The following is a 57,671-nucleotide window of genomic DNA, read 5'->3' on the forward strand; positions in this document are numbered from 1 at the left end:
TAAATTCTTCTTTAAGTCTTATTTTAAATAGCTGCATTAAATCTGAGTAAGGGCAGTCTGCTATATAGAATGAAACTCTATTATCAATAGCACAATGCTGAAGTGCCGTTCCAGCACCCATGGACTCACCATGAACACCAATATATGCATCCTTCCCAAATCTCTGCAAAACAAAATCTACGCATGTATTTAAATCGTACTTTTCAAAATACCCAAAAGTAGTAAAATTACCACCGCTTCTGCCATGATTTCTATGATCATATATAAGAACATTAAATCCTCTTTTATAAAACATATTCATATATTTTACGGAGCCATACTTAGACCAAGTTATACCATGACAAAATATAATAACTTTTTTTGAATTTTCAACTGGAAACAGGATGCCGTCTAACTGGTAACCGTAGGGAGAGAAGATTGTAACAGGCTCTTTTGGTAATGAATTATACCATTCCTCATTAATTTTGCCATTGTCTCTATCAACAGTGTAGGTTTCATCATGATCCCATACCTTAGGTTTTGAAGCTAAATTAGCAAAAAATACACTAGCAATAGCAAGAATTAATATAATAATTAGTATGATAGCAATTAAAATGTACACTATATTAACACCACCTTTTTCATTAAAATATAAGTTAAATAAGAGTATTTTAGAAAACCTTTTCCAGTATTACTATTATAACTCTTTTTATTATTATTTCATAGATAAATTATATAACTAGTCAGTACAAAATATTACATATAATTCCATGAGTAGAAGTAATCCACGCGTTTTTAATATTTTGAAAAGTTAGTTGAATTAATATAAAAGGCTTGTAATAGCTGATAGAATAACATAAAATTATATTGATAAGTTATTTATAAGAATGAGGTGAAAGGATATGCCTATTATTGTTAATGAAGAAAACAAAGAATTTCATTTATTTAATAAACAAATTAGTTATATTTTCAGGGTTATGGATAATAACCAATTAGAGCATTTATATTTTGGAAAAGTATTGCATCATAGAAAAGGTTTTCTGAACTTGGTAGAAAGAGAACCTAGACCGTTAACTTCTAATTTATATGAAGGCAACCAGACACTATCCTTAGAGCATATAAAGCAGGAGTATCCATCTTATGGAACTACAGATTTCAGAATGCCTGCTTTTTCAATAGAGAGTGAAAGTGGAAGTAGAATAACAGATTTTAAATATAAATCCTATAGAATATTTAGTGGGAAAAAAGCTCTAAAGGAACTTCCTTCTACTTATGTTGAGGATGAAAATGAAGCGGATACCTTAGAAATAAAGCTGTATGATAATGTGCTTAACTGTGAACTAATTCTGAGTTACACTATATATGAAGACTACGCTGCTATATGCAGAAATGCAAGATATATTAACTTAGGCAATAATAAAATAGAAATAACTAGTGCTATGAGTACTAGTCTAGATTTACCAGACGATGATTATGAAATGCTTCATCTAGCAGGGGCTTGGAGCAGAGAACGCCATATAAAGATAAGAAAGCTGCAGCCTGGAATTCAATCAATCTATAGTGCTAGAGGAGCAAGCAGTGCAAATCATAATCCTTTTTTAGCATTAAAAAGACCGTACACTACAGAAAATATGGGGGAGGTATACGGTTTTAGTCTTGTATATAGTGGAAATTTCTTAGGCCAAGTGGAAGTGGATTCTTATGGAGTATCTAGAGTAACACTTGGTATAAATCCATTTAACTTTAGGTGGGTTTTAGAGTCTTCTGAGGAGTTTCAAACTCCTGAAGCAGTGACGGTATTTTCGGACTGTGGACTAAATGGCATGAGTCAGACCTTCCATAAGCTTTACAGAACTAGGCTAGCAAGGGGCTATTGGAGAGACAGAGTAAGACCAATACTTATAAATAACTGGGAAGCAACTTATTTTGACTTCAATGAAGAAAAAATAATAAATATTGCTAAGACTGCCAAAGAACTTGGAATTGAATTATTTGTATTAGATGATGGATGGTTTGGTAAGAGAAATGACGATACTTCTTCCCTTGGAGATTGGTTTGTTAACAAGAATAAGCTTTCTGATGGCATTGAAGGCTTAAGTAAGAAAATAAATAATATTGGAATAAAATTCGGTTTATGGTTTGAACCAGAGATGGTTAGCAAGGACAGCCATATATTTAATGAACATTCAGATTGGGTTATACATGATCCAAACAGAAATATGTCCCATGGAAGAAATCAATATGTGTTAGACTTTTCTAATAAACAGGTTGTAGATTATATATATAACCTAATGTGTAAAACTATAGAAAGTTCCTCAATATCTTATATTAAGTGGGATATGAATAGAAATATTACAGAAGCATATTCCAGTTTCCTTAATAGTAATCAGCAGGGAGAACTAATGCATAGGTATATTTTAGGGGTATATAATTTGTATGATAGACTAACAACAAAATTCCCAGAGATTCTTTTTGAGTCCTGCGCCGCTGGAGGAGGAAGATTTGATCCAGGAATGCTTTATTATGCGCCACAGGCATGGACAAGTGATGATACAGATGCTGTAGAAAGATTAAAAATACAGTATGGTACTTCCATGGTTTATCCTATTAGCTCAATGGGATCACATGTTTCAGCTGTTCCTAATCATCAGGTAGGAAGGATAACTTCAATTGACACTAGAGCAAATGTTGCTTACTTCGGAACCTTTGGATATGAGCTTGATTTAAATAAGCTTTCAGATGAAGAAAAAGAGGATGTAAAAAAGCAAGTAGAATTTTTTAAAGAGCATAGAGATCTAATACAGAAGGGTGATTTTTACAGATTAATGAGCCCTTTTGAAGGAAATGATACCTGCTGGATTATTGTTTCTAAAGGCAAGGAGAAGGCAATTGTAGGTTATTACTCTGTTTTATCCAGACCCAATGATAGATATCATAGAATTAAGCTTACAGGGTTACAGTCGGATAAGCTATATATGGTAGAGCCTAAGGGTACTACGCATTATGGAGATGAACTTATGATCATAGGAATTATATTAAGCGAGGATTATTCAGGAAGGCATGAGGATTTTTATAAAAAGCATCCAAATGACTATTCATCTAGAGTATTTACAATAAAAGAAGTTAAAGAAGAATAAGTATTTTTTCAGGTAAACTAAAAAATGCATTGATAAAACATTAAGTTTTATCAATGCATTTTAAGTTATTGAACTTGGTGCAATATGGTTTCTTTTTTTGCATTATATTCTTCGTCTGTTATTTCACCATTAGCGTATCTAATGTTTAGAATTTCTAATGCTTTAGCTGTAGTATCCATAGTAGGTACTGAAGGTACGTTAGCAGCATTTACGCTATTTCCATGGAAATCTTTTTTTCTTATAAGCTTATTAAATAAATAAACTAGAACAACTAGAAGAATGAGAGTAATAATAATACAAGGTATAATCATAAAACCACCAAAATGCATTCCATACATTCCTTGATAACCACGTCCAAATCTCATTAGCTATACCTCCTATAAATATAATAATAATTACGTTCATTTTAACTGCTTGTTTATGTATATGATACTACAGATTTATTATGTAAACTGAGTGACAACTTCTTGAATAATTTGTTAAGAATTTTTTTAATACATAATAAGTTTATGATAAAATGTATTTAATAAAATAATATAGAGGGATTAAAGTATTATGTCCACTTTAGTTTATAAAATGCAGCGAGGAGTCTTAATATGAACATTAATAAAGAAGAATTTTTAAACAAATATCACCTTTCAGAAAATTTCCTGAGTGAAAAAAGAATACAGTGGGATGTTTTAAATAATATATACGAAGACTTTTTTAACTATAAATATAGCTATGAGAGTCAAGCCGGATTTATTGCTGATACTCTTAGAACCTGTAAAAAAATACATTCGGTAAAATCTAGAGTTAAAGACCCTGAGCGTCTAATAGAAAAGATTATTAGAAAAACTGAAGATAGAAGAAAAAAGTATGGAGAGGATTTTCAGTTTTCCATAGATAATTATAAGGATGAGATAAACGATTTAATAGGCGTTAGAGCAATACATATATTTAAGGAAGACTGGGAGTCAATACATAATTTTATATGTAGAACCTGGAAGGTTGTTGAGATAACTGCAAATGTCAGGGAAGGAGACGATACCCATAGGTTTGAAGAACTTAATATAGAAATATGTTCAAGAAAATCGGGGTATAGATCTGTTCACTATTTAATTGAGTTTTTTCCTACAAGTCAAAAGGTTATTGCAGAAATTCAAGTAAGAACAATTTTTGAAGAAGGCTACGGTGAAATAGATCACCAGCTTAGATATTCACACGATAAAATACCTAAGGTTCTAGCTTCAAATCTTCTTCTTTTTAATAGAATTGCTGGCAGTGCAGATGAAATGGCTTCACTTATAAATTTACTAAACAAAAACTGGACTGAGATGGAGGAAAATTTCCAAGGTATAATGAAGCAAAAAAATCATGAAATAAAAGAACTTAAAAAAATAGTCAATGAAAAGACTGGGATAGAAGAGAAAGATAAGAAGGAAATTCTAGACGCACTTGAAAATATAATAATGAAGGATGAATTAATGAATTTAGCTGACGAACTAGATAGTTAGGGTGAAAAGGCACAATGATTTTATAAAGTCATTGTGCCTTTTCAATGTTATATATTATTTTAACTTAACCAAGATATAGAAATCCAAGCCTTTATCTTCAATAGATCCAGTATTTTGATTTTTGTTTCCTGAAATGTTTAGAAAAACGAATTTTACTTTCATCTTTTCATTTTCTTCAGAAAAGGTCATTTCGTCAGCTGGCAATGTATTTTCTTCAGACATTCTATAGCCTTCAGGCTGTATTCCATGTTTTTTAATCATATCTTCTAAAAAAGTATTCAGATCTTTTGAGTAAATGTTTTTTCCATTATAAGATATTTTTGCAATGGATGATGAAGGATCGTAGGATGCATCCAAAGGGCTATTACTTGCTACTTTTTTTCCTTCTGTCATAATTCTCATATCAAATAGGTTATCATAACCGCTAATATCTACTGATCCTTCAGATGGGTTTCTCATATAGTAGAAACGCCCATAAGGCGACTCATATATAGGATTTTCATAGTAAAAGCCTAGAACATTACTCATATCCTGTATTTTAAAGTTATCAGGTAGATATTTAACATTATTTAAGCTGTGATTTCTATTAAAATAATCTAATATACTGCTTAACGCAGCTTTATCTTCTTTTGATATTTTACTAGAACTTTGAATTGAGTCAGCTTTTATCATATTGTTGCTTAAAAGAATCTTTTCGAATCTCTTATTTTGACTGTATTTTGAAATTGAATAACTGCTAACTGGTCCAAAGACAGAAATAAGTGTGACAACTGACAGGGAAATAGGTATTAAGATGTTTCTAAGTTCCTTCTTTAATGAAAAGTAGAGCATAATACAAAATACCCAAAATGCTAGTATTACTACATAATATCTGTTTTCAGTAACCCCATAAGCATTTATTCTAATACCTATAGACACAAACATCATTATTAGCAAAGGAAGTATTATTTTAGGGGCTATTTTTAGAAAGGTTTTAGCCCAGTTATTTTCAGATAGTATAGGGGTTATGAAAAATAACACAATTACAACTATTACTGAGTACCATAGTACTAGATGAGATACCAAGCCTATGGGCCAATGTGCAGTAATTATAATTTTTCCAAAATATATATAGAGAATTATTGTATATGCTGTTAACAATGGCATTGCTATATATAGTAGTAATATTCTTAAAAGCTTCGGATAGTTTTTATATAAAAGCTTTTGAGTTTTTGATGGTATTGTTGATAAAAAATAAGCTACTGCAAATAGAAAAACAACTAATATCCAGGTATAGTAGTATATTTTACCTTGAATTTTAATGCCTAAAAGCTTATCTATAGTAAAAAGTATTGCAGATAGGCCTCCATATAATACTAGTGTATAAATAAAGGTTGTAAAAAAACCTGTAAATAAGGTTATAACATAAATTTCAAGTTCATCTTTTTTTGAAAGACATGGGATAAATATGAAACATAGATATGAAATCAAACTAACTCCAATGTATCTGGTAATTTCTACTATTCTAAGGTCCTTCAAGAGGAATACATAATAGAGTATTAATAATAGAGCACCTATAGTGTTGTAAATAATTAGCTTAAAGTATTTTTCATCCTCATTTCTTTCAAAAAAAAGTTTTATTGATAAGGAAATAGGGATGCCAAGCGCCAAAATCATTGCTATCCGTGCAAGAGTATTTTGTGTAGGATTAGTTTCTGATATTGTAATTAGCACGGCTGCAATTAATGCTGAAAGGAGTATAGTTACAGGGAATCTTTTAATACTTAGGAAAAGACCGCTTAATAGGTTTCTAAACAACTGTAACACTTTCATTTTTTTAACCCTCCTTTTATAGTATTTATTAAATATTAATATAATTTTCTATAAAAATAAAGAACCAAAATAAGTGGTATAAGTAAACTAAATAGCATAACTACTTCTTAAATGGTAATAGTTAGTATAACTTAATATTTGTTAAAAGTTAACATAGATATTTTAAAATTGTTATGCTTAAAAATATAAATAAATGCGATACTAAAATTACAGGTGTTTTTATAATAACTTCATGTAGAGTTAATGCAAATAAAGGTGGGGAATGTATGAAAATAGGTTTAGTAAGACATTTTAAAGTTGATATTAAAAGGAATAGATTTATGACAGCAAAGGAATATAATGAATACCAATATAACTATGACAGAGCAAACGTAATTAAAAATGAACTTATTGTAGATAGCGATTGGGATAAGTGCTATTGCAGCAGCATGGATAGAGCAATAATTACTGCAAAAACAATATATCATGGAGAAATAATTTTGACTGATAAATTAGTTGAGATTCCCTCAGCTGCATACCTTGATATAAATATTAAATTACCCTATCATTTTTGGTTTTTCTTAGGAAGGCTAGCATGGGCATTAAATAGTGCTGTACAGCCAGAAAGTAGTAATATTACGAAAAAGAGAATTAGTGAAGTAGTAGATATGGCACTGAAAGACCAAGAAAAAAATGTTCTAATTGTAAGCCATGCTGGGGTTATGTATGAATTGCGTAAAATTTTGTTGTCCAGAGGATTTAAGGGAAAGAAATTTCTTAAAGCTAACAATGGCTCACTTTATGTATATGAAAAAAATATTTAGATATGCGATATAGGCTGTTAGTATTTTAATATTAGCAGCCTTATTGTTGTTTTGAAAAAAGTGTCGCAAAATAGTTGTGCGATTGCACATAGTTTTTAAAACTATGTGTTGTATTTAATTAAAATACGTTATATAATATACTTGTAATAAGAAATGGTAATATTAAGTTTGTTTCAATAAAAAGGAGTACAATTATGTCTGCTTTAAACTTACTTCAAGAATTAAATAAAAAGTGCTGCCAAAGTGAGAGCTTTTTAGGGATTGAAATGGGTACAAATGATAATCACCAGTGGTATGTATATATTGATCTATTTGATACAGAATACGAAACAAAGGATTTTAAATCAGTAGATATACATATTGACAAAGATAATTGGGTTAATTGCATTAAAGAGAATTATGTGTTTAAAGGTTTTGGCGGAGCTCAAAATCTGGAGGATATTTTACATATTTTTTGTAATTGGGCAAATAATTAATATAATATTTTGGAGGTGCGGCTATGAATATAAAAGACAGTTATAATCTTGTTTTCTTTGGAGATTCTATTACGAAAGGGGTTGTTTTTGATAGTGAAAAGTATAAATACTCAACTATAAAAGACAGCTTTACCAATATTGTTGCAAGCAGTATAAAAGGCACCGTTTATAATGCAGGAAAGTTTGGAAGTACTGTTATAAGAGGTGTGAGCAAGATGTATAATGACGTTATGAAAAAAACACCTGATATTGTGGTTATAGAATTTGGCGGCAACGATTGTGATTTTAAATGGGAGGATATTGCACAAAGTCCCGAGACTGAGCATCAACCTAATACTGATATCGGTATTTTTAGTGAAACTCTGTTAGAGATGATAGACACATTAAATGAGGCTAATATAATGCCAGCGCTCATGACTTTACCACCTTTAGATCCTAAAAGATATTTTAAATGGGTTACTAAAGGAGATCCCATAGCCGAGAAAAATGTATTGAGATGGCTTGGTTCCGAGGAAGAAATATATTATTGGCATAACTACTACAATGAAATGGTAGTAGATGTAGCAAATAAGACCAAAACTAATTTAATAGATGTGAGAAGTGCATTTCTAAACTATCCAGATTACAGTCAGCTACTATGCACGGATGGAATACATCCAAATGCTAAAGGACATTCTGTAATTGCTAAAGTTTTTTTGAATTACTTTCAGGACAACTGCAATTTTATATTACAAAAGTAGTAGTTTAATTAATTGATATAAGAGTATTTTCAATTAATGAAAACAGCGGTGAAGTTTTGATTACTTCTACCGCTGCTTTTTTATTCAGTCCAGCTTATAATATATTCAGTATTTTCATTTAATGGTTTTATGGATGGAACACGCTTTATAAAGCTGCCTTCTAAACCCATTTCCTTAGCAGTTAGATCAAAGTGGCATAGAGCAATGCCTATATCTATTCTTTGCATATCAAAACCCAAATTATCAGAATAGCCTTTAGCATGATCTAAATAAAAATGAAATTGCGTATCATCCTTAACTATTCTCCATGGCTGTTTGTTTGAAGCAGAAGGAGCAAGTCTTACCATGTTTAAGGCAGTTTTATAAATCCCAGCTGATTCTTCTGAAAGAGGAGTTTCAAAATTTTTATTAAAAAATATGTCCTCAAAATTTTTTCTATTCTTTGAACCCGCAGCTAACCTCACAAGGGAATCAAAAAAATTCTTATTTTCATTGGGATAACCTATAGGTGATACAGTGGGTAGTAATTCATCACTGTTTAAATTCATAGCTTTTGAAAACTCGCCTTTTTTAAAGGTACCACCAAGCCAGCAAGTACCGAGACCTAGGGAATGAGCATATAATATAAGTTTTTCAAATTCATAACCAAGTTCCTCAAGGTTCATTTCAGCATTTTCTACCGCCGATACTATAAAAGATGAGGCACCTCTAATCATGCCATAGGTACCAAGCTTAATTTGATTATTTTCTAAGAGTATGTTTGAATCTACAAATTTAAAGCGAACTTTAGCACTAAAGGGACCAGATAAGTTTTCCATAAAGGTAATTATATTTTCTTTTAGTTCTTCAGTTAGCATTTTTGGTTTATATGATCTTATGGATATTCTATTCTTTATAACTTCTGTAACAGGTTTTAAAAATAATTGGTTTTCAAATTCTTTCATAGCATTACCCTCTCTATATTTAAGTTATATATATTATTATAAATAAATAATTCTAACTTTACAATTTTAAGGATCACATATAAATAAAAGATTTGCTGGGTGAAATGTGAATTTTCTGAAAATATCATTAATAATTAATGAACCTATGTTGACAAGTAAGCATACTAGAGTATAATAAGGTATATGGAAAGTGATGGAAATAGTCGTGTTTTTCTCTTGCAAAAGCAATTTAGCTTTTGCTATTTTTTTTGTATTAATTTATTATATTTTTAGTGTTTTAATTAAATATATTGAAAAATTAGACGAAAAGTATAAATTATTCATATGATTATGCTAAAATATAGTATAAAATAAAATTGATATTTAAAAAGTAACTTTTGGAGGTCAAGGCTTATGTATCCATTGAAATTTGAAAATTTATACTATGATAAGATTTGGGGTGGAAGAGATTTTAGTCTATTTAGAGATAATCTTCCAGATGGAGATATAGGTGAGAGCTGGGATGTAGCTTGTCATAAAAATGGTACAAGTATTGTAGCTAATGGTGAATTAAAAGGAAAGAGACTGGATAATCTTATAGGGGAAATGGGAGATAGGCTTATAGGAACAAGTTTATCTAAAGAATGGTTTCCTCTTCTAATAAAGCTTATAAATGCTAAAGACAGTTTATCCGTTCAAGTTCATCCAGATGATGAATATGGCAAAAGAGTAGAAGGAGACATGGGGAAAACTGAGGTATGGTATGTAATGGATGCTAAAGAAGGAGCATACCTTGTAGTAGGAACAAAGGATAATGTATCAAAAGAACAGTTCAAGAGAGCTATTGAAAATGGCACTTTAGAAAAATATATGAACAAAGTTTATGTTAAAAAAGGAGAGGTTTACTTTATAAAAAGTGGACTTATTCATGCAATTGGAGAAGGAGTAACTGTTGCAGAAATACAACAAAATAGTGATACTACCTATAGAGTTTATGACTATAATAGAGGAAGAGAGCTTCATATTGAAAAGGCATTGGATGTTGTAGATTTAAACTTAAAGTGCAAAAAGAGTAATGGCTTATGTGTTAAGGAAGATGGTTTTGAGAAGACCTACCTTTGTTTATGCAAGGATTTTTCACTGGAGAGATATGATATAGAAACTGAAGTAAATGAACTAAGTGATAAAGAAAGATTTTATGTTTTCACTTGTGTAGAAGGTAACGGTGAAATAATATGTGATAATAGAATAGAAAAAATAAAAAAGGGAGATAGCGTTCTAATTCCTGCATCTCTTGGAAAATATGTTCTGCGCGGGAATATGTCTCTATTAAAGAGCTATGTGCCTGATATAAATAAGGTAAAGAAGGACATTTTAGCAATAGTTGAAAAATAATTTTAAGGGTATCTCAAGTTTTGGGATATCCTTTTTTAAATAATATATAAATTTATATGTGCTATAAATTTGAAAAATAAAAAGGCGAAGAAAATCTGCGCCTTTTAGGTAGTTATATATAGTTTATTTACATTTTCAGAAGTGTCCTTTATGCCCAAGTTTAATAATATGCGATAAAAATCTTCAGGCTTAAAGGTATCCATATCTATCTTTGAAAGTTCTTTTAATACATCCTGGCATTCATATAGGAAGTCCAGTGAATTGCATTCCGCCTCTAGCTTCATTGAAGGTATACCACAGAAAGTATAAAAGACTATACAAAATTGCTTTTGCTCATCAGTTCGAAATAATCCTATAGAAAACTTTTCGTATGCATTTTCTGGTAAGCTATTGTTCACTACATTTATTTTACTGTATTGGACAAAAGCTCGATCATCTCTATTAAAATTTCTCATGGTAGCTCCTCCTTATCAGTCGGAGCACGGGGTAGCCATTCATGCCGATTGCCATAGGCAGGCTTACCCGTAAAAGTCCATTTAGGACTTTTACCTCCTTAAAATTAAAATAAATTAAAAAGGTGGTAAAGTGGCTTTATGAGGTTTATGTAGTAGAAATAGTATTTACAGCATGTTTACATATTATACCCTACAGCCTGTGGCTATAGTTTCCTATTTTTTTTATTCTTTTGTACTTCCTTAAGCTTTTTCTTTTGTGCTCTTAGTCTGCCTGCTGCAACTAAAATAAAACCTGCACCAGTTAAAGCAAAAAGTGAAGCTAAGAGTTGATTTTTGCCTTGAAAATAAAAGCCTAAACAGGCAAGGATAATACCTATTGAAGTAATATTAAAGGTACTCATTATATAGCTCTCCTTTCATTTATAGTATTCTACAATCTATTATTTTATAGTTATTTATAATACCTGTATTTTAAAAATATCATTAAAATATCACTAAGTAAATAAGTTTTTCATTACTAGGGTATAATTAAGGCACTATTAATAATTAAAATCATTTGATATAATTTTATACGTAGGAGAATAATAGCCAGTTTATTATTAAAAACTGATGCTATCTTAAGATAAGACTTAATAGAAAACGAGGGTTTAAATTATGATAGATCATAACAAAATAAAAGAAGCGGTTAAAATGATAATTGAGGCAGTAGGAGAAGATCCTAAGCGAGAAGGCCTCATAGAAACTCCTGATAGAATAGCAAGGATGTATGAAGAAATATTTTCAGGTATAAATGATAGTGCAGAAAAGCATTTATCTAAAAGTTTTTCAATAGAGAGCAATGATATAGTAATAGAAAAAGATATACCATTTTACTCAATGTGTGAGCATCATTTTCTTCCCTTTTATGGAAAGGTTCATATAGCATATGTACCAAGCGGTAGAGTTGCAGGTTTAAGTAAGCTTGCAAGAACTGTAGAGGTATATGCTAAAAGACCACAACTTCAAGAGAGAATGACTTCAGACATTGCAGATGCACTGAGAAAATATCTTGATGCACAAGGGGTTATGGTAATAATTGAGGCAGAGCATTTGTGCATGAATATGAGAGGAATTAAAAAGCCTGGCAGTAAAACTAAGACTATGACTGTAAGAGGTATATTTGAAGATAATAAAAGCCTTAGGCAAGAAGTACTTCAACTTATTAGAGACTAGGAGACGCAACAATTAATAATTGTTGTGCACCCCAAAGGAATACAGGAGGGTAGTTGTGGATAATAATACAGATAGAATAAATTCAATACTTCATAATGAGCTTTACAATGAATACTTAAAAAAAATTGAATTATATGAAGCAAATAGGATTTACTGCAGACACAATCTTCAGCATTTTTTAGATGTGGCAAGAATTGGCTATATTATAACTTTAGAAAAAAAGCTGAATATAAAGAAGGATATAATATATGCTGCAGCTCTTCTTCATGACATTGGAAGATGGAAACAGTATGAGAATGGAACTCCACATAATATTGCCAGTGCAGAACAGTCATTAGAAATTCTTAAGGCTGCTGGATACAATGATAATGAAATAGATGAAATAACAAAGGCAATTGAAGGACATAGAGGTTTAAATTGCAGTGAAAATAAATTAGAAAATATTATTTCCGTTAGTGATAAAAAATCTCGAAGTTGTTTTTATTGTGCAGCAAGGGAAAGCTGTAATTGGACTGAAGAAAAAAGAAACTATGATATTGAGTATTAAGGAGGGTGAAGGTATGAGAAAGACAATAAAAGTAGGCTGCAAAGACTTTGAACTTGGAAAAAGAACTTATATTATGGGAATACTTAATGTTACACCTGATTCTTTCTCCGATGGAGGAGAATATGATAATACTATGCTGGCTGTGAAACATGCTAAAGAAATGGTTGAACAGGGTGCAGACATCATAGATATTGGAGGAGAATCAACAAGACCAAATCACATTCCAGTTGATGAAAAGGAAGAAATAAGTAGGGTAATTCCTGTTATAAGGGCTTTAGTGAAGGAGATTGATGTTCCTATTTCTATAGATACATATAAAGCTAATGTAGCTGAAGCAGCTATACTTGAGGGTGCATCGCTTATTAATGATGTATGGGGGTTCAAGAAGGATCCTAGAATGGCAGAAGTAGCTGCTAAATATGGTACTGCATGCTGTTTAATGCACAATAGAGAAAACAATGTTTACAATGACCTAATGGAGGATATTTTAATAGATTTAAAGGAAAGTATAGAAATTGCATTAAAGGCAGGAGTTGGTCCTGAAAAAATTATTGTAGATCCAGGTATTGGATTTGCCAAGGATTACAATCAAAATCTTGTAGTTATGAATAAATTAGAGGAATTGAGTACCCTAGGATATCCTGTGCTTCTTGCAACCTCTAAAAAGTCAATGATTGGAAATACATTAAATCTTCCTCCTAAGGATAGAGTTGAAGGTACTATAGCTACTACAGTTATAGGAATTATGAAAAATTGTGATTTTGTAAGAGTTCATGATGTGGTTGAAAACAAACGAGCATGTATGATGACCGATGCCATTGTAAGAAAATAAATTAAGGCTGGTGAGCTTATGGACAAGATATATATAAAAGATTTAGAGATATATGCTTTTCACGGTGTTAATGAAGAAGAAAAGAATATGGGACAAAGATTTTTGATTTCTATAGATTTATTCCTAAATTTAAGAGAGGCCGGACAAACTGATAACTTGGATGCTACGGTAAATTATGCAGAGTTATGTCATGCAGTAGAAAAAGAATTTAAAAAAGAAAAATATGATTTGATTGAAAAATCAGCTGAAGCTTTAGCAAACTATATTTTACTTAACTACTCTATGGTTGAAGGAGTTAAAGTATTAGTAAAGAAGCCTTGGGCCCCTATTGGTAAGCCCGTAGATTATGCAGCTGTAGAAGTTGAAAGGTTCTGGCATAAGGCATATATAGGACTTGGTTCTAATATGGGGGATAAAGAAGATAACCTTAAAAAGGCTTTAGAGTATATGAATAATGATAAATGTACAGTGAAAAAAGTATCATCAATGTACGGTACAAAACCTGTTGGTTATTTGGAACAGGATGATTTTTTAAATTGTGCTGCAGAAATAAGAACACTACTAACACCGGAAGAATTGGTTAGATTTATGCTAAGTATAGAGAAAGACTTAAAAAGGGAAAGAGTCATTAGGTGGGGACCAAGAACTATTGATTTGGATGTGCTGCTCTATGAGGATAAAATAACTGCCTCTGAAGAAATTATTATACCTCATCCAAGAATGCATGAGAGGCTATTTGTATTAAAACCATTATGTGATATTGCACCCTATGTAATGCATCCTATTCTTAACAGGAGAATTATAGATTTAGAACAAGAGTTATCTAAAACTCAAAAACTATAGCATTAAAGAGCTAGAATTAAGTGAAGTTAATTCTAGCTCTTTTTATATAAAAGTTTATAATGCTCAATATTAAGTTTGAAGGAACAAAGCTATTATAAATTTAATATTAACTCTGCTCCAAACAGCTACCAAGATAGATTTAAAGTATATTTGTTATCTAAGTTTTCAAGTTCAGCTTTAAAGCCCTTTAAGGACATTAATTCTTTTATCCTTATATAAACCTCTTCGTTTAAAACCCAATCCATGGGAAGAATATAGGAAATTGAATGAAGACCAGATTTTGATGCGGCTTCGATGAATTCATATACCTTCTTAGTTTGATTATTGATTTTTTCAACAATATCTTCAAAGACAGCAAAAGCTTCGGTAGTTGCTTCTTTTGAAGGAATACAGTCAAAGGACTCATAATTGCTCAATTTAAAAATTATATTATTAAAGCTTAGTTTTTCTCTATACTGTTCTTCTATGTCGTATAAATATCTTTCTTCAATAATGTTTTTTGTATACATATTTGGAACTATAACAACAATGTTATTATTTTCAAATATAGAATTTTCAAAGCAGGATAACCAGGCTCTGTATACTACTTCGTTATTTTCCTCTTTCAAAATACTATTTATCTCTTGGTTAATTAGATTAAAATCTAACATGGTATACATACCCCCTTGCAAAATAAGATTTAATTAGTTCAGTTTAGCTTAAGATTTCAATATATAATGAATTATGCAGGAAATAAAATTGCATAATTCATTATGTTTATTATAAACTGTTTGTGTGCTGTGAGTCAATAGTAAAATTGAAGCAATTTATATATTATATTGCATTTGTATTTAGTATGTGCATATGTTTGAAAAATATTAATAAATTTAATAATATTTATAAAATTGAAAATCCTATATATTATATTACTTTAATACTTTACTAAAGATGCTTATATCACTAAAATTTAATAATTGTAATTGTAAATTTGTTAAACAATGATACTTAGGAGGAAAAAGACGTGAACTTATTTAGAAAAAGAACTACTGAAGATTTTAAACGGGCTGCCTCAGAAAGTCACTTGATGAAAAAACTCAGTGCTTTTGACTTAGCGGCACTTGGAATTGGGTCTGTTGTAGGAACCGGAATATTCGTTGCAACAGGCCAAGGATCACAACTTGCAGGTCCAGCAGTAACTATTTCATTTATTGTTGCAGCTATAACAAGTGCATTATGCGCATTGACATATTCAGAACTTGCTACTATGTTCCCAGTGGCAGGAAGCACTTATTCATATTCCTATGTTGCATTTGGTGAAATTATTGCTTGGATTATTGGATGGGATTTAATTCTTGAATATCTTGTGTCAGCTGCGGCAGTTGCATCGGGGTGGTCAGGTACTTTAGTGGGAATATTGAAGAACTATGGTATAAGTATCCCCACAGCGATAACTAGTGCACCTACAGCTGGAGGAATTATAGATTTACCTGCAGTTCTAATTACAGCATTAATAACTTGGATATTATATTTAGGAGTTTCTGAAAGTGCTAAAATAAATAATATAATTGTTGGAGTAAAAATATTTGTTATTCTTGTATTTATATTTTTAGGGATTACACATATTGATACTGCAAATTATCATCCTTTTGCTCCGTTTGGGATAAATGGAATAATGTCAGGAGCTGCCATCATTTTTTTTGCATTCATAGGCTTTGATGCAGTATCTACTGCGGCAGAAGAAACTGAAAACCCTAAAAAGGATGTGCCGCTCGGACTTGCAATTTGTTTAGGTGTAGTAATAATAATGTATATAGCAGTATCTCTAGTGTTGACAGGAATAGTACCTTTTAAATCTATAAATGTAAATGATGCTCTTCCAGGTGCACTTTCTCACATAGGAATTAGCTGGGGCTCTGCATTAGTTGGTGTGGGTGCAGTAGTTGGGATGATATCAACTCTACTTGTTACTCTATATGGTCAAGTTAGAATATTTATGGTAATGGCAAGAGATGGGCTGCTTCCTAAGGTTTTTGCAGAGGTAAATAAAAAATATAGCACACCCGGTCTATGTACTATTATTACTGGAATTGTTACAGCTGTAATGGCTGGATTGCTGCCTCTTAGTGTAATAATGGAGCTATGCAATATAGGTACATTGTTTGCATTTATTCTAGTATCTGCTGGTGTAGTTGTACTTAGAAGGACAATGCCCAATGTTGAGAGAAAGTTTAAGTGCCCAGGAGTTCCATATACACCTGCACTTACAGTAGTATTTTGTTTATATCTAATGGCAAGCCTGCTCTTAGTTACTTGGATTAGATTTGGAGTTTGGATGCTTATTGGATTTGCGATTTATTTTGCTTATGGTTTTAAACACAGTACAATAAATGATGAAACACATAATTTCATTAAGTAATATCATCAAATATGTAAATATATAAAAAGAGGCAGATAATATCTGCCTCAATGTTTTATGAAAAATTATTTTTTTGAAACCTTTTCTTTGCTTTTGATAAAGCTTTTTTTAGAAGGTCTGCTGCTGGAAGGCTTACTGTTATGGCGTTTAATATTTGATGAGCTTCCAGTATAAGTATCAACTAATGAACCCTTGTGCAGTTCTTTTAGTTCTATTTGTATTTTCAAGTCCTTTTCAAATTTTTTTATTTGATTTAACTCTTTCACTGTCACAATGGAAATAGCTGTTCCACTCATATTAGCTCTACCAGTTCTTCCAACCCTATGAATATATTCTTTTGAGTCTAAAGGCAAATCAAGGTTTATTATATGTGTGACATCCTTCACGTCCAACCCTCTAGCTGCTAAATCAGAAGCTACTAGGATTTGGATGTTTCCATTTCTAAAGGCTTCTAATGCCTTTTTTCTTTCTTCCTTTGGTGCACTGCCATATATGCCATAGACCTTAATTTGATGATACTGAAGCTTTAAAGTTGTAAGTTCTATTTCCTCACCCTTATTTAAAAATACTATTGCTTTTTTCGGTTTTTCAGCAGCTAAAAGCTTACGAAGTACTTCAATTTTGTCCCTTTGCTCTGCAGTTATATAAAGATGCTTTATGTTTGGATTTACTTGTAAATTTTCCTCTATCTTTACAAGTTCAGGTTCTTTCATTAGACTTTTTGCAATCTTAAAGGTAGTTTCATTTATAGTAGCAGAAAAGACCATTAGCTGCCTATCTCTTAAAGTGGTTTTAATAACATCCTTAATAACAGAAAGGTTGTTTTCATCAAGTAGCCTGTCGCCCTCATCTATAACAATGGTTTTAATAGTGTGGGCAGCTATTTTTCTATTTTTTATTAATTCTAAAATCCTGCCAGGGGAACCAACTATTATGTGTGGTTTTTCTTTTAACTTTTCTATTTGTCTTTTAACATTTACTTCTCCAATAATAGTAGTAGAGGTAACAGCCTTGCCTGAATTTTTAGAAAGCAGCTTTATTTCATTATCTATTTGCATGACTAGCTCGTGGGTAGGAGCAAGAATGATGGATTGCATTTCTCTTTTTTCTTCAGCTATCCTTTGGAAAATAGGTAATAAATAAGCTAAGGTTTTTCCACTTCCGGTTTGAGATTGACCAATAATATCCCTATTTTCTAGGGCAAGTGGTATTGTTTTAGTTTGAATTTCAGTAGGTATAGTTATATTTTCTTTTTTTAATGCTTCTACCAAGCTATCATTTAATCCAAGTTCTTGAAATAAAGTAGTCATATGTATCTCCTTATAACAAATTTAAATTATTATACTTATATATTATCATTGAAAACTTCTATAATTCTATCTTTAGTGTGTGATTTTGTCAAATAAATTATAAGTTAGAAGCTTAGATAGAAAGAGGTAGGATATTTATCCTACCTCTAAAATTAACAAATCACATCTTTCTTGTTTAGGCTATAAATTATTGGTATAGCTACCAGACTGCAAATAATACTAATTCCTAAAAGTTTAAGAATGACTAGATAAGAGTTTGTAATAGAAATATTTGAAGCAAAGTTAACTAATAGTATACAAGAGAATATCATTAATGGAATGCTTCGTATAACTGTGGCAAAGAAAGAGTATACTATAGCAAACATTGTATTCGTAATGGAACAAATAACTATAATAGGAAGCAACGTTAGCATTAAATCATGATTAAAGGTTCCAGTTAACACTGGATGAAAAGTATTCATTGTAAAGACAATTCCTATATAGAAAACGGAGCCAATGATAGTAAGTAAAATTGAGTAAAATAAAAGTACAAAGATTTTTGAAAAGTATATTTTTGTTCTGCTTATTGGGTAGTTAAACATAACATTTATAGTCTTATTATTATATTCATCGAGAAACATATCACCTACTAAAACACATAGGTATATATTTGAAATTAAATTAGCTAAGGAAATAGTTAGACCAGTAATATCTGTCCAGCTTGGTACTTTATTATCATAGAACATTATAGGTATCAAGCTTGCTGAAGATAATATAAAGGTTATAAAAATGCCAAGTAGCTTATTTCTTCTTTTCAACTTCATGAACTCTATTTTTATTAAATTATGCATTTTTATTACCTCCTATTAATGTTATAAAATAGTCTTCTAAGCTGTCCTTTTTAATATTGATAGATTCTATTTCAACATTATTTTGTGATAGAATTAAATTTATTTTGCTGCTTTCATTTAATCTTTCATATATTTTAATCTTATTGAAATCATCCACTATGAAATTGTTTATGCCAAGCTTTTCAGTAAGCAAGAAAGTAGCTTTTTTCACATCGTTTGTAATGATTTCGATTGAATGTCTATTTTTTTGTTGAATAGTATTATAATCCAACTCTTCTATCATTGTTCCGTGATGGATTATACCTATTCTGTCTGCAAGCTGCTCTATTTCACTTAAAATATGGCTAGATATTAAAATTGTCATACCATAATTTTTGGAAAGATTTATTAAAAGTTCCCTTATATCTTTAATTCCTAAAGGGTCAAGTCCGTTTATAGGCTCATCAAGAATTAATAGTTCAGGCTTTGTGAGAAGTGCCCTTGCAATACCAAGTCGCTGCTTCATTCCTAGAGAAAATTGCTTAACAAGTTTTTTTTCATAGTTTTTTAATTTAACCATTTCTATGGCTTCTACTATACAATTTTTATCTTCATAACCCATTAGAGCTTTGTGAATCTGAAGATTTTCCACTGCAGTTAGCTTTTCATAGAAAGATGGATACTCAATTATACTTCCAATTCTTTTTAAGATTTCAAAATTATCATTTGTTACTGGTTCGTCGAAAACTTCAATTGAACCAGATGTAGGTTTTAGTAAGTTTGTTATTAACTTTAAAGTTGTTGTTTTTCCTGAACCGTTCTCACCTAAAAAACCATAAATTTCACCTTTTTTAATATTCATATTAAGGTCGTTTATAATTTCAGTGTTCTTTATCTTTTTGTTAAGATTAAATGTTCGCAGTACATATGACATAATATCCTCCTTGTATTCCTTATGGATGCACAACAATAAAGGATTGCTGCGTTTCCAAATTATAATATATTAATTGATAAACAAGCTTTAATCTTGCTTACAATTATATTATAGGAATAACTTCTTTAAAATTTATAAAACAAACCTTACAAAATTCTTAAATAGAGCTCGTGAATCTAAATTATTTATTGAGTAAGCTAAGTTAGATATGTTTTTTTAGATAAAACTTAAAGGTTGTTTTTTTATAAGGTATGCTTTCAATGGTTATTTCCCCTTGCATTTTATGAATTAGAGTTTGAACTATAGTTAGACCTAGTCCACTACCTTGATAGTTTTTGTTTCTTGAATCTTCTAGGGTATAAAGTCTTTCAAAGACTTTTTTATATTCTGTATCAGCAATACCTTTCCCTCTATCCCATTGCTCAATCCATACGAGATTATCTTTTTCATATAGTTTTATACCAATTACCTTGCCTTCAAAGCCATACTTTATAGAATTAGTTATAAGATTGTTTAAGATTCTCTTTAGGGCTTTTATATTTCCAAAGCAGTATACGTCGTTTTCAGGAATATGAATATCCATTGCAATTTCTTTTGATTCTAATGTGTCATAAAAGCCAAGTATTGTTTCCTTAAGCACTTCAGAGGCATTTATTTGTTCAAGCTCTATATATTCATCACCAGACTCAAGTTTAGTTAATGAAAAAAATTCATTTATAAGAGAACTTACTTCATAGATTTTTGCTTCAAGCTTATTAAGGTACATCTTCTTTTCATCATCACTAATTGAAGTATTTATATTAAGCTGCTCTATGTAGCCAAGCATTACAGTTAGTGGGGTTCTTAAATCATGAGAAATATTAGATAACATTTTTTTCATTGCTTCATTTGATTCAGCTTCACTAACTTTAAGATTGTTAAAGCTGGTTAAAAACTCATTTATTGATAAGCAGAGGGATTTTATTCTTTTATCATAAGTACTAAGTCTTATTCTACCCTGAGCGTTTTCAGTGGAAATTTGATTTAAAATATTGATAATATAGTTCATATCCTTATTTTTTTTATTAATTTTTAAGTGAGAATATACTATATAAAGTAGAAGCACACCAATTATTATTAATAATAACCATGTCATGCTATATGTCTCCTAACTTATAGCCTATTCCCCAAATTGTTTTTATATATTTTGGGTCAGAGGGATCATTTTCTATTTTTTCTCTTAATCTTCTTATATGAACCATAACTGTATTTTCATCCTTAATAAAATCATCTTCCCAAACTCTAGAGAAAATTTGAGCTTTAGTAAATACTTTTTTAGGATTTTCAAAAAATAATTTTAAAATTTCAAACTCTTTAGCAGTTAAATTAATAGGCTCATCATCTTTAAATAATTGATAAGTATCAAAATTTAATGTGAAAGGGCCTAAAGTAATAAAATCAGATTTTGAATCTTCATTTATAGTATAATAATTTACTCTTCTTAGAGCTGCTTGTACTCTTGCAGTGAGTTCTAATAGAGAAAATGGCTTAGTAATATAGTCATCCGCTCCAAGTTCTAGTCCTAAGATTTTATCAAATTCGGAATCTTTTGCAGAAATTATTAATATTGGTATTGAACTATGTTCCCTTATTTTTCGCAGCACTTCTTTACCAGGTAATTTTGGAAGCATAAGATCCAATAGAATTAAATCAAATTTGTTTTTAAAAAATAAGTTTAAGGCCTCTTCGCCATCATTTGCTGTTAGCACATGCAAACCTTCGCTATTCAAGTGGTGTTCTACTAATTCAGCTATTTCCAAGTTATCTTCTATCAATAATAAATTATTAATGCTAATCCCCCCTAAAATTAGGTTATTTGTAGATAAAGTATATTGTGGAAACATAAGTATCCATTGGAGATAATTATATCATATGTGCTTTTATTAGGAAATTAACTGTATAAAAAAAATAGTGTCTCATAAAACAGACACTATCACAGGGCAGCTAGTAATGATATTTAGATATTACCATTATCCTTTAGTAGCCAATACCAAGTATTCGGTCCAACAACACCATCTTTGGATAGACCATTGATATTTTCTTGGAATTTAACAATGGCTTTATAGGTTCCAAGACCAAACTTTCCATCACAAACTAATCCAGCATTCATTTGATGATTTAGGGATTTTTGCACTTCTAGTACTCTAGTATAATCGTTGGTACAACCATAGCCAACCCAATTAGATGGGTCTGAAGTGTCAAAATTTAAAGTTTGTTCTTTTGGTTTGGGAATGATAATGTTATCAGGCTGACTTGAGCAATCAGCAACAGTTACAGCACTGCTTGTCCTATCAACATATTTATCATAAAAATTCATAAGTGACTGTAGATTAGAAAATGTTGATACAGTGATACTGACAACAGCGCCTACAAGTATTTCAAAAATTTTTGTTTTTGTGAATTCTTTTGGCGGCAATGAACTTGGTATTAATGATTTAGTAGAAGTAATTGTCTCGTTTTTTGTAATTGGCTGGATTTTAACTTTACTTTTTAATGGTAAATAAGATTTAGTCTTAAGCACAGGTGCTTTTGCCGAGCTTAATGGAGTTCTTACTACAAAAGCCTTTGATTTAGCTTTTATTTGTAACATAAAAACCTCCTAATAATAACTAGCTGCCCCATGTTCTATTAATAATTATATATGTATAAAAATGATATTTTATGCATTAAAGTAAAAAAAATAAATTACCTTTAATACTTATATTCTATGACAATGTGTGGAAAAAGTCCAATAAAATTATATAATGTAATTTTATTTTATTTACTTATCTATATCGTGAAATATGATGTTTAGTATGTATATGTATTTTAATGCAAACGTAAAATTTATCTACTTTTTAGTAAAGTAATTATTAAATTTAATTCTTCCTTTTATATGGGGGTATGATATATTATTAGAATAACAATATTATTGAAATTAATGATTTTCATATTGCTAGTTTTAGCTAAATAAAGATTTTGACAGGAGTCATTTTATGAGATGCAGAACATTAATCAATTTACTAAGTAAATACAATGATCATAATATAATAGCAGCATTGAAATACAATCCTAAAACCATAGTTTTTATAAGATATAAATCGCAACAGAATAAAAATATATTTATGGAAGTTAAAAAAGTTATACAAAAGCAGCTGCCAGGAACTGAGATAATAGATAGGGTAATCAGTGCAGGTAACCCGCAAAAGCTAGAAGATATAATTAAGGAATATGCTGATAAAGATACCATAATTAATCTTTCTGGAGGAAGCAAAATTAGCAGTATTATTGCATATAAAGTGGCTATAGAAAAAAATATTGTATCTGTAGTTGTTGACCTTAAAGGAAAGGGATTTTATAAAATTCAAGGAAAGAGTATAGAGCTTCAAAGAGAACCATTTACAGAGCTTAAGGTTGATGAAATTATATCAACATCTGGAGCTGCAATAGTGGAACATTCCACTGACTACTATCATAGTGATGAATGTGTAGAACTATTAAATTACGTTATGAATAATTTTGAACAATGGAAAATTGTAAAGGACATATTAAGAGATAAAGACATTGTTTCAATAGATAAAGATGAACCATTGAAGGTCTCCTTAGATCTAAGGCATATAAATAAAGCTAATAGTAGTGAGCTTAAGGATTTTATTGGAGGTATGAATATTAGGGGATTTATAATAAAGTGTACATTTTTTTCTGAAAGAGTAGATTTCGGTTTTAGAGATATAGGTATAAAACGATTTATTTTAACTTCAGGAATTTGGCTTGAGGCGCTAACATATAAATTAGTAGATAATATTGAAGAAGTGGACGATATAAAAAGTGGGGTACTTTTTGAATGGGATAGAGACCTGAAACATGTGAGGAATGAAGTCGACGTAGTAGCAGCAGTTGATTCTACACTTATGTGTATTTCCTGTAAGGATACTGAAAAATATGATGTAGAAGAGTTAAACGAACTTCAAGTATATTCTGAAAAGCTTGGGGGAGAAGATGTAAAGAAAATACTTGTAGCTTCTAGAGAGCCGCTGAGACAGGAGCTTGTAATGGAACGTGCGGAAGAAATGAATATCAATGTTATTATTTTTAATGGGGATGTTAAGCTTTTTCAAAGCAGGCTTAGAGATATAGTGCTTAAATAGTTTAACAATATTAAAGGGGGGTATTTATGGAAAACAGAAGAAAACGTTTTGGGGACAGATATGATGGACGACTTTTAAGAACAATTGACCCGTTTGGCAAAATAATACCTTACATTATGAAAAGCAGGGTGGATTCTCAAACTTATTTTGATGACAAAATTTATTTTGACAATATTGATGAGTTCTTAAAGGAAAAGAGAAAACTTGGTATAAGGGATATTAAATTTCTTCACATAATAATAGCAGCCATGGTAAGAACAATATCACAAAAACCCAGAATAAATAGATTTGTGGCAGGACAAAAAATCTTTGCAAGAAATGAAATTTTAATTTCACTTGCATTAAAAAAGGAATTAACGGAGGATGGTGTGGAGACTACCATCAAACTTAATTTTAGCCCCTATGACACTTTACAAACAGTAGTGGAAAAAGTAAATAAGGCTATAGAGGAGAATAAAAAAGAGCAAAATAGCAATGAAACTGATAAAACTGCAAAACTAATAATGCTTTGCCCTGGATTTGTTGTAAAGTTCATTGTATGGTTTTTAACTAAACTTGATTATTATGGATATATGCCAAAGGTAATAAATAAGGTTAGTCCCTTTCATACCAGTGTATTCATTACTGATTTAGGTTCTTTAGGGATTCAGCCAGTTTATCATCACATATATGAATTTGGGACAACTTCTGTGTTTATAGCCTTTGGAGCAAAACAAAAACAAGCACTATTTGATGAAAATAATAACTTAGTTAACAAAAAATATGTAAGTGTTAAAGTGGTTTCTGATGAGAGAATTGTAGATGGATACTATTATGCTTCTGCTTTCAAGCTTTTCAAGAGACTTATTGAAAACCCAAAAAGACTAGAGATTGGCCCAGAAAGAGTTATAGAAGATATAGAATAGTTTATCTTAAGATATTTTATAAATAAATTAATTTACATAATATTAACCTTTATCTATATTCCTTTAACCTTTTTTTTATTATACTAGTATAGGATGAATTTAATAATAGAGGGTGATAGCATGAGAAAGATTGATATTAAAAAAATTATAGCGGACTATTTTTTTGTATTAGCTGGATGTATATTAGTAGCATTTGCAATTTCATCAATTTTAAAGCCTAGTGGTTTAGTAACAGGTGGAATTACCGGAATTTCTATCATATTTGAAAAGCTTACAGGTATTAAGTATACATATATATATTATGTGTTATCTTTATTAGTGCTGTTAACAGCTTTTATAACTATGGGAAAAAGAGAAGGGTTTAAAATAATAACTCTATCAGTTTTATTTCCTTTAATACTGATAATATTTGAAAATCTAAATATTAGTTTTATAAAAAATGATATGATGCTTTCCTCAGTTTATTTCGGAATAGTATGTGGTATAGGAACAGGTCTTATGCTTAAAAGAGGATTTTCATCAGGTGGAACAGACACAATTGCTAAAATTCTTCATAAAAAGATATTTACTTTTGTGGGGTTAAGTGAAATTTTACTTTGTATTGATGCTACAATTATTGCAACATCTGCTATTGTGTACAACTTAAATGTTGCGCTATACGCAATTATATCCCAAATTATATCTATGAAATTAATTGACTTAGTAATGTTCGGATTTGATTCGAAGAAGGTTAAGATTGAGATTATAAGTGATAAGCATGAAGAGATTACACAGTATATTTTGCACCAAATTGTAAGGGGTGTAACTAGTTGTGAAATAAGGGGAGGGTATATGAATGCTACAAGGCTTAAGCTTCAGACTATATGTTCTCCAAGAGAGGCTATGCTTATAAAAAGATTTATATCTGACACTGATTCCGATGCATTTGTTAATGTAGTACCTGTAATATCGGTTTGGGGTAAGGGAATAGGTTTTGATAGCCTTGTTGAAGAAAAGTAATTAATTGAGTCAATGCATTTTTATAAATGTATTGACTCTTTTTTATAATATAAAATCAAATATACATTTAAAAAAATAATAATTATATGCTATAATATACTCAGATGGAAATATGTATTGCAGAGGTAAGTTATGAACAAATTAGAAGAAATATTGGTAGAAAATCCAGTAGTAGCAGCTATAAGAAATGAAGATGATTTGAAAAAATGCATTAATAGTGATTCACAAGTTGTTTTTGTATTATATGGTGATATAATAAATATAAAAAGTATATGTGAAAAGTTAAGAAATGCTAACAAATTGGTTTTTATACATATGGATATGATTGAAGGCTTAAAAGGTGATTATGCTGGTTTGCAATTTATAAAGAGATATGCTGAACCTTATGGCATAATAACTACTAAGGTTACAAACATTAAACACGCAAAGCAGCTTGGACTTGGAACTATACAAAGGGTATTTATTATTGATTCTCTTTCATTAGACTCTGGTATAAGAAATATTAAAGAAGTGATGCCAGATGCAGTAGAAGTTATGCCTGGTGTTGCTAGTAAAATAATAAATATGCTTCAAAGTAAGGTTCATGTACCTGTAATAGCAGGAGGGCTTATTGAAAGTAAAAAGGATGTTTTGGAGTCTTTAGCTAGCGGAGCAGTTGCTATTTCTACAAGTACCGCTGAACTATGGAATATATAAAATTAACACTTGATAATTATTTTATTACGACAGAGAAATGAGAGTCGTGTAGATAGGGAGTTATCTTTATTTTGCACGACTTTTTTATTTTAATAAATTAAACGTTTTCAAATAACAAGGGGGTAATATTGTGGCAAAGTATGTAATGGCGCTTGACCAAGGTACAACAAGTTCAAGATGTATATTATTTAATGAAAAAGGTTTAATTGAAAGCTGTGCTCAAAAGGAGTTTACTCAAATTTACCCTAAGGCGGGATGGGTAGAGCATGATGCAATGGAAATATGGTCTACTCAAATCAGTGTGGCTTATGAAGCCATGGCTAAATTAAATTTGGGTGCTAATGATATAGCAGCAATTGGAATAACTAATCAAAGAGAAACTACAGTAGTATGGGATAAGAGAACAGGAATGCCAATTCATAATGCTATTGTATGGCAATGTAGAAGAACTGCAGAAAAGTGTGACGAATTGAAGGCAAAGGGATTTGAAAGCACTATAAGAAAGAAGACAGGACTTATTTTAGATGCATATTTTTCAGCTACTAAAATACAGTGGATTCTTGATAATGTACCTGGTGCTAGAGAAGAAGCTGAAAAGGGAAATTTACTTTTTGGAAATATTGATACTTGGTTAATCTGGAAACTGACAAATGGAAAGGTACATGTAACAGATTATTCCAATGCTTCGAGAACTATGCTTTTTAATATCCATGAATTAAAATGGGATAAGGAAATATTAGAGGAACTTAATATTCCTATTAGCATGCTTCCAGAGGTTAAACCATCAAGCTATATATATGGATATACTGATGCTAATCTACTAGGGGGAGAAATTCCTATAGCAGGAGCCGCAGGTGATCAGCAGGCAGCCTTATTTGGACAAATGTGTTTTAGGGAAGGAACAGCTAAAAGCACCTATGGAACAGGATGCTTTATGCTTATGAATACAGGAAAGAAGGCTATTGATTCGAAACATGGACTACTTACAACTATTGCATGGGGAATTGATGGCAAGGTAGAGTATGCTTTAGAAGGAAGTGTATTTGTTGCTGGAGCAGCAATTCAGTGGTTAAGGGATGAACTTAGAATGATTAAAAGTGCAGCGGATACAGAAGAATATGCTAATGCAGTTGAAGATACAAATGGGGTTTATATGGTACCTGCTTTTGTTGGACTAGGAGCACCTTATTGGGATCCATATGCAAGGGGCACAATTGTTGGTCTTACTCGAGGTGCCAAGAAGGAACATTTTATTAGAGCTGTACTAGAATCACTAGCTTATCAAGCATATGATGTTCTAAAAGCTATGGAAGAAGATTCTAATATTAATCTGGTATCTTTAAAGGTAGATGGAGGAGCATGTGCTAATAATTTTCTTATGCAATTTCAATCTGATGTGCTCGGAGTTAAAGTTGACAGGCCTGAAGTAATTGAAACTACAGCACTTGGTGCAGCATATCTAGCTGGTCTTGCAGTAGGCTACTGGAAGGATAGAGAGGAAATAGCTAGAAATTGGTCCATTTCTAGAATCTTTGCTCCGGAAATTGGAGAAGAGAAAAGAAATGAGCTATTAATTGGATGGCACGAGGCAGTCAATAGAGCTTCTGGATGGGTAAAATAAAATATATAAATATATATTTTTAACATTGTAATGTGGTAAACAACATGATATAATGAAATTGGCAAAGATAAGAGAGCCATTATTTTAGGTAAACCCTATAATAATGGCCCTTTTTTTGTACTTTTTTATTGTAATCAATGGTGGATTTGCAAAATAATTGCGGATATCATAGCTAAGTACTATGATTACTGCTTAGGAAAACAGGGGGTAATGGTATGTATGATGTTTTAATAATTGGAGCAGGTGTTATTGGATGTTCTATTGCCAGAGAGTTATCTAGATACGATATGAAAATTGGTGTTGTTGAAAAGGATTTAGATGTAGCTTGCGGTACAACTAAGGCTAATAGTGCTATAGTTCATGCCGGATTTGATGCCATTCCAGATAGCTTGAAGGGAAAGCTTAACGCTAAGGGAAATTCCATGTTTGACAAGCTATCTAAAGAGATTGATTTTCCATTTAAAAGAATAGGTGCATTGGTCCTTTGCTTTAATGAAGAGGATATATACAAACTGGAAGCTTTAAAAACCCAAGGAGAGAAAAACGGTGTTCCAGGTTTAAAAATATTGAATAATGATGAAATAAAAGCGCTTGAACACAATATAAGCGACGAAGCTGTTGCTGCACTATACGCACCAAGTAGCGGCATAGTATGCCCATATGAAATGACCGTAGCTTTGGCTGAAAACGCTTGTGAAAATGGAGCTGAATTTAAGTTTAATACTGAAGTTATAAGTATAGAAAAAAGTGAAGATGGATATATAGTTAAAACTAATAAAGGAAATCTCCAAACTAAAATTATTATCAATGCAGCTGGAGTATTTGCGGATAACATTAATAATATGGTCAGCAACAGCAGTATCAACATAACAGCAAGAAAAGGAGAATACTGCCTATTTGATAAAGAAGCAGGAAGTATTACTTCAAGGACAATATTCCAACTTCCAACTGCTATGGGTAAAGGAGTACTAGTAACTCCAACTGTAGATGGAAATTTACTTGTTGGTCCTAATGCTGTTGATATAGAAAATAAGGCTGATGTAACTACTTCAAGAGAGGGCTTAAACGAGGTCTTGAGTAAAGCTAAAAAGAGTATAGGAAGTCTCCCTATGAATAAAATTATTACGTCCTTCTCCGGGAATAGAGCACATTCATCTTTAGATGATTTTATTATAGGTGAAGCTAAGGATGCAGAAAACTTTATTAATGCAGCGGGAATTGAATCGCCAGGATTATCTAGTGCACCTGCTATTGCTGAGATGGTAAGAGATATAGTTGTAAGCAAGTTTCAGCCAAAGGAAAATCATAAATTTAATCCTATAAGAAGGGGAATTCCAAAGTTTAGAGAGCTTGACAATGAAGAGAGAAATGAACTCATAAAGCAAAGACCCGAATATGGCAAAATAGTATGCAGATGTGAAACTGTAACTGAGGGAGAAATAATCGATGCAATAAATGGACCTTTAGGTGCAAGGGATTTGGACGGTGTAAAAAGGAGAACTAGGGCAGGTATGGGAAGATGTCAATCAGGTTTCTGCTCTACTAGAATAATGGAGATATTAGCTAATGAACTTAATATTCCACTTACTGAAGTTACTAAGTATGGCGGAGACTCAAAAATACTAGTTGGAACCAATAAAGATAGCATTTAATGGGGGGATATATATGAAGGAATTTGATATTGTAGTTATAGGCGGAGGTCCTGCTGGTCTTGCAGCAGCTATTGCAGCAAAGGAAAAGGGAATAGATAGCATACTTGTTATCGAAAGAGAACATCAACTTGGCGGAATTTTAAATCAATGCATTCATAATGGTTTTGGACTTCATACTTTTAAGGAAGAACTAACAGGTCCAGAGTATGCACATAAATTTATAGAAAAGCTAATAAATCTTGATATATCGTATAAATTAAATACTATGGTTTTAAATATAAGTAAAGATAAAGTGATAACAGCTGTAAATCAAGAAGATGGGGTTATCGAAATAAAGGCTAAGGCAGTTATTCTATCTATGGGCTGTAGAGAAAGACCAAGAGGAGCTATTAATATACCAGGCAGCAGATGCGCTGGCGTATTTTCAGCTGGTACAGCTCAGAAGCTTGTAAATGTAAAAGGATACTTACCTGGCAGAGAAGTAGTTATTCTAGGTTCAGGAGATATAGGTCTTATAATGGCAAGAAGAATGACTCTTGAAGGCTGCAAGGTTAAGGCTGTTGTTGAGTTAATGCCATATTCCGGTGGCCTTAAGAGAAACATTGTACAATGTCTTCAGGACTATAACATTCCACTAAAACTAAGCCACACTGTAACAAATATCAAAGGCAAGGATAGAGTAGAAGGAGTAACAATTGCTGAAGTAGATGAAAATAGAAATCCTATAAAAGGTACTGAAGAATTTATAGAATGCGATACACTGCTTCTATCTGTTGGCCTTATACCAGAAAATGAACTTTCAAAGAGCATGGGAGTTGAGCTAAATCCTGTTACAAGTGGACCTGTAGTTGACGATAGCATGCAGACAAATATTGATGGTGTATTTGCCTGCGGTAATGTACTTCATGTTCATGATTTAGTGGACTATGTTACCTTAGAAAGCTATACTGCAGGAGAAAATGCAGCTAGGTTCGTTAATGGGTTGTGTACTAAAGAAAAAGGCATAGAGGTTAAGAATGGCAATGGTATTAGTTACGTGGTGCCAGGCAGAGTTAATTTTAGTAGAATAGAAGATTATATAGAATTCAAATTTAGAGTAAGAAATGTATATAGCAATAAATTTGTATCCGTATATTTTGATGGCGAAAGAGTATTTCATATAAAAAAGAAAATCTTAAGTCCTGGTGAAATGGAAGTTGTAAAACTCACTAAGGCTGTATTTGGCAAATACGAAAATTGCAATAGCATAACTATAACAGTGGAGGAGGAATAATATATGACAAAGAAGGAACTTATATGTATTGGATGTCCACTTGGATGTAGTTTGGAAGTAACAATAGAAGATGAAGATAATATTAAGGTTTCAGGCAATACTTGTAAAAAAGGTGAAATTTATGGTGTTAAAGAATGTACTAATCCAACCAGAATAGTAACAACTACTGTAAAAGTTATTGGTGGTACCGAAGAAATGCTTCCAGTTAAAACTGAAAATGATATTCCAAAGGGTATGATATTAGAAATTATAAAGCTTCTTAAAAATGTAAATGCCACTGCACCAGTTAGTGTAGGAGGCATAATTATTGAGAATGTACTGAATACTGGTGTTAATATTGTTGCAGCCAAAAGTGTAGATAAAAGTGTAGCATAGAAATTATAAATGCCATTTTAGATTGTATAATTTAAGATGGCATTTATTTTGAAATAATTAAATTGACTTATAACAAATACCTCAAATAAATCTTGCAGGATAATTTAATTTATGGAATAATAATTTAGTAAATACGCTTTAATTGCAGAAAGAGTAAAGATTTATAGCAATACAAGGAGGCAACAACTTTGTTCTATTTGAAGGTATTATTTATTTGTCTATTTTCTTTTTTTATGGGAGCAATTCCATCTGCTTATGTACTTGTAAAACTTACTACGGGAAAAGATTTAAGAAAAATTGGAAGTGGGAATATAGGTGCAACTAACGCAAAAAGGGCATCAGAAAATTGGCTTCATGGGAATATACTCTTTTGTACCACAGTGTTATCTGACATTTTAAAAGGTGTAATTCCTGTGTTAGTAGCTATGCTGCTTACAAAAGATATAGCTAATTCGCTAGTAAGAGATTCAATTATAACAGCAGCAGCAATTATGACTATACTAGGACATGATTTTATGCCCTTTATTAAGCAGGGAGCTGGTAAAGGGGTCAGCACTACAGTGGGAGCATTTTTACTGTTAGCACCGATTCCTGTTGTTATTGGCATGGCTGCGTTTTTAATTCTAAGATTTTTTACAAAGGTAGTTTCAAAAAGATCCATTATTATTGCTTTAATTATTTCTCTATCTTGTATTATTATGAAAATATCACTCCCAATAATAATAGGATCCTTAGTATCTGCAGTGCTTATTATATTAAGGCATAAAGAGAATATAAAAAGAATTATTAATGGTGAAGAATAATAAAAGTAGAGACAGTAAATTAATAGCATTTACTATCTCTACTTTTTTATATTTAAGGTGAAGAAAGAGGCTTAAGCATAAAATAGAAAGATGTGTTTTGTTAATTAATAACAGTTCTAAAAGCATATAAAACATTCCAATTGATAAAGTGGAATATTATATAAAAGCCAAGTATTGCCATTCCAAATCCAGCACAGTATAGAACTTTCGTATAAAGCCACTGGTTTTGACCATAATGAAAAAGAATTATTAAACCAAAGATAGGTTAACTTAAATAGGCATGGAAGAACAGTTTCAGGTTCAATTTCATTTTTGCCAGGTGTTTTAGTAAAGCCTAATGCCTTTGCTTTGTATTTAGAAGGAACACCACTGGGTGGAACAAATTTTGGTGGATAATAGGAATTAGGGGATTTAGCTTTTTCCACAAAACTTGCAGGAGAGCAATCTCATCTGAAGTAAGACATACTTTTGTCTAAAAAATTCTTATTAACAGCTGCCATTTATAAGCTCCTAAATAATTTTTACACTTATATAATATGCTTAGAAAATAAAATTTGAATCCCCCAATAATGAAAAGCCTGCAGGTGTAAATACTCGCAGGCTCAATCTATTTATTGTAAGTTTTTAAATTCTAGATATTCATCATAGCTCATTCTCTTGTCTATGATTCCATCAGGAGTGATTTCAATAATTCTATTTGCTATTGTTTGCACAAATTGATGGTCATGGGAAGCAAATAAAATAACGCTGCTGTAGTCCATAAGGCCATTATTAAGTGCAGTAATTGATTCAAGATCTAAATGGTTAGTTGGCTGGTCTAGTATAAGAGCATTTGCACTGCTAAGCATCATTCTTGAAAGCATACATCTAACTCTTTCTCCTCCAGATAAAACCTTAGCGTCTTTTAAAGCTTCATCTCCTGAGAATAGCATTCTTCCAAGGAAGCCTCTTAAATAGCTTTCAGATTTTTCTTCTGAAAATTGTCTTAGCCAATCTACAAGATTTAAATCTACATCATTGAAGTACTCCGAGTTATCCTTAGGGAAAAATGCTTTAGTAATAGTAATTCCCCATTTATATTCTCCGCTATCGGGTTCTAGTTCTCCAGCTAGTATCTTAAATAATGTAGAAGTTGCTATTTCATTATCACCAACGAAGGCAATTTTATCACCTTTTGAAATAGTAAAGCTTATATTATCTAATACCTTTTCACCTTCAATTGACTTAGATAATCTATCTACAGTAAGAATATCATTACCTACTTCTCTTTCTGGTTTAAAGCCTACAAATGGATATCTTCTGCTGGATGGTTGGATATCATCTAGAGAGATCTTTTCAAGTAACTTCTTACGGGAAGTAGCCTGCTTTGATTTTGATGCATTAGCACTAAATCTAGCAATAAATTCTTGAAGATCTTTAATTTTTTCTTCTTTCTTCTTGTTTTGATCCTTAGCCATTTGAAGAGCAAGCTGGCTGGATTCATACCAAAAGTCGTAGTTTCCTACATAAAGCTTAATTTTACCAAAGTCAACGTCGGCCATATGAGTACATACCTTGTTCAAGAAATGTCTGTCGTGGGATACAACTATAACAGTTCCATCAAAGTTTATTAAGAACTCTTCAAGCCAGTTTATTGACTTGATATCAAGATGGTTTGTAGGCTCGTCCAAAATAAGTACCCCTGGATTGCCAAAAAGAGCTTGTGCTAAAAGAACTTTAACTTTTTCTGAACCAGAAAGCTCAGATACTTTTTTATAATGAAGATCTGTACCTATACCTAACCCCTGAAGTAGTGATGAAGCTTCAGCTTCAGCTTCCCAACCATTAAGCTCCGCAAATTCGCCTTCAAGCTCAGATGCCTTTATTCCATCTTCATCAGTAAAATCAGCTTTTGCGTATAGTGCATCCTTTTCTTTCATAATTTGATATAATCTTTCATTACCCATAATAACTGTTTCTAAAACTTCATACTCATCATATTGATAGTGGTCTTGTTTTAGTACAGACATTCTAACACCTGGTGCTATGCTTACATCGCCAGTATTGGCTTCAATTTCACCAGATAATATTTTTAAAAATGTACTCTTCCCAGCTCCATTAGCTCCTATAACACCATAGCAGTTGCCAGGAGTAAACTTTATGTTTACATCTTCGAATAGTTTTCTTTCACCATATCTTAAACCTATATTAGTTACTGTAATCAATTTAATACCTTCCTTTATCTTAATTTTGACACATACTGCGTTATTATAACATAAAAGTTGAAGAAATGCACCAGTTAAAAATGAAGCAGCATGGTATAATGAACCGATGTATAAAACATTGTTCTGAAGTTAGAGGTGGAATAACATCTTCCTGTTAATATATTAAATCTGAACGTATAGATATATTGATTTATATGCTAACATTTTATAAGGCTGCAGTATAATTTGTAATATACTGCAGCCTTATTATCGTTAAGTTGCCATTTTAAAGCTGGTTTCACATTTAGGACAAGTAACAGTTATATTACCCTTTCCTTTCGGAACTCTAAGTCTTGTAGGACAGTTTGGACAGTTAACTACATTATAGTCTATAAGGCTTTCAATTTTTGAGGTATCTAAGCCAACAACTACATCTTCGCCTATAATAAATGTTGGTACACCCCTTATTCCTCTTCGAATAAGTTCTTCTCTAGCAGAAACATCTGTATTAATGTTTCTTTCTGTAAATACATATCCCTTTTCTTGAAGGTACACCTTCGCAGTATGACAATGCGGTCAAGTGCTGCTTGTGAATATTGTTATGTTTTTCATATTATTTGCACTCTCCTTTACACATAAATTAATAATTTTGAATGATAGCTTGGTTGAATATTAATAAAGTTTAATTTTAAAATAATTATACCACTATGGGGTATATAATCAATAGTAAATATAAGTTTATTGGATTTAAATGTTTTAATAATAGAGGCAACCAGTATTATGCCATGATCTTATTGACAGAGAAATTCTTAATGTTATAATATACCTGTATGGGGTATGTGTTTAAAAGTTATAATTATGTTATCTAAATTAAGGGAGGATATACAATGAAAAAAGATAAAGCAACTATAAAACTTTCAGCTACCTTATTGAGTATTTCCTTTATATTATATTTACTAAACTACATTATTTTTAAAGATATTGTTCATATAGCTGAATTCTTAGCACAATATATTGCATTTATTCCAATTGAAGCGTTAGTAACAGTTGTAATAATAGGCAGTTTACTTGAAAATAGAGATAAAATTAAAAAGCAGCAGAAGATAAATATTTTAATTCAAGTATTCTTTGAGGAGGTTGGAAACGAGCTCTTATGTAAATTAGAACCAAGTGAGAAAAAGTGCTGTGAATTGGGATGCTTAAGATGGGAATTCAATGATTTACTTATAAAAGATACTAAAAATATTAGAAATGAAATTGAAAAACACAACGTTATCCTAGAATTAAAATCTGAAGATATAAACAGCCTTTATGAACTTTTAAATTCAAACAAAGATACATTTATTAAATTTTTAGAAAATCCATATTTAACTGAGCACGATACTTTTACAGACTTAATTCAATCAATTTCCCATTTGTATTATGAAATAAGCTTTAGAAGAAGTAGGGGTGAGTACAGTGAAGCTGACATGATTCACATAAGAGAAGATGCTCAGAGGGTATATAAAAATCTTTTAGAGAAGTGGCTTATTTATATGGAATATACTCAAAAAGAGTATCCGTTCCTATTTGACCTTGCTTTGCAAAATGCACCATTTAACGATATGGAAAAACTTAATAAGCATATTTAATTATTGTTGTAAATTGTTATTCAAATATAATACTTCTAATCATTATATAGATATAGTTGTTTTTTGATTATTCGGTTATAATGTAAATATTAAATTTCAGCAAGGAGTGATAAAGTGAACCCAGTAGCATTTTCTTTATTTGGACTAGATATAAGATGGTATGGAATATTAATTGCAAGTGGTATGATAATAGGAATACTTATAGCTCAATACTCTTGTAAGTATAGGGATCTTGACTATGATACCTTTATAAACACTATATTAATAGCATTACCACTAGGTATTATAGGTGCAAGACTATATTATGTAATATTTGAATTTGATTATTATAGGAATAATATAAGTCAGATTCTAAATATTAGGCAAGGCGGTTTAGCAATTCACGGTGGCTTAATTGCAGGTGTTTTAGCTGCCTTTTTATATTTAAGAAAAAAGAGAATAAGTTTTTTTAAATTAGGTGATGTTGCCGTGCCATCAATCATACTGGCTCAAGCCATGGGAAGATGGGGAAACTTCTTTAATCAAGAGGCGCACGGTGGACCAGTAAGCTATGAATTTATAAAGCATTTTCCAGGCTTCATTCAGAAAGGTATGTATATAGAAGGGGTTTATTATCAGCCAACATTTTTATATGAATCTATTTGGAACATTATAGTGTTCTTCATTTTAATCAATCTTTTAAAAAGAAGTAAAAACACAGGAATAGTGTTTTTCACATATATAGGTTTATACTCAATTGGAAGGTTTTTTATAGAAGGATTGAGAACTGACAGTCTTATGCTTGGAAATATAAGGATAGCTCAGCTAGTGAGTATTTCTGGCTTTGTAATATGGATAGCAGCATTAATATTTTATTACTTTAGAGGAACTGTAAAAAGGAGATGACAAATTAGTGGAAAAAAATAATGAAGATACAACTAAACAGATAACAAATAGATTATCAAGAATTATAGGGCAGCTTCAAGCAATCAAACGAATGACAGAGGAAAAAAGGGAATGTGGAGAGGTGCTAATTCAAATATCAGCAGCACGTTCGGCACTAGATAGTGCTGCTAAAATGATTCTGCAAAACCACATAAATACCTGTATACAAGATGCTGTAGAAAAAAATGATGAAAGTGCAATAAATGATTTAAATAAAGTTTTAAGCAAGTTCTTGTACTAATGTAATGGAGTAATCCGAAATAGGCACAAATAAAAAAAAGGCAGTAATGCCTTTTTTTATTTGGTAAATAATATTTTACTAAGAAAACCGATTGTTTCTACTTTACTTCTGGGGATAGGTGGTTAAATAATCAATGAGTTTATTTAACGTTATACATTCCTTTGCTTTCCATATACTTAAATATTGCTTCTCCATGTTTTTGCTCTTCCTTTTGTATATGATTTAATACATCACGGGCTCCGGTGTCCCTAAATTCAAAAATTGCAGTATCATAGGCACCTGAAACATATTTTTCTGTCATTAATAAATCAGAGCACATGTCAGCATCAGATAAATTAACACCGCTTGCTTGAGTATTATTCATAGTGTTAGAGGAGCTTTGATTTCCCATAGATTGCCCTGAATTTTGATTTTGCTGTTGGTTCATTTGAGGAATTTGTCCGTTTAACAATTGATTAATGCTATCAAGGTGGGTTCTCTCAGCTTGCCCATTTGCATTAAATATTTGTTTTAATTGATTGTCTTTTGCTGCATTTGCATAATTTGTATATTTTTCTATACAAATCTGTTCGTGGCTTTTTTGATCCTCTAATAGCATTCTCTCTTTTTGTGATAAAGTTATTTCCATAATACTACACCTCCAATCTTATTTTGTGTTGATTTTATTAATTTATTCCATTGGAAGTAATAGCATCCTATTATATTCTGAAAATTACTTTAAGAGGTTTATAAGGTGGTTAAATGTTTTTATAAATCACTGCTAAAAAAGCTAATATATATTCTATATTTTACAAAGGTTAATAAACTCTTTCATAGAATTTGTAAGATACTTGTTTTTATGATAAATAATATTAAACTGACGGGTTAGAGATACATTCTTTATTTTAATTTGCTTTATACTTCCGGCTTTTAAGTCTCTTTCGACTAAGTGATAAGGAAGTACAGAGATACCTAAACCCACACTCACCGCTTTAATAACTGCCTGCGTACTTACACTTTCCCAAATTGGATTAATTTCTATACCATGAAGCAGCATTATGCTATCAAAAAATTCTCTTACTCCACTTCCTTTTTCACGCAGGATAAATTCATACTCCTTAAGCATTTCAATATCAACTTCATTGTAATAGTTCAATGGATGCTCTGTACCGCAAATTAATACAAGATCATCATCCATTAATTTTTCATATTGAATAAGGGTACTATGTACTATACCTTCAACGAAAGCAAAATCTATGATATTTGATATAACCATGCGTTCTATTTTTTCAGAAGTATCTATTGTAACTTGAACTTTAATATTAGGATAATGCTTTTGAAAATCCTGAACAAATTTAGGTAATAAGTAATTACCAATAGTTATGCTTGAACCTATTCTTAATAGACCGCTTGAATCCCAATTTTTTATTTCTTTTTCCATTTCATCAAAAAGCGATATGATATGAGAGGCATAATTCAAAAGCTTTTTTCCAGGTTCTGTTATATAAAGTTTTTTGGAAATTCTATCGAATAGTTTTATACCATAATGTTCCTCAAGCTCACGAATTGCAAGGCTAACAGATGGCTGTGCCAAGTATAATTTATTTGCTGCAGCAGTTATGCTGCCCAAATTACATACAGTTACAAAAATTCTTAAGTGCTTTATTGTCATATAATCACTCCGTTCATAATGAAAGCATTATATATATTATAATATAATATTATTTTACTTATATATTATCAAAGTATAAAATAAAATAGTAGAATTATTTGATAATATGTATGCATAATAATTTGTAACATTATATTAAAAATATAGCTTTATATAAGAAGGAGGACAATTAAATGGTTTTACTTGCAATAGAAATACTACTTGTAGCCATTATAGCCGGAGTATTCGGATCAATTCTTGGTCTAGGAGGTGGAATAATAATTACACCAGCATTAACATTATTATTTGGTATAGATATAAAATATGCCATTGGAGCTAGTATTGTTTCAGTAATTGCAACTTCCAGTGGTGCTGCGGTAGCCTATGTGAGAGATAAGATAACCAATATAAGAATTGGAATGTTTCTTGAAATAGCAACTACTATAGGAGCTATTACTGGTGCATTTATTAGCGGGTTAATTGATTCAAAATATTTATATGTTATTTTTGGTGTTCTACTATTATACTCAGCTATAGCTATGTTAAAAAAGAAAGGACAAGAACTTCCTCAGGATGTAGAGGCTCACCCTTTAGCTGAGAAATTAAAATTAAATGGTGAGTATTATGATAAAGTCTTAGATAAAAAGATAACTTATAATGTAGCTGGTGTATATGGAGGCTTCGGAATGATGTATGGAGCAGGCGTTATTTCAGGTCTTTTAGGAATAGGAAGTGGAATTTTTAAGGTAATGGCAATGGATCTTTTTATGAAGCTTCCGCTAAAGGTATCAAGTGCAACAAGTAACTTTATGATAGGTGTAACTGCAGCTGCCAGTGCAGGGGTATATCTTTTAAGAGGGGATATTGATCCTAAAATAGCAGCTCCAGTTGCATTAGGAGTTCTCATAGGTGCTGCTATAGGAACAAAAATCATGCAAAACTTAAAAAGTAAAACTATAAGAATGATATTCATACCTGTGCTTGCATATGTTTCTATTCAAATGATTGTTAAAGGCATATTGCAGTAATTTGTGCATTATAGGAGGTTTTAAAATGGCTGAAAAAAGTAAAATAGGAGAAATGGAGATTATAATAAGCAAGTTCCTTAGAGCAGGGGTATTTTTAAGCGCAGCAATAGTAGGTATTGGATTAGTTAAGTTTTTAGTTACCGGCAACAGTGGATATCCAATTAATTATTTTCCTACGACAATAAAAGAAATACTAATAGGTTTTATTGGCCTTAAGTCCTATGCAATAATTTTAACAGGACTCATTGTGCTTATACTTACGCCAGTTTTTAGAGTTGGTGTGTCAATATTGGTATTTATAAAAGAAGGTGACTACCTGTACGTAAAAATAACCTCTTTAGTATTTATAATTCTTTTGATAAGTTTTATGTTAGGGAAAGTTGAATAAACTTAGATTTTCATCTAGATTGCTTCAAATAAACTGACAGACATTGCTTTTTTTATTATATTTTCTTATACTTAATATCAGTGTACTTCTTAATAACTATATATATTTTGCCTATTATAAATAGTCAAAGTAACTAGCAGAAGTAAAATTAACGGTTGAGAGGAGATTGACTTAATTATGGGCAAGGCATTAGTGCTTGCTGAAAAACCTTCAGTAGGAAGGGAATTAGGCAGAGTTTTAAAATGTAATAAAAAAGCAAATGGATATTTAGAAGGGGAAAAATATATTGTAACTTGGGCTTTAGGGCATTTGGTTACACTTGCTGATCCAGAAATTTATGATGATAAATATAAAAGCTGGAAGATGGAGGATTTACCTATGCTTCCAAAGCCGCTAAAACTTGTTGTTATAAAGCAAAGCGGCAAACAGTTTAACATAGTTAAAGAGCAATTAAATAGGAAAGATGTTACAGAGATTGTAATAGCTACAGATGCTGGTCGTGAGGGAGAACTTGTGGCTCGCTGGATACTAGAGAAGGCTAGAGTTAATAAGCCAATGAAAAGGCTTTGGATATCTTCTCAAACAGATAAAGCTATACTTGAAGGTTTTAGAAATTTAAAGCCTGCAGCTCAATACGATAATTTATATAAAGCTGCAGCTTGTAGATCAGAAGCTGATTGGGTGGTGGGCTTAAATATTACGAGAGCTTTAACTTGTAAGCATAATGCTCAGTTAACTGCTGGACGTGTACAGTCCGCAACCTTGGCAATGATAGTTAATCGTGAAGAAGAGATAAGAAATTTTAAGCCAAAAGACTATTATGTAATAAATGCAAAGGCTAAGGGATTTACTCTTCAATGGAGAGATAAAAATAATAATAGCAGCATTTTTGAGGAAGATAAAGTTAATAAAATTCTTGCTGCTGTTAAGGGAAAAGAAGCTAATGTAGTTGATGTTACTGAAAGTGCTAAAAAGCAATATGCTCCAGCTCTTTATGATTTAACAGAGTTACAGAGAGACGCTAATAGAATTTTTGGATATTCAGCTAAGCAAACACTATCTATAATGCAAAGATTATACGAAAACTATAAGGTATTAACTTATCCTAGAACAGATTCAAGATATATTTCTAGTGATATTGTTGCAACTTTACCAGAACGATTAAAGGCAATTTCTATAGGCAGCTATAGAGCTTGTGCAACAGAAATATTAAATGGTAAGATACATGCCAATAAAAGCTTTGTTGATGATAGCAAAGTAAGTGATCACCATGCTATCATTCCAACTGAGGAAAGAGGAAATATAGCTCTTTTGAGCAGTGAAGAAAGACATATTTATGATTTAGTAGTTAAAAGATTCTTGTCTGTTATGCTGCCACCTTATGAATACTTACAAACTACCATCACTGTAGATATAAATGGCGAAAGCTTTGTGGCTAAAGGAAACGTAATTAAGTCTAAGGGATGGAAAAAGGTATATGACAGAGAAGATGATTTAGCTGAGGATGAAGATGAAAAGGATAATCAGGTATTACCTCAGATTAAAAAGGGTGAAAAATTGAGTGTAGCTTCTGTTGAAAGTAAAAAGCTTAAAACAAAAGCACCTGCAAGATTTAATGAAGGTACTCTTCTTTCGGCTATGGAAAAACCTCATAAATATGTAGCTGTAGATAAGCTCTCAGCTAAAACTCTTGGTGAAACTGGTGGTATAGGAACAGTTGCCACAAGAGCAGATATTATTGAAAAACTATTTAACATGTTTTATATAGAAAAGAACGGTAAAGAAATTGTTCCAACAGGAAAAGGTAAGCAACTTATTGAGTTAGTTCCAGAAGAATTAAAATCACCTTTAATGACAGCTAAATGGGAGCTTGAATTAGAGCAAATCAGCAAAGGTAAAAAGGATCCAAGAGTATTTACTGAAGAAATGAGAAAGTATGCTGCTGAGCTAGTTCAAGAGGTTAAGGGAAGTACAGATAAATTCAAGCATGACAATCTATCAGGAAACAAGTGCCCTGAGTGCGGAAAATATATGCTTGAAGTAAAGGGTAAAAACGGAAGGATGCTTGTATGTCAAGATAGAGAATGTGGTCACAGAGAGAATTTAGGCAGACTTACCAATGCTCGTTGTCCTGAATGTCATAAGAAGTTAGAGCTTAGAGGACATGGAGAAGGACAAATTTATGTATGCCTGAATACTAACTGCAACTTTAGAGAAAAGGCTTCATCTTTTAGCAAGAGATTTAAAGATAATGAGAGCAAATCAAATAAAAAAGATGTTCAAAATTATATGAAGAAAATGAAACAAGAAAATGAAGCTCCAATGAATTCAGCATTAGCAGAAGCGTTAGCAAAATTAAATTTAAAATAATAAAGATGGTATACATAGCATATAAATACTGTGTATACCATTTTCTTTTTTCTAAAATAACTTAAAATGTTACTTCTTTAAATAATCAGGTTTTGGCATAATATATAAACGCGGATCTTGGAGATAATCCTGAACTAGTCTTAAAGCTTCACCAAATCTTTGATAGTGTACTACTTCTCTTTCTCTAAGGAATTTTAATGGTTCAATAACATCAGGGTCATCTGCCATATTAATTAAGTATTCATAGGTAGCTCTAGCCTTTTGCTCAGCTGCTAAATCTTCAGTAAGATCTACAATTGGATTACCTTTTGATTGAATATAAGCAGCACTAAATGGAACTCCGTCGCCATTAACTGGATATATTGCTTTATCGTGATCAGCATAGAAACCGCCCATTCCAGCAGCTTCAATTTCTTCTACACTAGCTCCTTGAACTAGTTGATGTACTATAGCTCCAACTATTTCAAGATGTGCTAGTTCTTCTGTACCTATATCATTTAATGTTGCAATAGCTTGTGGGGTAACCATAGAGAATCTTTGACTTAAATATCTTAGTGAAGCTGCTAGCTCTCCGTCAGGTCCTCCATATTGAGTAATTATTACTTTTGCCATCTTAGGATTTGGGTTTTTAATTTTTACTGGATATTCCAGTTTTTTTTCATATAACCACATATACTACTACTCCTCCTAGCGAATTCTAAAATTGGCTTCATATTCCCAAGGCCAAGGTTCATTTATCCATTGAAAAGGATAAGCACTGCAGGAGCCCTCAACTAATGGACCATAATGCTTTTCATATTTTTCTTTTAACATTTTGCATTGCATAACTGCAGAATTGTGTTTAGCAAGAGCATTACGATCGGTTGGATGAGTATCTAGATATAGATGGAGGTCCTCAATCATAAAATCCAGTGCTGTTATTTGTTCTAAGAGTTCAAATTTATTACTATCCATTACTATAAAGCACCTCCTACTCTTCTTCTCTTAATACTTTGTGCTTTTTATCTTTCTTTTCATATGGACTATATAGTTCAGGGAAAATTGTTCCTTTTTTTAGTCCTTCAATAGGGGAAAAGATAGTACACATTTTTTGATAGGGAACATAAGCAGCTGCAAGACGTACATTTCTAATAACTAGTTCTTGTGGTATACATTGACCCATGCCATCGCAATTCATGTCGTTCATTTCATAATTAGGTTTGCTGATTTTAGCCATTTGTGTATTAATCCTCCTTGATTGTTGCTTACACAATAACAGTATATTCCTCAGCATAAACTTTGCTACTATTTAATTACAAAAGGAAAAAGGCAGATTTTTTAAAATCTACCTTTCATTATTAAAGGAAATAGTATGATAAAAACTATATATAATTTTTTCTCTACTTATTAAATTTAGTTTTTATAGTTGCCCAATAATTTGAATCCTCAAGACCTAATCTCCAAATTGCTATACCAGATAAATTTGAATTATTAACTAAGTCTAGTTTATACGCAAGGCTTGTACCATTTTCAAACCAAACGGTGTGCTGAATACTTGAGTTATCTGTATAGCTAAAGTATGGGCATTGAGAAACAGGATCCCATTGTATTTGTACACCATAGGTTGCTGCTAAATTATTACACTGAGAAATACTGTAAGCTTTTGTGCCATTTGAAGACCAATCGTATCCATAAGCTGCCGTACCAAGTAGTATTTTTTCTTTAGGTACTACAGTTACAGCATAATTAATAACATTTTGAACCCAGCCAATTGAAGCTATAGGTCCAGGAGCTCCGCCTGGATAGTGCTCATCGTAGGTCATAAGCACAAGCTGATCTGCATAACTTGCGATTTTTGCATAGTCAAAAGCTCCACTCCATCCATCTGTAGTACTGTCATAGGTTTTAGCTGGAACAGCAGCTGTAACCATAAAGCCTTGTGGTTTTAATGCATTATATAGTTCGCTGATGAAAGTAGAATAGTAGCTTCGATCATAATAATAAACACCTTCTAGATCTACATTTACACCTTTGTAGCCATTTGTCTTTAGAGCAGCTGTAATATTAGCTATTAAGTTCTGTCTATTTGTTGGACTTTCTAATAGTGTTTTAGCTATACTTCCATCAAAGTTATTTGTTAGCATAGCTAAACTTTTTATGTTGTTACTATTGGCATAGGAGAGTTGACTAGTAGGTACAAGTCCAGTAATATTGCCAAGTCCGTCTGTTGTATAGGTGTCAGTTGCTATTTCATTTATCAATGTTGAATTATTCACCATTGAGTTATAGGACGAACTATCACCAGAATAATAATATACTGCATAACCTAAAACTAATTTTGTAGGTGCTTGTACAATCACAGAGGAAGTAGCAGCTTTTATATGGGTTGAATCAGCTGAGGTACCATAAGAATTGTATGCTCTTACAAAGTACCAATAAGTTGTAGCAGCAGAAAGCCCAGTATTTTTAAATGAATTGGTTGATACTGTAGCTACTTGAACATAATTTGAATCATTAGGAGTTGCCCTAAATATTTTATAGCCTGTAGCCCCTGATACTGCTGTCCAACTAAGAGTAGTTTCGGAAGTGGTTATTCCGGAAGCTGTTAGGCCTGTGGGAGCGGATGAAACTTTGCTTGTAATTCTAGGCTTAGCCATTACTATGTTTGTGCTGAAAACTATAAAAGCTAGAGCTAAGAGAAGTGAGTAAAAATATGGTTTGCGCTTCATTGCTTTACCTCCTTAAAATATATTTACTTTGATTATCGAAAAAAATATTGTAAAGGTTACAAGTAAATTATGGAATAAAAAATAACCCCGCTTAGAACAGGGTTACTAGTTAAACTAAAGAAGTTTTTGAATTGGACTAAGAGGATATATGAGACTTTGAATTTCTGTATAAGGTATTTTTACTTCAAATCTTCCATAAGCGTAAGGAGTATACTCATACAGCTGATAATATAGCACTAAGAAGGTTGGAGTTAGATAAAATTTTTGATCCTCTGTTAAGCCTTTATATTCAGTAAGTAGGGGGACACCACCTTCTTTCGCCTTTCTTATAGAGATTTCATTTAACTGAGGGATGTAATTAAGCTTTGGATTAAACAGGTCATTAAGTTTATATATTTCACCACTATTTAAATCTATTGAAAGTGAGTCATATACAGTATTGCCATGTGCTCCACCAGTATAGTAATATAGTTCAAATAAAACGCTGAGCAGTCCCTTTTGATTTAATGGAACACTATAACCACTTATTATGGTTTTAAAATCAATGGGAGATGTTATAAGTACATTGTTCTTAAAGAGATTCACCTCTGTATCGCTTATAGCACTATTTACTTTCTGTTTTGTATCTTCAGTTAGATTATTCACATAGGGATAAAGAAGTTTAAATTCTTCTGGCGAAATTTTTTGTTCTTCTAGCTCAGCTTTTTCAGTGACCCTGGAATAATCTTTTTCCGGTTGCTCTAATTTACTAATATCATTTTGAAATATAGTGTCGACTTTACTTTTTATTTCTATGGCTTTATGAGGAAAATAACTTTTGGGATAACTGAAATAAATCATTAAAAGCTCCTTCCTTAAAATACTTTGGTATTATTATATGCATTTAATCATATATATGGGTAGGTATAATGCATATTTTAAACTTAATTCAATATTTAGAGGTAGGTATATGAAAATTGTATGTTCTATTGGACCAAATGCAAAAAAACTAAGTGCTTTAGATGAATATGCTAATGAAGGTATGAACATGGCTAGATTCAATTTTTCACATGCCAATTATGATACTATTAGAGCACAAATAGAATATTTAAGAAAGCAACATCCTTTTGTAGAAGTAATTCAAGATTTACGCGGTAATAAGCTTAGAGTAAGCAGTCTCTTTCAAAGGGAAGTAAAGGTAATGCAAGGAAGCATAGTTTATTTTTGTTCGGAAAAATTTTATTATGAAAAAAACAGAATGAGAGGTCTTACTATACCAATATCTTTAGAAGGCGACTTTTCTACCATGTATAGTGCAAAAAAAATACTCATGAAAGATGCAACTATAGAATTTGAAGTTGTAGGAACAGGGAGTAAGAATGAGTTAATAAAGACCATTGTTAAACGAGGTGGGTTAATAAGAGCTGAAAAAGGAGTTAATGCCCCTGGAATGGATAGGAGTATGCTAGGGATTACTGAAAAGGACAAATTTGATATAAAGTGGGGTCTAGAGAATAACGTGGATATAATCTGCTTATCTTATGTGACTAAAGTAGAAGATATAATTAATTTAAGAGATTATATAAAATTATTGAGAAAAGCAGATAAAAGCTTAAAAATGCCCAAAATATGGGCTAAAATTGAATGCGATGAGGGAGTCAAAAATTTTAAAGATATTTTATCTAAGGTGGATGGAATAATTCTTGGCAGAGGCGACTTAGCAGCAGAGGTTGAAATTTACGATGTTCCAAGAATTCAGGAAGAGATTTTTCGTGTTATAAAAAGAACAAAAAAGGAGTTTATTATTGCAACTCATTTGCTGGAATCTATGAAAAGAGAGGCTGTTCCCACTCTTCCAGAAATTAATGACATATATAATTATATAAAAGCGGGAGCTACAGGTTTTATGCTTTGTGGAGAATTAACAGTTGGAAGGAATCCTTTAGAAACCATACGAATTTTGAAATTAATTATAGATAGGTATAAAATTGTAAGCTTAGATAAACCAAATGAGGTGGAATAAAACATAACATAGCTTTAAAGCTTGATTTAAACAATTTAGTTATTTTATATTGCTTATAAAATGCCCCTAGCAAATATTTGCTAGGGGCGCATTGTTAATAGCAGTAGAAGCTTTCTATCATTCTAAGGTCCATTCCAAAGTATACCCATCTACGCCCGTTCCAGCGATATCCGGCTATTGATCTTCTTCCCACATAAGTAAGCCACGCCCAAAAACCTCTACCATTTCTTGGCCATATATAAACATATCTATATAAACATCTTCTTATGGCACCTGGGTCTATTGCTTGAGGTGCAATACCAGCTTGTGGCTTGAATTCGCCCTGGGACTTTGATGGTGTAAAGTTTGGAGGTGGTCCCATAGGTACTCCTCCTTGTTGAGGTCCGCCCGGTTGATTTCCAAATGGAGGTCCCCCTGGCTGATTACCGAATGGAGGCATATTCATAGGTCCGCCAGTTCCAGGTGGGAATGGTGGAGGAGTTGGAAATTGACGATAGCCATAAAACATTTGTTGATATATTGGACAAAAGAATGGTGGTTCAAACTCATCAGACTCTTCCATATTGTCAATATCGTCTAGTTCATCAAATTCACTTATGTCACGATAGTCATCGTAATACATTAATTACACTCCTTAATAAATATTACATTATAAGTATATGTAATATTTATAAAAGTGTTAATGAATTATAAAAGGTTTAAATATAAATATTACAGAAAAAGAGCCAGAAGAATTAGTTCTGGCTCTTTTTCATATACTGGATTAGTATGCAAATACCATATGAGAAATTCTAGCGGCTATAGGCTTGGACCATAACCAAGTATTTGTTGTGCTGTCATCAAAATAATAAAGTGCACCATTTGATGGGTCTGATCCTCTTAAGGCTTCATAAGCTGCCTGAATTGATTCTGAAGTAGCTGGTTTATCAATCCATCCATTAAGAACAGGAGTAAATTGATAATAACCATGATCCACTTGATAAATTACACTTGATATAGTCTTAGGAAAACGTGAATCCTGTACTCTGTTGATTATAACTGCACCAACAGCCACCTTCGCTGAATAGGGTTCCCCCTGAGCTTCAGCGTTAATAAGTCTAGCCAGCAAATCCACATCAGCTTGACTGTATGGAATTACGCCAGCTTGCTGGTTTGACGCAGTATTTGTTGAGCTGCTGCTTGTTGTTGCAGTGCCTGGTACAAGAAGCTTTTGACTAGGGTATATATAGTCATCCCATTTGTTGTTCATTACTCTTAATTGGCCCAAAGTTATACCAAATTTCTTTGAAATTAGGTATAAGCTATCCCCAGATTTAACAGAGTAAATTTGTGCTGGAACGTTTAATGTTTGACCTATATAAATTTTATCGCTAGTAAGATTATTAGTTGTCTTTAATTGAGTGATGGTAGTATTGAATGTTTTGCTTAAGGTGTAAAGTGAATCACCTGAAGTTACTTTATAGTCTGCTGCCTTTACTGGTAGTACAGATGATAAAGCTACACCCAATGATAAAAGTAAAATTGATAGTTTTTTTGATTTAAACATAAGTTTTATCCTCCTTCTGCCTCCGAGGTTAGTTGTCGGGTTCGGGTTGAGGCACCCTACTCAAAATGAGATTCACCCCGTTGTTTATTCCCCCGTACTCCATTTGGAGATTCGGCTTGTCTTATGTGTGCTATTGTAACAAAGCATGTCCACAAAAATCTATAGTAGATTTAAGGTATTATGGGAAATTGGTGGTGATTTGTGCTTTATACACTGCTATTCATGTTTAGCTTTATGAGTATCTAAAAAGTATAATTGACCGGAAGTATAAAATGAGATATAGTACATAATAATAGGATAATTTTTCAATAGTTTGTAATTTGTAGAAGCGGAGGTGAAAGAATGAAAAGAATTGATTTGGTATATGAGACACTTAAAAAGCTATATACAGGCAAAGGGTTAAGTGCTGTTGAAATTGCTCATACCTTAAAATTAAGCAGGGCAAATGTTAGTAATGATTTAAATAAATTATGCACTGAAGGTAAGGTTTCAAAAAGCTCTGGGAGACCAGTTCTTTTTAATCCTATTGATAACATTGAATATAATGAGGGTGAAAGTAAAATTGACAGATTTACAAGAGAGAATCAAAGCCTATATACAGCTGTAGAACAGGCTAAAGCAGCAATACTGTATCCACCTAAAGGTATGCATGTACTTATTTTAGGGGAAACTGGTGTTGGAAAATCTATGTTTGCAGGGCTTATCCATCAATATGCAATTGAAATGAAGCGAATGGAAGAAAAAGCTCCATTTGTAACTTTTAACTGCGCAGATTACGCTAATAATCCACAACTTTTAATAAGTCAGCTCTTTGGTACTAAAAAAGGAGCCTATACTGGAGCAGATTCTGATAAGATTGGGCTTATAGAAAAAGCAGACGGAGGTATTTTATTTTTAGATGAGGTACATAGACTTCCACCTGAGGGCCAAGAAATGTTTTTTACCTTTATGGATAAAGGTACTTTTAGAAAACTTGGGGAAACTGAAACGGAGCGCAGAGCGGATGTACTTATTGTTTCAGCAACTACAGAAAGTCCAGAATCAACATTGCTTAAAACCTTTACAAGAAGAATACCAATGGTTATTAAAATTCCTAGTCTCTCAGAGAGGACAATGGAAGAAAGATTTTATTTGATAAGTAATTTTTACCGTGAAGAATCCTTTAGGCTGGATAGAGAGATAATGGTATCAATTAATTCTATGAGAGCTTTTCTTAGCTATTATTGTCCTAACAATATTGGACAGCTTAAAACAGACATTCAACTTGCTTGTGCTAAAGCTTATGTTGATTTTGTTTCTAAGAAAAAACAATATATAAAAATTAACAGCACTGATTTGCCTACTTATGTTAGGGAAGGACTTTATATACAAACTGAACATAGACAAATTTTTAATAAACTTATAGGAATAAATAAGAGATATTGTGTATTTAATAAACTTGAAAATAATTCTCTTCTTGAAAAACAGAATTATGAAGATTCTATATATGACATGATAGATCATAGAATAGATGAGCTTAGAGATAAAGGTATTCAAGGAGAAACGCTCCAAAAGGAAATGGAAAAGGACATTGAAGATTATTTTACAAGATACATATACTGCCAAAATCGAAATGTAGACATTACAAATTTGGAAAGTATTATACCTGAAGAAATAGTAAAAACTGTCCAAGATATTATAAGCTTTAGTGAGGAAAAACTTAATAGGACTTTAAGCCAAAGGGCCTATTATGGTATAGCAGTTCATATATCGAACTCCTTAGAGAGAATAAAGAGAAATAAACTTATTGTTAACCCCAAGTTGAATAGCATTAGGACAGAATTTGGCAGCGAGTTTAATGTTGCTTTGGATTGCCTTAAAATAATAGAAAGATCATTAGATGTTACCATGCCTATAGATGAGGCAGGATTTTTAGCAATGTTTTTTGTTTATGACGAAAAAGATATTGAAATGAATAACAGTTATGTAAAAGTAATTGTTGTCGCACATGGCAGTTCTACAGCAGCATCTATGGCAGAAGTAGCAAATAAACTATTGGGCATTAACAATGTTATTGGTATAAATGCTCCATTAGAGGAAAAACCGAAAATAGTACTAAGTAGACTAAAAAATTATATAATTGAGCATGGTATAAAATCTGATGTTTTACTTTTAGTGGATATGGGTTCTTTAACTACTTTTGGTGAAGAAGTAGAAAAAGATATATGTATTAATGTAAAAACAATTCCGCTTGTTAGTACACTTCATGTAGTAGAGGCTGCAAGAAAAGCTGCTATGGGATATTCTCTTGAGGAAGTATACAGAGAAACTGTAAATGTGAATAATTTTCTTGAATATGATACTGTACATGATAGGACAAAGATTGATAGAAGAGAAAAGCTTGTAATAATAACAATGTGTACCACTGGAGAAGGAAGTGCTATTGCAATAAAGAATCTTTTAGAACAACATTTGGAATATGATAAAAGTATCCTGGAGATAATTCCAGTTAATTTGGTTGAAAATGAAAATATATATTCAAGGATAAAAAGCATTAGGGCCGATAGAAACATTATTTGTATTGTGAGTGCTTTTAATCTTGAAACTAAGCTGCCGCAATTTAGATTAGATGAGGTTTTAAGTCTAAGAGCAATTAAAACCATACAAGGACTTATAGATATTGAAATGACTTATATTAAAATGGGTGAAACATTAGAACATCAGCTTAAAAATGTAGAGGGTAGAGAGGCTTTTATAGTTATTAAGAAATGCATTGGAAGCATAGAGAAAGAAATGAATATAAAAACCGATACTGATATATTAATTGGAGTAACACTGCATATTGGATGTATGATAGACAGAATAAAAAGTGGAGGTACTATAATTAAATTTGAAGATAAAGGACAATTTATAGAAACTAATAAAGAGCTATATAATTCAGTTAAAAAATCATGCAAGCTATTAGAAGAAAAGTTCAATATACATATCTTTGATGATGAATTATGCCATATAATGAGATTTTTTAATTATAATAACTATTCTTAATTTATATTGTGCGGCAGCTAATGCCGCTATTTTTATAAAACAAAAATTTTTTGTAAAACACAATAGCATTAGTGTTTTGTCATTATAAGTCAAAGCGAGCTAAAACATTAAATTCCCCTCTAGTGTTTTGGCATGATAATTGCGATAAGTATAGCTTATAGTTATATAACTACAAGTATTAGCAAAATACTTATTGTTAAAGAAAGGATGTTAGATATGGATTATCAAGAAATAATACTTCAAATAATAGTAAGTGGAGGAAATGCAAGAAGTCATGCTATGGAGGCAATTCAATTTGCTAAATCTGAAAAGTTTGATGCTGCAAGAGAAGCGCTTGTGAAATGTGATGAAGAATTAGCAGATGCTCATAAAGTGCAGACACATCTAATTCAAGAGGAAGCTGCAGGAAATCCTAGTGAAATTACATTACTAATGGTGCATGCACAAGATCATCTTATGAATGCTATAACTATTAAAGATATGGCTCAAGAATTTGTAGATATGTATGAAAAAGTATTTAGAAATAAATGAAAGTTAAAACACTAAACAAAAAAGTGTTTTAAAGGAAACCAAAGATATGAAAAAGCAAAACACTAACAATAATGTTGAAACACTAAATATTCATTTCAAAACAATAGTAGAATTTAATAGCTAAAAGTTAATAAAAACACATAAAAAATTTAAATATTATACGGGTTTTCATTAAAATGTGTTTTGGCACGATAGTTGCTAAAGTAAATACCATAAGTCAAAGAAAGGAGAGGTGATTATGAAAAGGATAACACTAGTATGCGGGGCTGGAATGTCTACAAGCCTCCTAGTTAAAAAGATGGATTCTGCTGCTGCAAAGGAAGGTATTGAAGTTAAGATTATAGCAGTAGCAGAAGCGGACTTGAAACACCACATTGATGAGACAGATGTTTTACTCCTTGGTCCACAAGTTAGATTTTTACTAAATAAATATAAATCAGCTTATGAGCCAAAGGGTATTGTTGTTGAAGTTATAAACAGTGTGGATTATGGAATGATGAACGGAGAAAAAGTACTAAAACATGCTTTAAGTCTTTTTAAGGACAATACGGACTAGCAGCAAGGGGCTTTATGAATTTATAAATTGATTCTATTGGGGGGAATTTTATGAAAAAGATTATTGAGTTCCTGGAAAAGTACTTTGTACCTGTAGCAGGAAAAATTGGGTCGCAGAGACATCTTGTAGCAATTCGTGATGGTTTTGTAGCAATTATGCCATTAATTCTTGTTGGTTCATTAGCCGTATTATTTAATAATTTTCCAATACCAGGTTGGGCGGATTTCATGAAGGGAATCTTCGGAGAAAAGTGGAATTCCTTTGGAGGAACACTATGGAATGGAACTTTTGCCATAATGTCGCTCTTAGTTGTATTTACAATTAGCTATAACCTAGCAAAATCTTATGACCAAGATGGTCTTATGTCCGGAGTTGTATCCTTTGGAGCACTTCTCATGCTGTATGCTGGTTCAGCTAAGGATTGGGCACTACCTTTTGCATACCTTGGAGCACAAGGGCTATTTGTTGCTTTATTTGTATCACTTGCAGCTACAGAAATTTTTGTAAGGCTTATGCGTAATAAGAAACTAATAATAAAAATGCCTGATTCAGTACCACCGGCAGTAGGGAGATCCTTTGCAGCTTTAATTCCGGCATTTGTTACTCTTGTAATATTTGGAGCATTAAAGATAGTGTTAGATGTGTTTGGAATTCCTGATATACACAAATTTATATTTGATATTATTCAACAGCCACTACTAGGATTAGCAGGTACGCTAGGTGCTGCACTTCTTGTAGTTTTCCTAGTACATTTACTATGGTTCTTTGGATTGCATGGAACAAATATACTGCTCCCAATAACCACTGCGCTATTCCTACCACTTATGGAAGCTAATGTTAAGGCCTTCCAGACCGGAGCAGCTCCACAAAATATAGTTACCTCATCATTCTTTGACACTTTTGTATACATGGGTGGAGCAGGTACATCAATATGTCTTCTTGCAGCAATGCTTTTAGTTGGTAAGAGAGAAGATAACAAAGCAAAAGCTAAGCTTGGCATAGGCCCAGCGGCATTTAATATTAATGAGCCTGTTTTATTTGGTGTTCCACTAGTATTAAATCCAATATACGCTATACCATTTATCTTAACTCCACTAATTCTAACTGTAGTAAGTTATGGTGCCATGGCAATTGGATTAGTTCCAAAAACAATAGCTGTTGTTCACTGGACAATGCCACCTATAATAAGCGGTTTCTTAGCTACAGGTTCAATAAGGGGAATTATATTACAACTAGTAAATATAGCTATAGGAATTATCATGTATATTCCTTTTGTAGCAGTTGCTGAAAAACATGCAAATGAATTAGAAGTAGCAGCTGGTTCTCAATCAGTAGATCTATAATTTTAAATAAGTCAAATGAAATTTATTAATATAATTTTTTAGCATAAGTGCAGTGAAAGCTGCACTTTTATTTATTTTAATGAAGCCCTAATCCATAAAAAATAGGCTTTCGTATAATTAAAGAAGGTAGGAAAATACTTTATTTATATTTAAGCTTAAAATTTATCTATAGAATACCCTTGAAAAGAATAATAAATAGTGATATTATAATATCATAAACTAATGTTTAAAAAATAAGCATAAGTTAAGGAGATGGCTTATGACAAATAGAGAAAAAGAAATACTAAAATTATTAAGAAAGAACCCCATGATTTCACAAAATGAACTAGCAGACATGTTAGGTATAGCTAGATCTTCAGCTGCTGTTCATATAACTAATTTGATTAAAAAAGGGTATATACTAGGAAAAGGCTATATCTTAAACGAGGAAGACTATGTAACCGTAATAGGAGGAGTTAACATAGATATGGTTGGCTTCCCTGAGAAACAACTTATTGTTCATGATTCTAACCCTGGAAAAGTTAAGATTTCCTTAGGGGGAGTGGGAAGGAACATAGCTGAGAACTTAGTTAGGCTTGGATTGCACACAAAACTCATAAGTGTAGTTGGAGATGATGTGTATGGAGCTAAGGTAATTGAAGAGGCAAGAAATTTAGGCCTTGATATGAAGGACTCACTAGTGCTTAAAGGACAGCAGACCTCAACTTACATGGCTATACTTGATGAAAAGGGCGATATGTCAGTGGCGATAGCATACATGGATATTTATGATAACCTTAGTGTTGATTTCATAAAGGAAAAAAAGCATGTTGTAGAAAATTCAAGACTTTGTATTATTGATACAAACATACCTAAAGATGTAATAGAATATACAGTAACCACTAATAAGAAAACCGATTTCTTTTTAGATACTGTATCTACAACTAAGGCTATGAAGGTTAAAAATCTTATTGGATATTTTCATACAATTAAACCTAATAAAATTGAAGCTGAAATGTTATCAGGAATAGAAATTAATACAGAAGAAGACTTAAAAAGAGCTTCGTATTACTTTTTAAATAAAGGGGTAAAAAGAGTTTTTATAAGTCTAGGTGAACAAGGTGTGTATTATGATGATGGAACAGATAGCAGGCAGATAAAGACTCCAAAGATTAATGTTGTTAATGCTACGGGAGCCGGTGATGCATTTATAGCTGCTTTAGCTTATAGCCACTACAGTGATTTTGATATTGATTATAGTACTCGATTTGCAATAGGTGCTTCAGTACTTGCACTTTCTCATGAAGAAACCATTAATCCTAATATGTCGGTGGAAAATATAACTAATAGGATAAAAGAACTCAATTTAATTTAAGTATATATAAATATTAATAATATATATAAAATTATATAAACATAAAGGGAGGATAATTATGTTAGAAAAATATTTAGATATTAACCCAGAGGTAGCACAAGCATTAAAGGAAGGAAAGCCAGTAGTAGCTCTAGAATCAACAATAATATCACATGGTATGCCATATCCTAAGAATGTTGAAACTGCACTAGAAGTTGAAAGAATAGTAAGAGAAAATGGAGCTGTACCAGCTACAATTGCTATTATAAAAGGAAAAATAAAAGTTGGAGTAACAAGAGAAGAATTAGAATTCCTTGGTACTGGTAAAAATATTCTAAAAACAAGCAGAAGAGACTTACCAATAATACTAGCAAAAGGATTAGATGGAGCTACAACTGTTGCTACAACAATGATAGCTGCAGAATTAGCAGGAATAAAATTATTTGTTACAGGAGGTATTGGCGGAGTTCATAGGGGAGCACAAGAAACATTTGATATTTCTGCAGACCTTCAAGAACTTGCACATACAAATGTTGCAGTAGTTTGTGCTGGTGCAAAGTCCATTTTAGATATAGGACTAACTTTAGAATACCTTGAAACAAATGGTGTGCCTGTTTTAGGATTTGGTACAGATGAAATGCCAGCCTTCTATACTAGAAAGAGTGGTTTTGGTGTAGATTACAGAATAGATTCACCAGCAGAAGTTGCTAGTGCAGCTAAAGCAAAATGGGATTTAGGCTTAAATGGTGGAATGGTAATAGCAAATCCAATACCAGAACAATATCAAATGGATTACGATACTATTACTAATGCTATAGAGAGTGCTTTAAAAGAAGCTGAAGAAAAAGGTGTTAAGGGAAAAGAAACTACTCCTTTCTTACTTGCTAAAGTCAAGGAAATTACTGGTGGAGCTAGCTTAGAATCAAATATACAACTTGTTTATAATAATGCAAGAGTTGGTTCTAAGATAGCTGTTGAACTTGCTAAGCTTGAAAAATAGAAATTATTAATGATTCCATAGTTTTATACTCACATATATAGTCCGTGGCTCTGTTTATGAGACATGGACTATTTTTAAATCATAAGTGTTAATAAAATAACAAAGTCGCGAGGAGATATAAGGGGAAAAATGTTGAAAAATAGTTTAATAAGCAATGTCTAATTTGATAAAAGTGGAAAAGAATTTTATTGGTATTTGATGATTTTAACGTATATCTCCAACTTATCTCTGAAAACAATTACATAACAAGGCTTTGCACAGAAAAGTGATTAGAAAAATAATTTGTTAAAAAAATATCAAAAAACTATTGCATTCTTATAAAATATAATATACAATAAAGTTGGTTGTTAAAGTTTTAACTATCATTTGCACTAAAATTTAGTAAAGAGGTGTATAAATATGAAAGTAACAAATTTAGAAGAACTAATGATGAAGCTTGAAGAAGTAAAACAAGCGCAAAAGATATTCGCTACATATACACAAGAACAAGTAGATGAAATTTTTAGACAAGCTGCTATGGCTGCAAATAACTCTAGAATAAAACTTGCTAAAATGGCAGTTGAAGAAACTGGAATGGGAATAGTAGAAGACAAAGTTATCAAAAATCACTTTGCTTCAGAATATATATATAATCAATACAAAGAC

The 57,671-nt window shown here is 31.7% G+C and carries 58 protein-coding genes, 1 pseudogene and 1 riboswitch (2 of these 60 only partly in view); of the genes and pseudogenes, 34 read left to right on the forward strand and 25 right to left on the reverse strand.

Annotated elements, in window-relative coordinates; translation table 11 throughout:
• Positions 1 to 601, reverse strand: partial view of an alpha/beta hydrolase gene (locus bsdE14_RS17490; protein ID WP_264851289.1) — the 5' portion only. Its footprint begins 302 nt before the window's first position; the window shows 601 of its 903 coding nt (coding positions 1-601); the start codon lies at positions 599 to 601; the stop codon falls past the left edge of the window.
• Positions 602 to 881: 280 nt separating this feature from the next.
• On the opposite strand from bsdE14_RS17490, the gene bsdE14_RS17495 reads away from it, so the two are divergent.
• Positions 882 to 3,116 carry an alpha-galactosidase gene (locus tag bsdE14_RS17495; RefSeq protein ID WP_264851290.1) on the forward strand — a complete coding sequence of 745 codons (2,235 nt, stop codon included), beginning with the start codon at positions 882 to 884 and terminating at the stop codon, positions 3,114 to 3,116.
• Between the two features lie 65 nt (positions 3,117 to 3,181).
• Here the strand turns inward: bsdE14_RS17495 and bsdE14_RS17500 are convergent, their stop codons facing one another.
• Positions 3,182 to 3,481, reverse strand: a complete 300-nt coding sequence (locus bsdE14_RS17500) for an SHOCT domain-containing protein (RefSeq protein ID WP_264851291.1) — start codon at positions 3,479 to 3,481, stop codon at positions 3,182 to 3,184.
• Positions 3,482 to 3,712: 231 nt separating this feature from the next.
• Between bsdE14_RS17500 and bsdE14_RS17505 the strand changes: the two genes are divergently transcribed.
• Positions 3,713 to 4,612: a RelA/SpoT domain-containing protein gene (locus tag bsdE14_RS17505; protein WP_264851292.1), complete on the forward strand. Its 900-nt coding sequence runs from the start codon at positions 3,713 to 3,715 to the stop codon at positions 4,610 to 4,612.
• A 54-nt stretch (positions 4,613 to 4,666) separates the two neighbouring features.
• Here the strand turns inward: bsdE14_RS17505 and bsdE14_RS17510 are convergent, their stop codons facing one another.
• Complete coding sequence (locus tag bsdE14_RS17510) at positions 4,667 to 6,424, reverse strand: DUF4153 domain-containing protein (RefSeq protein ID WP_264851293.1); 1,758 nt, start codon at positions 6,422 to 6,424, stop codon at positions 4,667 to 4,669.
• Between the two features lie 266 nt (positions 6,425 to 6,690).
• Here bsdE14_RS17510 and bsdE14_RS17515 point away from each other — a divergent pair, with 266 nt between their 5' ends.
• The 3 genes from bsdE14_RS17515 (at position 6,691) to bsdE14_RS17525 (ending at position 8,443) form a co-directional block, all read left to right on the forward strand.
• Positions 6,691 to 7,227 (forward strand): phosphoglycerate mutase family protein, encoded by a 537-nt coding sequence (locus tag bsdE14_RS17515; RefSeq protein ID WP_264851294.1) that lies wholly within the window; start codon positions 6,691 to 6,693, stop codon positions 7,225 to 7,227.
• A 194-nt stretch (positions 7,228 to 7,421) separates the two neighbouring features.
• Positions 7,422 to 7,703 carry an immunity 53 family protein gene (locus bsdE14_RS17520; protein WP_264851295.1) on the forward strand — a complete coding sequence of 94 codons (282 nt, stop codon included), beginning with the start codon at positions 7,422 to 7,424 and terminating at the stop codon, positions 7,701 to 7,703.
• A gap of 23 nt (positions 7,704 to 7,726) precedes the next feature.
• Entirely contained in the window at positions 7,727 to 8,443 is a 717-nt protein-coding gene (locus tag bsdE14_RS17525; protein ID WP_264851296.1) for an SGNH/GDSL hydrolase family protein, read from the forward strand.
• A gap of 80 nt (positions 8,444 to 8,523) precedes the next feature.
• On the opposite strand, the gene bsdE14_RS17530 is transcribed toward bsdE14_RS17525, so the two are convergent.
• Complete coding sequence (locus bsdE14_RS17530; protein WP_264851297.1) at positions 8,524 to 9,387, reverse strand: nitroreductase family protein; 864 nt, start codon at positions 9,385 to 9,387, stop codon at positions 8,524 to 8,526.
• 393 nt (positions 9,388 to 9,780) lie between these two features.
• Here bsdE14_RS17530 and bsdE14_RS17535 point away from each other — a divergent pair, with 393 nt between their 5' ends.
• A complete protein-coding gene (locus bsdE14_RS17535) occupies positions 9,781 to 10,761 on the forward strand; it encodes a type I phosphomannose isomerase catalytic subunit (protein WP_264851298.1) in 981 nt (326 codons plus the stop codon).
• Positions 10,762 to 10,865: 104 nt separating this feature from the next.
• Here the strand turns inward: bsdE14_RS17535 and bsdE14_RS17540 are convergent, their stop codons facing one another.
• Together bsdE14_RS17540 and bsdE14_RS17545 are read right to left on the reverse strand one after the other, a co-directional pair.
• Positions 10,866 to 11,216 carry a hypothetical protein gene (locus tag bsdE14_RS17540; protein ID WP_264851299.1) on the reverse strand — a complete coding sequence of 117 codons (351 nt, stop codon included), beginning with the start codon at positions 11,214 to 11,216 and terminating at the stop codon, positions 10,866 to 10,868.
• Between the two features lie 203 nt (positions 11,217 to 11,419).
• Complete coding sequence (locus tag bsdE14_RS17545; RefSeq protein WP_264851300.1) at positions 11,420 to 11,617, reverse strand: hypothetical protein; 198 nt, start codon at positions 11,615 to 11,617, stop codon at positions 11,420 to 11,422.
• Between the two features lie 253 nt (positions 11,618 to 11,870).
• On the opposite strand from bsdE14_RS17545, the gene folE reads away from it, so the two are divergent.
• From folE to folK, 4 genes are read left to right on the forward strand one after another with little or no spacing between them, the layout of a single operon-like run.
• Positions 11,871 to 12,428, forward strand: a complete 558-nt coding sequence (gene folE / locus bsdE14_RS17550; protein WP_264851301.1) for a GTP cyclohydrolase I FolE — start codon at positions 11,871 to 11,873, stop codon at positions 12,426 to 12,428.
• A 55-nt stretch (positions 12,429 to 12,483) separates the two neighbouring features.
• Positions 12,484 to 12,975 (forward strand): HD domain-containing protein, encoded by a 492-nt coding sequence (locus bsdE14_RS17555; protein WP_264851302.1) that lies wholly within the window; start codon positions 12,484 to 12,486, stop codon positions 12,973 to 12,975.
• A gap of 25 nt (positions 12,976 to 13,000) precedes the next feature.
• The gene (folP, locus tag bsdE14_RS17560; RefSeq protein WP_264852294.1) at positions 13,001 to 13,807 is read left to right on the forward strand and encodes a dihydropteroate synthase; all 807 of its coding nucleotides are present in this window, start codon (positions 13,001 to 13,003) and stop codon (positions 13,805 to 13,807) included.
• An 18-nt stretch (positions 13,808 to 13,825) separates the two neighbouring features.
• Positions 13,826 to 14,650, forward strand: coding sequence for a 2-amino-4-hydroxy-6-hydroxymethyldihydropteridine diphosphokinase (folK, locus tag bsdE14_RS17565; RefSeq protein WP_264851303.1), 825 nt, complete (start codon positions 13,826 to 13,828; stop codon positions 14,648 to 14,650).
• Between the two features lie 125 nt (positions 14,651 to 14,775).
• Here the strand turns inward: folK and bsdE14_RS17570 are convergent, their stop codons facing one another.
• Entirely contained in the window at positions 14,776 to 15,300 is a 525-nt protein-coding gene (locus bsdE14_RS17570) for a DnaA N-terminal domain-containing protein (protein WP_264851304.1), read from the reverse strand.
• Positions 15,301 to 15,650: 350 nt separating this feature from the next.
• On the opposite strand from bsdE14_RS17570, the gene bsdE14_RS17575 reads away from it, so the two are divergent.
• A complete protein-coding gene (locus tag bsdE14_RS17575) occupies positions 15,651 to 17,045 on the forward strand; it encodes an amino acid permease (RefSeq protein ID WP_264851305.1) in 1,395 nt (464 codons plus the stop codon).
• A gap of 65 nt (positions 17,046 to 17,110) precedes the next feature.
• On the opposite strand, the gene bsdE14_RS17580 is transcribed toward bsdE14_RS17575, so the two are convergent.
• The 6 genes from bsdE14_RS17580 to bsdE14_RS17605 form a co-directional block, all read right to left on the reverse strand.
• Positions 17,111 to 18,355: a DEAD/DEAH box helicase gene (locus bsdE14_RS17580; protein ID WP_264851306.1), complete on the reverse strand. Its 1,245-nt coding sequence runs from the start codon at positions 18,353 to 18,355 to the stop codon at positions 17,111 to 17,113.
• A 152-nt stretch (positions 18,356 to 18,507) separates the two neighbouring features.
• Positions 18,508 to 19,185 carry an ABC transporter permease gene (locus bsdE14_RS17585; protein WP_264851307.1) on the reverse strand — a complete coding sequence of 226 codons (678 nt, stop codon included), beginning with the start codon at positions 19,183 to 19,185 and terminating at the stop codon, positions 18,508 to 18,510.
• The gene (locus tag bsdE14_RS17590; RefSeq protein WP_264851308.1) at positions 19,178 to 20,098 is read right to left on the reverse strand and encodes an ABC transporter ATP-binding protein; all 921 of its coding nucleotides are present in this window, start codon (positions 20,096 to 20,098) and stop codon (positions 19,178 to 19,180) included. Before bsdE14_RS17590 ends, bsdE14_RS17585 begins: the two co-directional genes overlap by 8 nt.
• A 202-nt stretch (positions 20,099 to 20,300) precedes the next feature.
• Positions 20,301 to 21,233, reverse strand: a complete 933-nt coding sequence (locus bsdE14_RS17595) for a sensor histidine kinase (protein ID WP_264851309.1) — start codon at positions 21,231 to 21,233, stop codon at positions 20,301 to 20,303.
• A 1-nt stretch (position 21,234) separates the two neighbouring features.
• Positions 21,235 to 21,981 (reverse strand): response regulator transcription factor, encoded by a 747-nt coding sequence (locus bsdE14_RS17600; RefSeq protein ID WP_264851310.1) that lies wholly within the window; start codon positions 21,979 to 21,981, stop codon positions 21,235 to 21,237.
• Between the two features lie 113 nt (positions 21,982 to 22,094).
• Positions 22,095 to 22,727 carry a peptidoglycan-binding domain-containing protein gene (locus bsdE14_RS17605; RefSeq protein WP_264851311.1) on the reverse strand — a complete coding sequence of 211 codons (633 nt, stop codon included), beginning with the start codon at positions 22,725 to 22,727 and terminating at the stop codon, positions 22,095 to 22,097.
• A 385-nt stretch (positions 22,728 to 23,112) separates the two neighbouring features.
• Between bsdE14_RS17605 and bsdE14_RS17610 the strand changes: the two genes are divergently transcribed.
• The 9 genes from bsdE14_RS17610 (at position 23,113) to bsdE14_RS17650 (ending at position 32,588) form a co-directional block, all read left to right on the forward strand.
• A complete protein-coding gene (locus bsdE14_RS17610; protein ID WP_264851312.1) occupies positions 23,113 to 24,264 on the forward strand; it encodes a Card1-like endonuclease domain-containing protein in 1,152 nt (383 codons plus the stop codon).
• 26 nt (positions 24,265 to 24,290) lie between these two features.
• Positions 24,291 to 25,169 (forward strand): 2-oxo acid dehydrogenase subunit E2, encoded by an 879-nt coding sequence (locus tag bsdE14_RS17615; RefSeq protein WP_264851313.1) that lies wholly within the window; start codon positions 24,291 to 24,293, stop codon positions 25,167 to 25,169.
• A gap of 120 nt (positions 25,170 to 25,289) precedes the next feature.
• The gene (locus bsdE14_RS17620) at positions 25,290 to 26,168 is read left to right on the forward strand and encodes a YitT family protein (protein WP_264851314.1); all 879 of its coding nucleotides are present in this window, start codon (positions 25,290 to 25,292) and stop codon (positions 26,166 to 26,168) included.
• A 132-nt stretch (positions 26,169 to 26,300) separates the two neighbouring features.
• On the forward strand, positions 26,301 to 26,864 hold the full coding sequence (locus bsdE14_RS17625) for a glycerol-3-phosphate responsive antiterminator (RefSeq protein WP_264851315.1): 564 nt from the start codon (positions 26,301 to 26,303) through the stop codon (positions 26,862 to 26,864).
• A gap of 130 nt (positions 26,865 to 26,994) precedes the next feature.
• Positions 26,995 to 28,485 carry a glycerol kinase GlpK gene (gene glpK, locus bsdE14_RS17630; protein ID WP_264851316.1) on the forward strand — a complete coding sequence of 497 codons (1,491 nt, stop codon included), beginning with the start codon at positions 26,995 to 26,997 and terminating at the stop codon, positions 28,483 to 28,485.
• 215 nt (positions 28,486 to 28,700) lie between these two features.
• A complete protein-coding gene (locus bsdE14_RS17635; RefSeq protein ID WP_264851317.1) occupies positions 28,701 to 30,137 on the forward strand; it encodes an NAD(P)/FAD-dependent oxidoreductase in 1,437 nt (478 codons plus the stop codon).
• A gap of 13 nt (positions 30,138 to 30,150) precedes the next feature.
• Complete coding sequence (locus bsdE14_RS17640) at positions 30,151 to 31,410, forward strand: FAD-dependent oxidoreductase (RefSeq protein WP_264851318.1); 1,260 nt, start codon at positions 30,151 to 30,153, stop codon at positions 31,408 to 31,410.
• 3 nt (positions 31,411 to 31,413) lie between these two features.
• A complete protein-coding gene (locus tag bsdE14_RS17645) occupies positions 31,414 to 31,785 on the forward strand; it encodes a DUF1667 domain-containing protein (protein WP_264851319.1) in 372 nt (123 codons plus the stop codon).
• A 188-nt stretch (positions 31,786 to 31,973) separates the two neighbouring features.
• Entirely contained in the window at positions 31,974 to 32,588 is a 615-nt protein-coding gene (locus bsdE14_RS17650; protein ID WP_264851320.1) for a glycerol-3-phosphate acyltransferase, read from the forward strand.
• 116 nt (positions 32,589 to 32,704) lie between these two features.
• Here bsdE14_RS17650 and bsdE14_RS17655 read toward each other — a convergent pair whose 3' ends face one another.
• The 3 genes and pseudogenes from bsdE14_RS17655 to bsdE14_RS17665 all read right to left on the reverse strand — a co-directional run.
• Entirely contained in the window at positions 32,705 to 33,013 is a 309-nt protein-coding gene (locus bsdE14_RS17655) for a hypothetical protein (protein ID WP_264851321.1), read from the reverse strand.
• 186 nt (positions 33,014 to 33,199) lie between these two features.
• Entirely contained in the window at positions 33,200 to 34,792 is a 1,593-nt protein-coding gene (locus tag bsdE14_RS17660) for an ABC-F family ATP-binding cassette domain-containing protein (RefSeq protein WP_264851322.1), read from the reverse strand.
• A 252-nt stretch (positions 34,793 to 35,044) separates the two neighbouring features.
• Positions 35,045 to 35,335, reverse strand: a pseudogene (locus bsdE14_RS17665) (glutaredoxin family protein); the annotation flags it as partial.
• 323 nt (positions 35,336 to 35,658) lie between these two features.
• Between bsdE14_RS17665 and bsdE14_RS17670 the strand changes: the two are divergent.
• The 3 genes from bsdE14_RS17670 to bsdE14_RS17680 all read left to right on the forward strand — a co-directional run bounded on the left by bsdE14_RS17670 (position 35,659) and on the right by bsdE14_RS17680 (position 37,567).
• Complete coding sequence (locus bsdE14_RS17670) at positions 35,659 to 36,402, forward strand: MJ1433 family protein (protein WP_264851323.1); 744 nt, start codon at positions 35,659 to 35,661, stop codon at positions 36,400 to 36,402.
• Between the two features lie 114 nt (positions 36,403 to 36,516).
• Positions 36,517 to 37,287: a prolipoprotein diacylglyceryl transferase gene (lgt, locus tag bsdE14_RS17675; protein WP_264851324.1), complete on the forward strand. Its 771-nt coding sequence runs from the start codon at positions 36,517 to 36,519 to the stop codon at positions 37,285 to 37,287.
• 7 nt (positions 37,288 to 37,294) lie between these two features.
• The gene (locus bsdE14_RS17680) at positions 37,295 to 37,567 is read left to right on the forward strand and encodes a metal-sensing transcriptional repressor (protein ID WP_264851325.1); all 273 of its coding nucleotides are present in this window, start codon (positions 37,295 to 37,297) and stop codon (positions 37,565 to 37,567) included.
• 139 nt (positions 37,568 to 37,706) lie between these two features.
• Here bsdE14_RS17680 and bsdE14_RS17685 read toward each other — a convergent pair whose 3' ends face one another.
• Positions 37,707 to 38,195, reverse strand: coding sequence for a spore coat protein (locus tag bsdE14_RS17685; RefSeq protein ID WP_264851326.1), 489 nt, complete (start codon positions 38,193 to 38,195; stop codon positions 37,707 to 37,709).
• A 153-nt stretch (positions 38,196 to 38,348) separates the two neighbouring features.
• Complete coding sequence (locus bsdE14_RS17690) at positions 38,349 to 39,218, reverse strand: LysR family transcriptional regulator (RefSeq protein ID WP_264851327.1); 870 nt, start codon at positions 39,216 to 39,218, stop codon at positions 38,349 to 38,351.
• Positions 39,219 to 39,391: 173 nt separating this feature from the next.
• Between bsdE14_RS17690 and bsdE14_RS17695 the strand changes: the two genes are divergently transcribed.
• The 3 genes from bsdE14_RS17695 (at position 39,392) to bsdE14_RS17705 (ending at position 42,983) form a co-directional block, all read left to right on the forward strand.
• Positions 39,392 to 40,225 (forward strand): sulfite exporter TauE/SafE family protein, encoded by an 834-nt coding sequence (locus tag bsdE14_RS17695; protein WP_264851328.1) that lies wholly within the window; start codon positions 39,392 to 39,394, stop codon positions 40,223 to 40,225.
• Between the two features lie 25 nt (positions 40,226 to 40,250).
• Positions 40,251 to 40,613 (forward strand): DUF1634 domain-containing protein, encoded by a 363-nt coding sequence (locus tag bsdE14_RS17700; protein WP_264851329.1) that lies wholly within the window; start codon positions 40,251 to 40,253, stop codon positions 40,611 to 40,613.
• Between the two features lie 177 nt (positions 40,614 to 40,790).
• On the forward strand, positions 40,791 to 42,983 hold the full coding sequence (locus tag bsdE14_RS17705) for a DNA topoisomerase III (RefSeq protein ID WP_264851330.1): 2,193 nt from the start codon (positions 40,791 to 40,793) through the stop codon (positions 42,981 to 42,983).
• Between the two features lie 69 nt (positions 42,984 to 43,052).
• On the opposite strand, the gene bsdE14_RS17710 is transcribed toward bsdE14_RS17705, so the two are convergent.
• From bsdE14_RS17710 to bsdE14_RS17730, 5 genes are all read right to left on the reverse strand, one after another.
• A complete protein-coding gene (locus bsdE14_RS17710; RefSeq protein WP_264851331.1) occupies positions 43,053 to 43,655 on the reverse strand; it encodes a manganese catalase family protein in 603 nt (200 codons plus the stop codon).
• A 15-nt stretch (positions 43,656 to 43,670) separates the two neighbouring features.
• A complete protein-coding gene (locus bsdE14_RS17715) occupies positions 43,671 to 43,937 on the reverse strand; it encodes a spore coat protein CotJB (protein ID WP_264851332.1) in 267 nt (88 codons plus the stop codon).
• Positions 43,938 to 43,953: 16 nt separating this feature from the next.
• A complete protein-coding gene (locus tag bsdE14_RS17720; RefSeq protein ID WP_264851333.1) occupies positions 43,954 to 44,199 on the reverse strand; it encodes a spore coat associated protein CotJA in 246 nt (81 codons plus the stop codon).
• A gap of 163 nt (positions 44,200 to 44,362) precedes the next feature.
• Positions 44,363 to 45,691, reverse strand: a complete 1,329-nt coding sequence (locus bsdE14_RS17725) for a glycosyl hydrolase family 18 protein (RefSeq protein ID WP_264851334.1) — start codon at positions 45,689 to 45,691, stop codon at positions 44,363 to 44,365.
• 114 nt (positions 45,692 to 45,805) lie between these two features.
• Positions 45,806 to 46,531, reverse strand: coding sequence for a DUF3298 and DUF4163 domain-containing protein (locus tag bsdE14_RS17730; protein ID WP_264851335.1), 726 nt, complete (start codon positions 46,529 to 46,531; stop codon positions 45,806 to 45,808).
• 109 nt (positions 46,532 to 46,640) lie between these two features.
• Here bsdE14_RS17730 and bsdE14_RS17735 point away from each other — a divergent pair, with 109 nt between their 5' ends.
• Positions 46,641 to 47,693: a pyruvate kinase gene (locus tag bsdE14_RS17735; protein WP_264851336.1), complete on the forward strand. Its 1,053-nt coding sequence runs from the start codon at positions 46,641 to 46,643 to the stop codon at positions 47,691 to 47,693.
• A 94-nt stretch (positions 47,694 to 47,787) separates the two neighbouring features.
• Here the strand turns inward: bsdE14_RS17735 and bsdE14_RS17740 are convergent, their stop codons facing one another.
• Both bsdE14_RS17740 and bsdE14_RS17745 read right to left on the reverse strand, forming a co-directional pair.
• Entirely contained in the window at positions 47,788 to 48,315 is a 528-nt protein-coding gene (locus bsdE14_RS17740) for a hypothetical protein (RefSeq protein ID WP_264851337.1), read from the reverse strand.
• Positions 48,316 to 48,456: 141 nt separating this feature from the next.
• The gene (locus bsdE14_RS17745) at positions 48,457 to 49,239 is read right to left on the reverse strand and encodes a cell wall hydrolase (protein ID WP_264851338.1); all 783 of its coding nucleotides are present in this window, start codon (positions 49,237 to 49,239) and stop codon (positions 48,457 to 48,459) included.
• A gap of 3 nt (positions 49,240 to 49,242) precedes the next feature.
• Positions 49,243 to 49,366, reverse strand: a riboswitch (cyclic di-AMP (ydaO/yuaA leader).
• A gap of 215 nt (positions 49,367 to 49,581) precedes the next feature.
• On the opposite strand from bsdE14_RS17745, the gene bsdE14_RS17750 reads away from it, so the two are divergent.
• The 7 genes from bsdE14_RS17750 to adhE form a co-directional block, all read left to right on the forward strand.
• The gene (locus tag bsdE14_RS17750; RefSeq protein ID WP_264851339.1) at positions 49,582 to 52,263 is read left to right on the forward strand and encodes a sigma-54-dependent transcriptional regulator; all 2,682 of its coding nucleotides are present in this window, start codon (positions 49,582 to 49,584) and stop codon (positions 52,261 to 52,263) included.
• A gap of 216 nt (positions 52,264 to 52,479) precedes the next feature.
• Positions 52,480 to 52,794, forward strand: a complete 315-nt coding sequence (locus bsdE14_RS17755; RefSeq protein WP_309298140.1) for a PTS sugar transporter subunit IIA — start codon at positions 52,480 to 52,482, stop codon at positions 52,792 to 52,794.
• A gap of 238 nt (positions 52,795 to 53,032) precedes the next feature.
• Positions 53,033 to 53,350 (forward strand): PTS sugar transporter subunit IIB, encoded by a 318-nt coding sequence (locus tag bsdE14_RS17760; protein ID WP_264851340.1) that lies wholly within the window; start codon positions 53,033 to 53,035, stop codon positions 53,348 to 53,350.
• A gap of 50 nt (positions 53,351 to 53,400) precedes the next feature.
• Entirely contained in the window at positions 53,401 to 54,693 is a 1,293-nt protein-coding gene (locus bsdE14_RS17765; protein ID WP_264851341.1) for a PTS sugar transporter subunit IIC, read from the forward strand.
• Positions 54,694 to 54,952: 259 nt separating this feature from the next.
• Entirely contained in the window at positions 54,953 to 56,047 is a 1,095-nt protein-coding gene (locus bsdE14_RS17770; RefSeq protein WP_264851342.1) for a PfkB family carbohydrate kinase, read from the forward strand.
• Between the two features lie 58 nt (positions 56,048 to 56,105).
• Positions 56,106 to 57,026, forward strand: coding sequence for a pseudouridine-5'-phosphate glycosidase (locus bsdE14_RS17775; RefSeq protein ID WP_264851343.1), 921 nt, complete (start codon positions 56,106 to 56,108; stop codon positions 57,024 to 57,026).
• Between the two features lie 399 nt (positions 57,027 to 57,425).
• A protein-coding gene (adhE, locus tag bsdE14_RS17780) for a bifunctional acetaldehyde-CoA/alcohol dehydrogenase (protein ID WP_264851344.1) crosses the window boundary here: on the forward strand, positions 57,426 to 57,671 show its beginning. Its footprint extends 2,352 nt past the window's final position; 246 of the gene's 2,598 nt are visible here — the first part of the coding sequence; it begins with the start codon at positions 57,426 to 57,428; its stop codon lies beyond the right edge, outside the window.

The sequence above is a fragment of the Clostridium omnivorum genome, from assembly GCF_026012015.1.
In the GTDB taxonomy this organism is placed as follows: domain Bacteria; phylum Bacillota; class Clostridia; order Clostridiales; family Clostridiaceae; genus Clostridium_AX; species Clostridium_AX omnivorum.

Coding starts and splice junctions, on each gene's coding strand:
- bsdE14_RS17495 (WP_264851290.1), top strand. CDS start 882: ATGCCTATTATTGTTAATGAAGAAAACAAAGAATTTCATTTATTTAAT.
- bsdE14_RS17500 (WP_264851291.1), bottom strand. CDS start 3,481: ATGAGATTTGGACGTGGTTATCAAGGAATGTATGGAATGCATTTTGGT.
- bsdE14_RS17505 (WP_264851292.1), top strand. CDS start 3,713: ATGAACATTAATAAAGAAGAATTTTTAAACAAATATCACCTTTCAGAA.
- bsdE14_RS17510 (WP_264851293.1), bottom strand. CDS start 6,424: ATGAAAGTGTTACAGTTGTTTAGAAACCTATTAAGCGGTCTTTTCCTA.
- bsdE14_RS17515 (WP_264851294.1), top strand. CDS start 6,691: ATGAAAATAGGTTTAGTAAGACATTTTAAAGTTGATATTAAAAGGAAT.
- bsdE14_RS17520 (WP_264851295.1), top strand. CDS start 7,422: ATGTCTGCTTTAAACTTACTTCAAGAATTAAATAAAAAGTGCTGCCAA.
- bsdE14_RS17525 (WP_264851296.1), top strand. CDS start 7,727: ATGAATATAAAAGACAGTTATAATCTTGTTTTCTTTGGAGATTCTATT.
- bsdE14_RS17530 (WP_264851297.1), bottom strand. CDS start 9,387: ATGAAAGAATTTGAAAACCAATTATTTTTAAAACCTGTTACAGAAGTT.
- bsdE14_RS17535 (WP_264851298.1), top strand. CDS start 9,781: ATGTATCCATTGAAATTTGAAAATTTATACTATGATAAGATTTGGGGT.
- bsdE14_RS17540 (WP_264851299.1), bottom strand. CDS start 11,216: ATGAGAAATTTTAATAGAGATGATCGAGCTTTTGTCCAATACAGTAAA.
- bsdE14_RS17545 (WP_264851300.1), bottom strand. CDS start 11,617: ATGAGTACCTTTAATATTACTTCAATAGGTATTATCCTTGCCTGTTTA.
- folE (WP_264851301.1), top strand. CDS start 11,871: ATGATAGATCATAACAAAATAAAAGAAGCGGTTAAAATGATAATTGAG.
- folK (WP_264851303.1), top strand. CDS start 13,826: ATGGACAAGATATATATAAAAGATTTAGAGATATATGCTTTTCACGGT.
- bsdE14_RS17570 (WP_264851304.1), bottom strand. CDS start 15,300: ATGTTAGATTTTAATCTAATTAACCAAGAGATAAATAGTATTTTGAAA.
- bsdE14_RS17580 (WP_264851306.1), bottom strand. CDS start 18,355: ATGACTACTTTATTTCAAGAACTTGGATTAAATGATAGCTTGGTAGAA.
- bsdE14_RS17585 (WP_264851307.1), bottom strand. CDS start 19,185: ATGCATAATTTAATAAAAATAGAGTTCATGAAGTTGAAAAGAAGAAAT.
- bsdE14_RS17590 (WP_264851308.1), bottom strand. CDS start 20,098: ATGTCATATGTACTGCGAACATTTAATCTTAACAAAAAGATAAAGAAC.
- bsdE14_RS17595 (WP_264851309.1), bottom strand. CDS start 21,233: ATGACATGGTTATTATTAATAATAATTGGTGTGCTTCTACTTTATATA.
- bsdE14_RS17600 (WP_264851310.1), bottom strand. CDS start 21,981: ATGTTTCCACAATATACTTTATCTACAAATAACCTAATTTTAGGGGGG.
- bsdE14_RS17605 (WP_264851311.1), bottom strand. CDS start 22,727: ATGTTACAAATAAAAGCTAAATCAAAGGCTTTTGTAGTAAGAACTCCA.
- bsdE14_RS17610 (WP_264851312.1), top strand. CDS start 23,113: ATGAGATGCAGAACATTAATCAATTTACTAAGTAAATACAATGATCAT.
- bsdE14_RS17615 (WP_264851313.1), top strand. CDS start 24,291: ATGGAAAACAGAAGAAAACGTTTTGGGGACAGATATGATGGACGACTT.
- bsdE14_RS17620 (WP_264851314.1), top strand. CDS start 25,290: ATGAGAAAGATTGATATTAAAAAAATTATAGCGGACTATTTTTTTGTA.
- bsdE14_RS17625 (WP_264851315.1), top strand. CDS start 26,301: ATGAACAAATTAGAAGAAATATTGGTAGAAAATCCAGTAGTAGCAGCT.
- bsdE14_RS17635 (WP_264851317.1), top strand. CDS start 28,701: ATGTATGATGTTTTAATAATTGGAGCAGGTGTTATTGGATGTTCTATT.
- bsdE14_RS17640 (WP_264851318.1), top strand. CDS start 30,151: ATGAAGGAATTTGATATTGTAGTTATAGGCGGAGGTCCTGCTGGTCTT.
- bsdE14_RS17645 (WP_264851319.1), top strand. CDS start 31,414: ATGACAAAGAAGGAACTTATATGTATTGGATGTCCACTTGGATGTAGT.
- bsdE14_RS17670 (WP_264851323.1), top strand. CDS start 35,659: ATGAAAAAAGATAAAGCAACTATAAAACTTTCAGCTACCTTATTGAGT.
- bsdE14_RS17685 (WP_264851326.1), bottom strand. CDS start 38,195: ATGGAAATAACTTTATCACAAAAAGAGAGAATGCTATTAGAGGATCAA.
- bsdE14_RS17690 (WP_264851327.1), bottom strand. CDS start 39,218: ATGACAATAAAGCACTTAAGAATTTTTGTAACTGTATGTAATTTGGGC.
- bsdE14_RS17695 (WP_264851328.1), top strand. CDS start 39,392: ATGGTTTTACTTGCAATAGAAATACTACTTGTAGCCATTATAGCCGGA.
- bsdE14_RS17700 (WP_264851329.1), top strand. CDS start 40,251: ATGGCTGAAAAAAGTAAAATAGGAGAAATGGAGATTATAATAAGCAAG.
- bsdE14_RS17705 (WP_264851330.1), top strand. CDS start 40,791: ATGGGCAAGGCATTAGTGCTTGCTGAAAAACCTTCAGTAGGAAGGGAA.
- bsdE14_RS17710 (WP_264851331.1), bottom strand. CDS start 43,655: ATGTGGTTATATGAAAAAAAACTGGAATATCCAGTAAAAATTAAAAAC.
- bsdE14_RS17715 (WP_264851332.1), bottom strand. CDS start 43,937: ATGGATAGTAATAAATTTGAACTCTTAGAACAAATAACAGCACTGGAT.
- bsdE14_RS17720 (WP_264851333.1), bottom strand. CDS start 44,199: ATGGCTAAAATCAGCAAACCTAATTATGAAATGAACGACATGAATTGC.
- bsdE14_RS17725 (WP_264851334.1), bottom strand. CDS start 45,691: ATGAAGCGCAAACCATATTTTTACTCACTTCTCTTAGCTCTAGCTTTT.
- bsdE14_RS17730 (WP_264851335.1), bottom strand. CDS start 46,531: ATGATTTATTTCAGTTATCCCAAAAGTTATTTTCCTCATAAAGCCATA.
- bsdE14_RS17735 (WP_264851336.1), top strand. CDS start 46,641: ATGAAAATTGTATGTTCTATTGGACCAAATGCAAAAAAACTAAGTGCT.
- bsdE14_RS17740 (WP_264851337.1), bottom strand. CDS start 48,315: ATGTATTACGATGACTATCGTGACATAAGTGAATTTGATGAACTAGAC.
- bsdE14_RS17745 (WP_264851338.1), bottom strand. CDS start 49,239: ATGTTTAAATCAAAAAAACTATCAATTTTACTTTTATCATTGGGTGTA.
- bsdE14_RS17750 (WP_264851339.1), top strand. CDS start 49,582: ATGAAAAGAATTGATTTGGTATATGAGACACTTAAAAAGCTATATACA.
- bsdE14_RS17755 (WP_309298140.1), top strand. CDS start 52,480: ATGGATTATCAAGAAATAATACTTCAAATAATAGTAAGTGGAGGAAAT.
- bsdE14_RS17760 (WP_264851340.1), top strand. CDS start 53,033: ATGAAAAGGATAACACTAGTATGCGGGGCTGGAATGTCTACAAGCCTC.
- bsdE14_RS17765 (WP_264851341.1), top strand. CDS start 53,401: ATGAAAAAGATTATTGAGTTCCTGGAAAAGTACTTTGTACCTGTAGCA.
- bsdE14_RS17770 (WP_264851342.1), top strand. CDS start 54,953: ATGACAAATAGAGAAAAAGAAATACTAAAATTATTAAGAAAGAACCCC.
- bsdE14_RS17775 (WP_264851343.1), top strand. CDS start 56,106: ATGTTAGAAAAATATTTAGATATTAACCCAGAGGTAGCACAAGCATTA.